Annotated in this window: 51 protein-coding genes (2 of these 51 running past the window's edge); 16 read left to right on the forward strand and 35 right to left on the reverse strand. The window is 38.9% G+C overall.

What is annotated here, in order from left to right:
- From AACZ73_RS14500 to AACZ73_RS14520, 5 genes are all read right to left on the reverse strand, one after another.
- On the reverse strand, positions 1 to 1,541 hold the 5' portion of the coding sequence (locus AACZ73_RS14500) for a prolyl oligopeptidase family serine peptidase (RefSeq protein ID WP_339878906.1). Its footprint begins 532 nt before the window's first position; 1,541 of the gene's 2,073 nt are visible here — the first part of the coding sequence; its start codon is at positions 1,539 to 1,541; its stop codon lies beyond the left edge, outside the window.
- A gap of 2 nt (positions 1,542 to 1,543) precedes the next feature.
- Entirely contained in the window at positions 1,544 to 2,851 is a 1,308-nt protein-coding gene (locus AACZ73_RS14505) for a D-alanyl-D-alanine carboxypeptidase (protein ID WP_339878908.1), read from the reverse strand.
- 79 nt (positions 2,852 to 2,930) lie between these two features.
- Positions 2,931 to 4,343, reverse strand: a complete 1,413-nt coding sequence (locus AACZ73_RS14510) for a SusD/RagB family nutrient-binding outer membrane lipoprotein (RefSeq protein ID WP_339878910.1) — start codon at positions 4,341 to 4,343, stop codon at positions 2,931 to 2,933.
- Between the two features lie 19 nt (positions 4,344 to 4,362).
- Positions 4,363 to 7,452, reverse strand: a complete 3,090-nt coding sequence (locus AACZ73_RS14515) for a SusC/RagA family TonB-linked outer membrane protein (protein WP_339878912.1) — start codon at positions 7,450 to 7,452, stop codon at positions 4,363 to 4,365.
- Positions 7,453 to 7,915: 463 nt separating this feature from the next.
- Positions 7,916 to 10,156, reverse strand: a complete 2,241-nt coding sequence (locus AACZ73_RS14520) for a sodium-translocating pyrophosphatase (RefSeq protein ID WP_339878914.1) — start codon at positions 10,154 to 10,156, stop codon at positions 7,916 to 7,918.
- Positions 10,157 to 10,561: 405 nt separating this feature from the next.
- Between AACZ73_RS14520 and AACZ73_RS14525 the strand changes: the two genes are divergently transcribed.
- Positions 10,562 to 11,173 (forward strand): HD domain-containing protein, encoded by a 612-nt coding sequence (locus tag AACZ73_RS14525; protein WP_339878916.1) that lies wholly within the window; start codon positions 10,562 to 10,564, stop codon positions 11,171 to 11,173.
- Positions 11,174 to 11,180: 7 nt separating this feature from the next.
- Here AACZ73_RS14525 and AACZ73_RS14530 read toward each other — a convergent pair whose 3' ends face one another.
- Positions 11,181 to 12,116 (reverse strand): serine hydrolase, encoded by a 936-nt coding sequence (locus AACZ73_RS14530; RefSeq protein ID WP_339878918.1) that lies wholly within the window; start codon positions 12,114 to 12,116, stop codon positions 11,181 to 11,183.
- A gap of 169 nt (positions 12,117 to 12,285) precedes the next feature.
- Here AACZ73_RS14530 and AACZ73_RS14535 point away from each other — a divergent pair, with 169 nt between their 5' ends.
- From AACZ73_RS14535 to AACZ73_RS14545, 3 genes are all read left to right on the forward strand, one after another.
- Positions 12,286 to 12,984, forward strand: a complete 699-nt coding sequence (locus AACZ73_RS14535; protein ID WP_339878920.1) for a response regulator transcription factor — start codon at positions 12,286 to 12,288, stop codon at positions 12,982 to 12,984.
- Between the two features lie 9 nt (positions 12,985 to 12,993).
- Positions 12,994 to 14,442 carry a HAMP domain-containing sensor histidine kinase gene (locus AACZ73_RS14540; protein ID WP_339878922.1) on the forward strand — a complete coding sequence of 483 codons (1,449 nt, stop codon included), beginning with the start codon at positions 12,994 to 12,996 and terminating at the stop codon, positions 14,440 to 14,442.
- A 77-nt stretch (positions 14,443 to 14,519) separates the two neighbouring features.
- Positions 14,520 to 14,993, forward strand: a complete 474-nt coding sequence (locus AACZ73_RS14545) for a hypothetical protein (protein WP_339878923.1) — start codon at positions 14,520 to 14,522, stop codon at positions 14,991 to 14,993.
- Positions 14,994 to 15,054: 61 nt separating this feature from the next.
- Here the strand turns inward: AACZ73_RS14545 and AACZ73_RS14550 are convergent, their stop codons facing one another.
- The 4 genes from AACZ73_RS14550 to AACZ73_RS14565 are packed head-to-tail and all read right to left on the reverse strand — an operon-like array spanning position 15,055 to position 17,489.
- Positions 15,055 to 15,507: a hypothetical protein gene (locus AACZ73_RS14550; protein WP_339878924.1), complete on the reverse strand. Its 453-nt coding sequence runs from the start codon at positions 15,505 to 15,507 to the stop codon at positions 15,055 to 15,057.
- Positions 15,504 to 16,148, reverse strand: coding sequence for a Crp/Fnr family transcriptional regulator (locus tag AACZ73_RS14555; protein WP_339878926.1), 645 nt, complete (start codon positions 16,146 to 16,148; stop codon positions 15,504 to 15,506). Before AACZ73_RS14555 ends, AACZ73_RS14550 begins: the two co-directional genes overlap by 4 nt.
- Positions 16,145 to 17,056: a hypothetical protein gene (locus AACZ73_RS14560; protein ID WP_339878927.1), complete on the reverse strand. Its 912-nt coding sequence runs from the start codon at positions 17,054 to 17,056 to the stop codon at positions 16,145 to 16,147. The genes AACZ73_RS14555 and AACZ73_RS14560 overlap by 4 nt, the downstream gene beginning before the upstream one ends.
- Positions 17,040 to 17,489, reverse strand: a complete 450-nt coding sequence (locus AACZ73_RS14565) for a DM13 domain-containing protein (protein ID WP_339878929.1) — start codon at positions 17,487 to 17,489, stop codon at positions 17,040 to 17,042. The genes AACZ73_RS14560 and AACZ73_RS14565 overlap by 17 nt, the downstream gene beginning before the upstream one ends.
- Before the next feature lie 114 nt (positions 17,490 to 17,603).
- On the opposite strand from AACZ73_RS14565, the gene AACZ73_RS14570 reads away from it, so the two are divergent.
- From AACZ73_RS14570 to AACZ73_RS14580, 3 genes are all read left to right on the forward strand, one after another.
- Positions 17,604 to 17,897 carry a hypothetical protein gene (locus tag AACZ73_RS14570; protein ID WP_339878931.1) on the forward strand — a complete coding sequence of 98 codons (294 nt, stop codon included), beginning with the start codon at positions 17,604 to 17,606 and terminating at the stop codon, positions 17,895 to 17,897.
- A 709-nt stretch (positions 17,898 to 18,606) separates the two neighbouring features.
- Complete coding sequence (locus tag AACZ73_RS14575; RefSeq protein ID WP_339878932.1) at positions 18,607 to 19,707, forward strand: Gfo/Idh/MocA family oxidoreductase; 1,101 nt, start codon at positions 18,607 to 18,609, stop codon at positions 19,705 to 19,707.
- 245 nt (positions 19,708 to 19,952) lie between these two features.
- Positions 19,953 to 20,132 (forward strand): histone H1, encoded by a 180-nt coding sequence (locus tag AACZ73_RS14580; RefSeq protein ID WP_192350681.1) that lies wholly within the window; start codon positions 19,953 to 19,955, stop codon positions 20,130 to 20,132.
- 71 nt (positions 20,133 to 20,203) lie between these two features.
- Here AACZ73_RS14580 and AACZ73_RS14585 read toward each other — a convergent pair whose 3' ends face one another.
- From AACZ73_RS14585 to AACZ73_RS14640, 12 genes are all read right to left on the reverse strand, one after another.
- A complete protein-coding gene (locus tag AACZ73_RS14585; protein ID WP_339878934.1) occupies positions 20,204 to 20,842 on the reverse strand; it encodes a hypothetical protein in 639 nt (212 codons plus the stop codon).
- Positions 20,843 to 20,850: 8 nt separating this feature from the next.
- Positions 20,851 to 21,399, reverse strand: coding sequence for a DUF4136 domain-containing protein (locus AACZ73_RS14590; protein ID WP_339878936.1), 549 nt, complete (start codon positions 21,397 to 21,399; stop codon positions 20,851 to 20,853).
- A 64-nt stretch (positions 21,400 to 21,463) separates the two neighbouring features.
- Positions 21,464 to 21,934, reverse strand: a complete 471-nt coding sequence (locus AACZ73_RS14595; RefSeq protein WP_339878938.1) for a hypothetical protein — start codon at positions 21,932 to 21,934, stop codon at positions 21,464 to 21,466.
- Between the two features lie 126 nt (positions 21,935 to 22,060).
- The gene (locus AACZ73_RS14600; protein WP_339878939.1) at positions 22,061 to 23,269 is read right to left on the reverse strand and encodes a BamA/TamA family outer membrane protein; all 1,209 of its coding nucleotides are present in this window, start codon (positions 23,267 to 23,269) and stop codon (positions 22,061 to 22,063) included.
- Positions 23,269 to 24,507 carry a porin gene (locus AACZ73_RS14605; protein WP_339878940.1) on the reverse strand — a complete coding sequence of 413 codons (1,239 nt, stop codon included), beginning with the start codon at positions 24,505 to 24,507 and terminating at the stop codon, positions 23,269 to 23,271. Before AACZ73_RS14605 ends, AACZ73_RS14600 begins: the two co-directional genes overlap by 1 nt.
- Before the next feature lie 97 nt (positions 24,508 to 24,604).
- Positions 24,605 to 25,270, reverse strand: a complete 666-nt coding sequence (locus tag AACZ73_RS14610) for an outer membrane beta-barrel protein (protein ID WP_339878942.1) — start codon at positions 25,268 to 25,270, stop codon at positions 24,605 to 24,607.
- 75 nt (positions 25,271 to 25,345) lie between these two features.
- Positions 25,346 to 27,709 carry an OmpA family protein gene (locus tag AACZ73_RS14615; RefSeq protein ID WP_339878944.1) on the reverse strand — a complete coding sequence of 788 codons (2,364 nt, stop codon included), beginning with the start codon at positions 27,707 to 27,709 and terminating at the stop codon, positions 25,346 to 25,348.
- A gap of 4 nt (positions 27,710 to 27,713) precedes the next feature.
- Positions 27,714 to 28,880 (reverse strand): hypothetical protein, encoded by a 1,167-nt coding sequence (locus AACZ73_RS14620; RefSeq protein WP_339878946.1) that lies wholly within the window; start codon positions 28,878 to 28,880, stop codon positions 27,714 to 27,716.
- 7 nt (positions 28,881 to 28,887) lie between these two features.
- On the reverse strand, positions 28,888 to 30,336 hold the full coding sequence (locus AACZ73_RS14625) for a hypothetical protein (protein ID WP_339878947.1): 1,449 nt from the start codon (positions 30,334 to 30,336) through the stop codon (positions 28,888 to 28,890).
- 284 nt (positions 30,337 to 30,620) lie between these two features.
- Complete coding sequence (locus AACZ73_RS14630) at positions 30,621 to 31,199, reverse strand: phosphatase PAP2 family protein (protein ID WP_339878949.1); 579 nt, start codon at positions 31,197 to 31,199, stop codon at positions 30,621 to 30,623.
- On the reverse strand, positions 31,196 to 32,107 hold the full coding sequence (hemF, locus tag AACZ73_RS14635) for an oxygen-dependent coproporphyrinogen oxidase (RefSeq protein WP_339878951.1): 912 nt from the start codon (positions 32,105 to 32,107) through the stop codon (positions 31,196 to 31,198). Before hemF ends, AACZ73_RS14630 begins: the two co-directional genes overlap by 4 nt.
- Before the next feature lie 18 nt (positions 32,108 to 32,125).
- Positions 32,126 to 34,549, reverse strand: a complete 2,424-nt coding sequence (locus AACZ73_RS14640; protein WP_339878953.1) for a BamA/TamA family outer membrane protein — start codon at positions 34,547 to 34,549, stop codon at positions 32,126 to 32,128.
- A 19-nt stretch (positions 34,550 to 34,568) separates the two neighbouring features.
- On the opposite strand from AACZ73_RS14640, the gene AACZ73_RS14645 reads away from it, so the two are divergent.
- From AACZ73_RS14645 to AACZ73_RS14655, 3 genes are all read left to right on the forward strand, one after another.
- Positions 34,569 to 35,318 carry an RNA methyltransferase gene (locus tag AACZ73_RS14645; protein ID WP_339879107.1) on the forward strand — a complete coding sequence of 250 codons (750 nt, stop codon included), beginning with the start codon at positions 34,569 to 34,571 and terminating at the stop codon, positions 35,316 to 35,318.
- Entirely contained in the window at positions 35,315 to 36,301 is a 987-nt protein-coding gene (locus tag AACZ73_RS14650; RefSeq protein WP_339878954.1) for a bile acid:sodium symporter family protein, read from the forward strand. Before AACZ73_RS14645 ends, AACZ73_RS14650 begins: the two co-directional genes overlap by 4 nt.
- Before the next feature lie 105 nt (positions 36,302 to 36,406).
- Entirely contained in the window at positions 36,407 to 37,288 is an 882-nt protein-coding gene (locus tag AACZ73_RS14655; protein ID WP_339878955.1) for a hypothetical protein, read from the forward strand.
- A gap of 47 nt (positions 37,289 to 37,335) precedes the next feature.
- Here the strand turns inward: AACZ73_RS14655 and AACZ73_RS14660 are convergent, their stop codons facing one another.
- The 11 genes from AACZ73_RS14660 to AACZ73_RS14710 all read right to left on the reverse strand — a co-directional run bounded on the left by AACZ73_RS14660 (position 37,336) and on the right by AACZ73_RS14710 (position 46,403).
- Positions 37,336 to 37,611, reverse strand: a complete 276-nt coding sequence (locus AACZ73_RS14660) for an acyl-CoA-binding protein (RefSeq protein WP_339878957.1) — start codon at positions 37,609 to 37,611, stop codon at positions 37,336 to 37,338.
- A 124-nt stretch (positions 37,612 to 37,735) separates the two neighbouring features.
- The gene (locus AACZ73_RS14665; RefSeq protein WP_339878958.1) at positions 37,736 to 39,022 is read right to left on the reverse strand and encodes a citrate synthase; all 1,287 of its coding nucleotides are present in this window, start codon (positions 39,020 to 39,022) and stop codon (positions 37,736 to 37,738) included.
- 240 nt (positions 39,023 to 39,262) lie between these two features.
- A complete protein-coding gene (locus AACZ73_RS14670) occupies positions 39,263 to 39,685 on the reverse strand; it encodes a BrxA/BrxB family bacilliredoxin (RefSeq protein ID WP_339878960.1) in 423 nt (140 codons plus the stop codon).
- A gap of 27 nt (positions 39,686 to 39,712) precedes the next feature.
- Entirely contained in the window at positions 39,713 to 40,057 is a 345-nt protein-coding gene (locus tag AACZ73_RS14675; protein WP_339878961.1) for a DUF59 domain-containing protein, read from the reverse strand.
- Between the two features lie 4 nt (positions 40,058 to 40,061).
- Complete coding sequence (locus AACZ73_RS14680) at positions 40,062 to 40,493, reverse strand: SufE family protein (RefSeq protein ID WP_339878962.1); 432 nt, start codon at positions 40,491 to 40,493, stop codon at positions 40,062 to 40,064.
- Positions 40,490 to 41,713 (reverse strand): cysteine desulfurase, encoded by a 1,224-nt coding sequence (locus AACZ73_RS14685; protein WP_339878964.1) that lies wholly within the window; start codon positions 41,711 to 41,713, stop codon positions 40,490 to 40,492. Before AACZ73_RS14685 ends, AACZ73_RS14680 begins: the two co-directional genes overlap by 4 nt.
- Positions 41,714 to 41,721: 8 nt before the next feature.
- Positions 41,722 to 42,990, reverse strand: a complete 1,269-nt coding sequence (gene sufD, locus AACZ73_RS14690) for a Fe-S cluster assembly protein SufD (protein WP_339878966.1) — start codon at positions 42,988 to 42,990, stop codon at positions 41,722 to 41,724.
- A gap of 22 nt (positions 42,991 to 43,012) precedes the next feature.
- Positions 43,013 to 43,777, reverse strand: coding sequence for a Fe-S cluster assembly ATPase SufC (gene sufC, locus AACZ73_RS14695; RefSeq protein WP_339868247.1), 765 nt, complete (start codon positions 43,775 to 43,777; stop codon positions 43,013 to 43,015).
- Positions 43,778 to 43,824: 47 nt separating this feature from the next.
- Complete coding sequence (locus AACZ73_RS14700) at positions 43,825 to 44,217, reverse strand: four helix bundle protein (protein ID WP_339878967.1); 393 nt, start codon at positions 44,215 to 44,217, stop codon at positions 43,825 to 43,827.
- Between the two features lie 35 nt (positions 44,218 to 44,252).
- Positions 44,253 to 45,698: a Fe-S cluster assembly protein SufB gene (gene sufB, locus AACZ73_RS14705; RefSeq protein WP_339878969.1), complete on the reverse strand. Its 1,446-nt coding sequence runs from the start codon at positions 45,696 to 45,698 to the stop codon at positions 44,253 to 44,255.
- A 231-nt stretch (positions 45,699 to 45,929) separates the two neighbouring features.
- Positions 45,930 to 46,403, reverse strand: a complete 474-nt coding sequence (locus AACZ73_RS14710) for an Lrp/AsnC ligand binding domain-containing protein (RefSeq protein ID WP_057935770.1) — start codon at positions 46,401 to 46,403, stop codon at positions 45,930 to 45,932.
- A gap of 552 nt (positions 46,404 to 46,955) precedes the next feature.
- Between AACZ73_RS14710 and AACZ73_RS14715 the strand changes: the two genes are divergently transcribed.
- The 3 genes from AACZ73_RS14715 to AACZ73_RS14725 all read left to right on the forward strand — a co-directional run bounded on the left by AACZ73_RS14715 (position 46,956) and on the right by AACZ73_RS14725 (position 52,139).
- Positions 46,956 to 47,297, forward strand: coding sequence for a hypothetical protein (locus tag AACZ73_RS14715; protein ID WP_339878971.1), 342 nt, complete (start codon positions 46,956 to 46,958; stop codon positions 47,295 to 47,297).
- Between the two features lie 90 nt (positions 47,298 to 47,387).
- Positions 47,388 to 49,307 (forward strand): M14 family metallopeptidase, encoded by a 1,920-nt coding sequence (locus AACZ73_RS14720; protein WP_339878973.1) that lies wholly within the window; start codon positions 47,388 to 47,390, stop codon positions 49,305 to 49,307.
- A 3-nt stretch (positions 49,308 to 49,310) separates the two neighbouring features.
- A complete protein-coding gene (locus AACZ73_RS14725) occupies positions 49,311 to 52,139 on the forward strand; it encodes a prolyl oligopeptidase family serine peptidase (RefSeq protein WP_339878974.1) in 2,829 nt (942 codons plus the stop codon).
- A gap of 88 nt (positions 52,140 to 52,227) precedes the next feature.
- Here AACZ73_RS14725 and AACZ73_RS14730 read toward each other — a convergent pair whose 3' ends face one another.
- On the reverse strand, positions 52,228 to 53,022 hold the full coding sequence (locus AACZ73_RS14730; RefSeq protein ID WP_339878977.1) for a thymidylate synthase: 795 nt from the start codon (positions 53,020 to 53,022) through the stop codon (positions 52,228 to 52,230).
- 134 nt (positions 53,023 to 53,156) lie between these two features.
- Here AACZ73_RS14730 and AACZ73_RS14735 point away from each other — a divergent pair, with 134 nt between their 5' ends.
- Complete coding sequence (locus AACZ73_RS14735; RefSeq protein WP_339878978.1) at positions 53,157 to 55,412, forward strand: MMPL family transporter; 2,256 nt, start codon at positions 53,157 to 53,159, stop codon at positions 55,410 to 55,412.
- A gap of 8 nt (positions 55,413 to 55,420) precedes the next feature.
- Here the strand turns inward: AACZ73_RS14735 and AACZ73_RS14740 are convergent, their stop codons facing one another.
- Positions 55,421 to 56,464: an endonuclease/exonuclease/phosphatase family protein gene (locus AACZ73_RS14740; protein WP_339878980.1), complete on the reverse strand. Its 1,044-nt coding sequence runs from the start codon at positions 56,462 to 56,464 to the stop codon at positions 55,421 to 55,423.
- 246 nt (positions 56,465 to 56,710) lie between these two features.
- Between AACZ73_RS14740 and AACZ73_RS14745 the strand changes: the two genes are divergently transcribed.
- On the forward strand, positions 56,711 to 57,286 hold the full coding sequence (locus AACZ73_RS14745; protein WP_339878981.1) for a DUF2911 domain-containing protein: 576 nt from the start codon (positions 56,711 to 56,713) through the stop codon (positions 57,284 to 57,286).
- Between the two features lie 133 nt (positions 57,287 to 57,419).
- Positions 57,420 to 57,671, forward strand: the 5' portion of a protein-coding gene (locus AACZ73_RS14750) for a penicillin acylase family protein (RefSeq protein WP_339878982.1). It continues 2,160 nt past the right edge of the window; 252 of the gene's 2,412 nt are visible here — the first part of the coding sequence; it begins with the start codon at positions 57,420 to 57,422; its stop codon lies beyond the right edge, outside the window.

The following is a 57,671-nucleotide window of genomic DNA, read 5'->3' on the forward strand; positions in this document are numbered from 1 at the left end:
TAACCATAACCGATTCCCAAGCGATAATTTACCGAAAGAACTACAAAGCCAAGCTCTGCTAGATATTGATTGAGTGCATAGGTATTAGAATAATAATCCATGTAGCTCCATCCCAAAAGCATCTGACGCTGAGGTCCTCCATGTGCGAAAATTACTCCCGGTTTTTTAGCTGACCCTCCTTCTTTTTCAAATAATTGACCATACACTGTCGTACCGTCTGGAGCAGTAAACTTCACTTGTTTGGGTATGATTAGTGATTTCTCAGGAAAATCAGTTGGAATAATGTTTTCCTGAAGTAAGTTGGTGCTTTTGTTATCATTGATGGCGATTAAGTGTGAGCGCTGTGCTGTAGCGCTGAAATATGCTTTTTTGCCCTCATTGCCTATCCAAACTGGATAGGCTTCTATTCCGGTTCCTGATGTTTCCCAAGTCAATTTGGCGCTGTCGATCTCAATCGATCCAATATGTCTCCGATCCAAGTCATCAGATTCTGATCCTGTGTTAGCGGAGAAAATAAGGTTTTTGCGATCTGAGCTGATTTTGATTTGTTCCACCATATAGTCTCCCGGAGTTAGAAGTTTGGTTTCTCCAGAGTCGGTGTTTATAGAATACAAATGCTGCCAACCGTCTTCATAAGACTGGAATACTAGATTTCCATTTGCCCCAAAGGAAATGAATGGGTATGAATAGGAGCCTCGCAAAGTCTCTGGTGCTTTCCACAGTTTTTTAGCTTCTCCGGTTTTTGCACTGGAAATCCAAATTTCCCAAGGATTATGTCGTGGTTCCAGAAGGTCAAATGCAGCACCTTTTCCACCTTGAAGTCTGATGAAAGCAATGTCCTTGCCGTCAGGAGACCACTGAGGAAGTACATCGCGATGAAAGGATGGAGAAATCCACTGGATAGGAGTGGAGGAGTCTGAAAAAATGCCAACTAGACTGTGCGAACCTCGGTTGGAAACGAATGCAAGACGAGTTCCATCAGGAGAAAATTGTGCTGAATTTAAATTTCCTTTTACTTCGAAAAGCTGGGCTGGTTTAGATGTATCGGATAAGTTTGCTGTCCAGACCTGTCCTCCTTTGATAAAAGCCAGTTTATCAGGAAATCCTACAAATGGATCGTCTCCTTCTGTTACTATTTCAGCTTTTCCGTTTGCCAGATTGATTTTCCAGATTTGAACTTTTGGTAATTCAGGTAGATTCTGTGCGTTTACTGTAGAAGAAGCATTTCCACCTCCGTGATCGCCACCCCGTACAAAAACTAGCCAATTACCATCGGGCGTGAACTGCAAACTGCTGATTTCCTGCCCATCATCCTCTTTGAAAGCAGTTAGTTTCTTCGGTTCAAAAGATGGCCCCTCTGCTAAATACACATTCCGCCTTCCTTGCTCGTTCATGGCCCAGGCAATTTTTTCACCGACAGGTGAGGAGGTTAATTCAGAGGGAAAACTAAATTTCCCTACCTGCTCCATTGTAAAGGACTGTGCTGCTAAAAAATGATTGCATAATGAAAAAATGAATAATAAAATGAGAGTCTTTTTCATAATTAATAGTTGTTGTGGATGTAATACAGAACTTTTGTCAGCTCAGTCTTTAATTCACTTGCCGAAATGGCGTAGTTATTCATCAGACAAGAGAAGTGAAGAATTTTTCCACTTTTAGTCAATAGGTAACCACTCAGTGCATTGCTCATAGAAAGGCTCCCTGTTTTGGCATAAATATATGGTGGTTGTCCTTCATCCGCTGGGTACCAATTTCTGATCGTTCCTGACTCACCTCCCGCGGGAAAATAGGCCTTGATTTTATCCAAAGGTACTTCCTCGCGGATCTTGGCGAGTAATGCAATGATGCTTCTAGGCGTAAACATATTCTTAGAGGAAAGCCCGGAACCATCCACCCAAATAGGTTCATCAGGGAGATCAGTAAAGAGATTTTCTTTGGCATACGCAATAGCATCGGCAGTACTAAGTTTATTTTCCAACTGATCTGAGACCAGAAGCAAAAGTTGCTCTGCAAGGAAATTATCAGAGATTTTCATCATCTGAGAATATATGCTATCTGCTGAGGAGGTAAGTAATTTGTTAGGATCTTGTGTGAAGTAAGCAGGATTTTGGATTACGGTTACTTCTTTTTTCAGTTCTTCCGAAAGTAGCTGTGCCGCAAACTCCGCCGAAGTTATAAATGGTATGTCCGTTTCAAATTTAGTTAGCGCCGCCTCTGAAGTCACATAGTAGTCAAACTTGTTTTCAAGATGTTTTCTTCTAAAGCTTGAGCTTGAGTTGCCTTTAGGCTCCGTAAGATTCATGGAGGATTCGAATCGGGGAGGATATATGTTAAATGTGGAATCTCCTTCACTTTTGGCGAAGCGAACAATATCACCATACACAGGCAAAGCAGAGCGCTCTGCGGCATAATAAGCATTGTACCAATCCCAGGACCAGCCTGGCCCAAATGCATCTACCTGGTCAAAATTGTCAAGTAGGAAAAGCTTCTTATCCTGAGCCTTAAGGAAATCCACCGCCACCGTGTTTTTTAGATCAGGATGAAGCAAACTCGGATCTCCTGTTCCCCAAAAAATCAAAGAATCTCCACGTTCTAAATAATTTAAACCATTTACCAGACTGTCTCCCAAAACAGTGTACGAAGTATAGAAGGTGAATAATTTGGTGTTGGAAGCTGGAATGAAGTATTTATCCGAATTGATGTCTACTAGAGTTTTGTCTTTCTCCGGATCCACTAACATAAATCCCAGATGTCCCTTATCAAATACGTCGGATCTGGTAAGGGACTTGTTTATTTTTTGGACTGTGCAGGATGAAAATGCAATCAGTACGGCGAGTAGTGTTTTTTTCATTGGAAATTTATTTCTTTCTCAAAGTAAAATAAAAAAGGTCTCCTGCAATGGAGCAGGAGACCTTAGTAGACTAATTATCTTATTGGTCCCACCAGATTCTGTCAGTGAGGGAAACGCTCGGTACGTTGACTCCGTTTCTACTTACTTCACTATCGGGATATGCAAGTCTTCTAATGTACTCACCACCAAGATCAGGATTCACATTAGCCGGCAAGGTCATATTCTTATATCCATAATCATATCTTCTGGCATCGTTCCATGTTTCAGGATGTAAGAACATTGCTACATATTTTTCCTTGAAAATATCATCGATCGTAAGAGCGGCAGCTCCCATGCTTACACTTGGGTGGGATAGATAAGCGTTTTTATCTTCAGAGCTTACTTTAAGCATGTCCATGTGAGCTTCAATTCCTGCTAGATACGCTTCATATGCTGCAGCTTTGTCAGTTTCGAATGCAGCTTCTGCTTCTATAAATTTCAATTCTGCGAAGGTAGCTATCAATAGCGGAGCTTGGCGGGAAGTGTAATACAGTCCTTCTACCAAAGTAGATCTCGCGCCTTGCTCGGGAGCGTTACCTCTGCCCGCGCCATTAACGGTGCCAATGAATTCGCCATCATCAGTGGTTCCTACCATAAGTGCCAGTCGTGGGTCAACGGTAGGATAAGAAGTCCCATCCAAAGCCTCAATAAATTGCTCAGATATCCACCCAGTCAAAAGCAAATTAGCGTTATCAATGGCATCCTGAGCCCAAGGATTAAACCGCTGCTCGAAGAAGGTGACTTGAGCATTATCATCATTGGAGGTGAATCCCTTTGCCGCAGCTGCCAAGACCTCCGAAGCATTGTAGCCTTCATCACCTTTCATATGGATCATGTATCTGGCTTTTAGTGTATAGGCAAATTTCAACCAAGAATCTATATCTCCGCCATAGATAAAATCATCATCCCCTATAGAGGACGTGGACTCTTTGTTTAAGTTAGCTATTCCCTGGTCCAGTAGGCTCATTACGTTTGCATAAAGCGCTTCATCATCATCATAAGCAGGGGTAACGGTGCTGAAATTAAAACTTTCAGAAAAAGGCACATCTCCAAATAGATCTACTGTCATTCCTAAGTTTAGCGCCATTAATACTTGACCAGCACCTAAGTATTGAAATGCTCCCTCAGTTTCAGCCTTTTCATTCATAGTATACAAGTCTGTCATGACGTTGTATAGATTGAACCACATATTGCTGAAGTTCAACGGATCCATTGTATCGGAGCTGCTGGCAGGGTTTGGAGATGCCAAATATTGCACATAGTTACTTACAGCGCTACCTTCTCTATACACATTGAGGCTGGTTTCATAGGTACTGTTTGCCATCAATCCTGAAATAGGGGCATCCTGTGGATTGTTTGGGTTTTCATTGACATCTAGGTAGGATTCACAAGCCGAAGCTGATAGAATCAAAGATGCTCCCAATATTGCTTTTAATTTATTTTTAAATTTCATCTTTCTAGTCTTTTAGAGGTTAGAGTCCTAGGTTCAAAGTGACGAAATAGCTCTGTACACCTGGGAAACCCAGTCCGGTGAATCCAACAGCATTTCCGCCTGCTCCCGCTGAGAAGGATTCAGGGTCAAATCCGTCCCAAGGTGTTGAGAGAATAATGTTGTTAGCCGCCAAGGAAATTCTGGCTGTTCTAAACGGAGTTTTCTCGAGCACCTCTGGCTGAAGGCTATATGCAAGGGTAATGTTTCTTAGCTTAATGAAGCTTGCATCGTTTACGAAGTTTTCTGAAACTCCCCGATAAGAATTCCTCCAATAACCAGCACCGTAATCTACACCGTCAGGTCCTATGCCTTGTCCCAGCCATACTTCTTTCGTGTTTGGGGAGCCATCTGCAAGAACTCCTGGAAATACAACTGTTTCATTTCTTCTCTCAGAATCTTCCTGCTTACCAAATGCGGAAAGGAAGTTGGCAAACTGATTATATTGCTCTAGACCAGATCTGAAATCTATCAGTAATGATAACTCCAAGCCTTTGTAGGTAAATTGGTTTTTCAATCCTCCGAAAAATTTCGGAATAGCATTTCCAAGGATCAGCTGGTTACCATTTCTCACTGGGAATCCATTTGTTCCTATAACCTGAGTTAGGCCTCTATCCAATACTTCGGAATCTGGATCAGCCCCATCTCTAGCATAAGATGCGCCGTAGATGTTACCGTAAGCTTGTCCTTCTTTGAGAATCATCGTTACTGTACTGCTGGCATATCCAAATTGAGAACCTACTACGATTTGGTCAATACCCTCACGTATACCTTTTACTTCATTTTTATTGGTGGTTAGGTTTGCAGTGACATCCCATCGGAAATTACCTTCCTCGATAGGGGTACCTCCTAATACAAACTCAAATCCTCTATTTTCAATTTCCCCAGCATTAGTGATGTATGAGGAAAAACCAGTTGCATCAGAGATTGGCACAGGAATAATTTGATCTTTTGCATTGGACTTGTAGTAAGTCACATCCAGATTCAATTTATTGTTGAAAAATGCCAACTGTGTACCAAACTCCATCGAAGTTGTTCTCTCTGGCTTAAGGTTGGGGTCACCAAAAGTAGAATTCTTTGAGAATCCAACTTGACCGTTTAAAGGAAATACCGAAGGAGAAACAAAAGTAGCTCCTAAGATATGAGGGTTGGTGTCTTTACCTACCTGCGCCCATGATGCTCTTAATTTTCCGAAAGTAAACCAAGAAGGCATATCGAAATTCTCACTGAACACATATCCTAAATTGACTGATGGATAGAAGAAAGAATTGTTTTCTTTAGGTAGAGTGGATGAAATGTCATTTCTACCAGTGACATTTAAGAATAGAAAGTTTTTATAATCAACCATCAAGTCGCCATAGAATCCTACTAGACGTCGAATGCTTTTTCCTTGACTTCCAAATACTTGAGTGGTGTTGCTGATATTATAAAAGCCTGGAATTACAAAGTTGCTTCCTGATAGTGCAATGCGATCGTACTTTCTTTCAAATACATCATTCCCCAGTCTTAACTGCGTATTCCAAGTGTCGTTCCATTGCTTTTTCAAAGTAATGTAAAAGTTGGAGTTAAGATCTTTACTGGTGATCCTTGATTCCTCGATAAATCCAGTTGAACTTAATGCTTGTTCGCCATCAATACCCATTGGGCCAGGAGTAATCTCTGTACGGCTATCGCTGTAGAAGTCAGTACCTAAGCGATAGGAGAACATAAGCCAATCAGTAGGGCTATAATTAAAATTGATGTTTCCGATAATTCTATTTACATCATCTTCATACGTTGCGAATCTGGCATCATATATCGGGTTGGTGTTTCCACCTGTCGACTTCATGGTGCCATCTTCATTGATATAGTCTGTTACGTCCGTAGTTTCTGACCAATACATCATTCGTTCCAAAAAGCGATCGTGAGGCACCCGGTTACCTCCAGAATTGCTAAAGTTGATTGATCCTGAAAAATTAAATTTTTCACTTGCGGTAACTGTCCCGGACATCTTTGCTGTTGTTCTTTCCCAATTGGAGAAAGGAATGATTCCTTCTTGATCTAGTCTTCCGAATGAGCCATAAAAAGTAGCCTTATCGTTACCACCTGACACACTTAAACTGTTATCAAAGGTTTTTCCAGTGTTAAATGCATTATTCCAGTTATCTTGAAATACATAAGACGGATCATTTTCTTCTGCTATGTTAGCTCCCCATGATGGCCAAAAGCTATCATCATCTCTTTCGCCACTAAATCCTTGTCCATATTGATCCTGCAACTTTGGCATTTTGACGAGTTCGTCAACTCCAAAAGAACTAGAAAAGTTGACCTGAATTTGACCGGACTTCCCTTTTTTAGTAGTAATGATAACAGCACCATTCGCAGCTCTAACTCCATAAAGAGCTGTAGCGGCAGCGCCTTTAAGGACAGACATGGTCTCGATATCATTTGGGTTGATATCTGCAATTCTGTTAGTCATACCGCGGGGTGTTCCAGTAGACTCAACAGTAGAGTTGTCAACCGGAACTCCATCAACTACGAATAATGGCTGATTGTCCGCGCTAGGATCCAATGAGTTGATTCCACGGATAATAATTCTTGCAGATTGTCCAGGAGCACCTCCTGAATTAGTGACTTGAACTCCAGCTACTTGTCCTTGTAATGCATTTACTATATTGGGTTGCTTCGTGGCTGTGATTGCTTCTGCATCAATACTCTGCGCTGCATATCCAAGTGATTTTTTCTCCTGTGAAATACCGAACGCAGTGACAATAATTTCGTCCAGGCTCGATGCCGATGCGGCTAAAACTACATCTAATGTAGTTGCAGATCCTACAGGTAAGCTTTTAGAGTCGAAACCTATAAAAGAAAAAACCAATACAGCATCTTCATTTGGGACTTCTAAACTGTAAAATCCATCAATGTCTGTAACAGTCCCTGTGTTGGTGCCTTGGATCAGGATGCTAGCTCCTGGCAGAGATTCCCCATCTTCTTTTGATGTTACCTTCCCTTTTACGGTCTGTTGGGCATAGAGTGGAATACTCCCCAGAAACCCCAAAAGAAAAAGCAAACTCATTGCGTAGTTTTTCTTCATGTGTTTAGTTGTTTATATGGATTATTAATTGGTTTGCTGTTTTTTACTTGATATCTGGCAAATTCCTGCATTACTATATTGCTACTTGGAGCCAAATAATAATGAGTGAATACAGTTTCCAACGATGGGCACAAAACATGAATTATTATGAAATTCCCATAGTCAAAGCCTTAAAATAAAACCTCAATTGTTTTTTTGGTTGAAATTCGAATGGATTTTGGTCATTCTAACCAGCATTATTCCATAAATTACGAATATTGCATCGGTTATATCAATTTTTTGAGAATCATTTTTAATGAATTGTTGATAATTTTTTTCAATTCAAATAATATTTGCTTGTGCGTGTTTGTGCAGTATTTTATTTCGAATACATGCAATTGTATGCTATTTGACTTGATCAATGACATAAAAAAAGACTGCCTGATGTCAGACAGTCTTCTAGGACTTTCTATGTGTATCTTAATTAATCCAAAGTTTTTATTTCTGTAACTGTTTCGGTAACCACTTTCTTCCCATCTACATAGGTGATTTCCTTTTTAATCTCAGCCTCGCCAGACATAGAATTAGCATGAGGACTTTGACTGATATGGGGAGCTATGATCAGTGCGACAATAGACATTAATTTAATTAAAATGTTCATGGATGGTCCTGAGGTATCTTTAAAAGGATCACCAACTGTATCTCCAGTCACGGAAGCTTTGTGAGGCTCAGACTTTTTGTAATACATCTCTCCATCGATCTCCACACCTTTTTCAAATGACTTCTTGGCATTATCCCAAGCTCCACCTGCGTTGGACTGGAACATTCCCATCAAAACTCCCGAAACAGTCACCCCTGCAAGTAAACCTCCAAGCATTTCCGCTGAGGAAACCTGCTCAAAGACTCCTTGAAAACCAAACCCAACAATTATAGGAGTTATCAAAGCTATGCCACCTGGAAGTAACATTTCCCTTAGAGATGCTTTCGTTGAGATTTCTACACATTTATCATACTCTGGTTTTGCTTTATATTCCATTATCCCCGGGATCTCCCTGAACTGACGTCTTACCTCATTTACCATGTCCATTGCTGCACGTCCCACCGCTGCGATAGCAAGCGATGAGAATATGAAAGGGATCATTCCCCCGACAAACAATGCAGCCAGTACCGGAGCTTTGAAGATATCGATAGCATCGATTCCAGCCACTCCAACAAATGCAGCAAACAAAGCCAAAGATGTTAGCGCTGCCGACGCAATAGCAAATCCTTTCCCAGAAGCTGCAGTTGTGTTTCCCACTGCGTCCAAAATATCAGTACGCTCCCTTACTTCTTCTGGCAATTGGCTCATTTCCGCAATACCGCCTGCATTATCCGCAATAGGACCGAATGCATCGATCGCAAGTTGCATGGCAGTGGTCGCCATCATGCCTGCAGCAGCAATCGCTACTCCATATAGTCCTGCAAAAGCATAAGAACCCATAATGCCACCTGCCAACACAAGGATAGGAAGTACTGTAGACTCCATTCCTACAGCAAGTCCAGCAATTATATTCGTTGCGTGGCCAGTGGCAGACTGTTGAATGATTGATTTTACAGGTCGCTTGCCCATGGCAGTGTAATATTCAGTGATGATACTCATCAGCGTACCTACAACTAGGCCTAAGATGATGGCATAAAAGACATCCATGCTTGTGAAGTCATATCCACGGATAGATAATGTCTCTGGTAACATGTATTTAACTACAAAAAAAGAAGCAACCCCGGTAAATACGATGGAGGACCAGTTACCCATATTCAATGCATGTTGAACATCCCCTTTGTCATCTTTGATAGTCACGAAAAACATCCCCAGAATTGAGAAAACTATTCCTAAACCTGCCAGTACCATAGGAAGAAGGATAGGAGCAATACCACCAAAATTGTCAACTGAAACAATCTCACGTCCCAATACCATAGTGGCCAAAATAGTGGCCACATAAGATCCAAATAAATCTGCTCCCATTCCAGCTACGTCCCCTACGTTATCTCCCACATTATCCGCAATAGTTGCCGGATTTCTCACATCATCTTCAGGGATTCCTGCCTCTACTTTCCCCACCAAATCAGCCCCAACGTCAGCAGCTTTTGTATAAATACCACCACCCACACGTGCAAAAAGGGCAATCGATTCAGCTCCTAAAGAGAAGCCAGCTAATACTTCCAGAGCTTTTTCCATTTCCACACCATTTACTCCTGCACCTACACTTTGTACATACATGCTGTAAAACAGGATAAACAGGGAGCCAAGTCCTAAAACTGCTAAACCGGCAACTCCTAGTCCCATTACAGATCCTCCTGTGAAGGAAACATTAAGGGCATGTTTTAAGCTTGTTCTGGCTGCTTGGGTTGTCCGAACATTAGCTTTGGTAGCGATGTTCATTCCGATGTATCCCGCAAAGGCGGAGAACACCGCACCGATAATAAAAGAAATAGCAATCACTGGACTGGATGTTTCCACGGACATCCCTGACCAAACTAAAAGAATTACTGCGATCACTGCAAAATAGGAAAGAACTTTCCATTCAGCTTTTAAGAAGGCCATGGCACCATCTGCAATATAACCGGCGAGTTCCATCATGTTTTTATCGCCTGTTTCCTGCTTAGTTACCCAGGCAGATTTAATGGCCATCGCAATCAGGCCCACCAGTCCCAATGCGGGGACTACATAAATTAAAGCTTGTTCCATAAGGTGTTAGTACAGTTAATTTTGGGTTTTTTAATTGAGCAAATATATAACTTCTCAATTACCGACCAATCGCAGATTATTATTGCATAAATCGTATTAATTGCAGAATTTATTGGAGAATGATCAAAGAAAAGTCTTTTTTCTTCCATCGGCTATAAAAAAAATCTAGAATGGGTGGGGATTTGGTAAAAGAGCAGAATATTTGAACTCCATAACTTTTCAAAGATTTCATGAGGTTTAAGGATATAAACGGCTGTAATTAAAAATAAAATAATGCTTCTTTTTCCCTTGAAATTTGTATCGCTCTATTTTTAAATAATTGTACTTCAATTGTTTAAAGATTGATTAGTCAGCTTAAATATTAAATTAGTTATCTTATAGCTTTTAAATATCATCCTTACGCCTGTGTGTATATCTCTCACTAGTTTTGAACATAGAATTAGGAAATTATTTGCGGAGCGGTTAAATCCAGCTGTTTGTTATCACAATTTAGATCATACGTTATCTATTGTAGACAAAGTCAATGAAATAGGTGAATATCATCAATTAGATAAAGAGCAACTTGAGAATCTGTTTTTTGCTGGCTGGTTACATGATGTTGGATATTGGGAAGGGATAGCGATAGAGCATGAGGAACGTGGAGCTAATTTTGCCCAAGATTTTTTGATGGAGTTTGGATTGCCAGAAGCGCGAATAGAAGTTATTTGCTCAGCTATTCGAGCTACAAAAGTTCCTCAAAAACCCCGTAATCTTATGGAATCAATAATTTGTGACGCAGATCTTTATCATTTGAGTTCAGATCAGTTTTATGAGCAAACCTTACTTTTGAAGCAGGAATTTGAGCAATTAAATAATCAGTCCGTAGATCTGCTGGGTTGGTTGAGAAACAGTGAGAAATTCATGAAAAGTCACCACTATCACTCTCCTTATGCACTGAAGTTTTTACAGCCTGGCAAGGATGAAAATTTTCAATATCTTCTTTCTAAAATAGATGAATTAGCTAAGGCGAGCCTATAAAAAAGAGTTAATACGATAAGCCTTCCAAGTATCTTTCGAACCCTTTGGGCTGCTGGTAGGGGTGGTCAGGATTGAAATAATTCCAAACTAGATTTGAGATTTTTCTTGTCAGAACCCACGCTTCATTTTTATAATCCCAACTTTCATCCTTATTGTTTTTTGTAAAAATCGCACAGACATAATCGCCTTCAGGTGAATTCACCAGGAAAACTTCAGACCTAGAAGCATTCACCATTCCTTGTTTGCTGGCTACATTCACGCTGGCAGGAATACCTGACACAGCGTAGTCTGTATAAAAGGTATTAGAGAGTAGACGGTACATTTGTTCAGATGCTGCTGGACTGATTATTTCCCGATTGTTTAACCGGATTAGGATATCCGCCATTTCTTTGGGGGTTGTTTGACCCCATCCATATTTTTCCCAATTACTTTCTCTTCCTGCTGTCCTGCTATTCACTCTGGTGTATGTATATCCAAGCTGTTCCATTAAGTGATTTATCTGAACGCCCCCTCCGGCAAGTGCTTGATTCCAAAGAGATGTAGTATTGTCAGAATAACTCAGCATAAGTGCGAGCAAAGTACTTAAGTCAGTTTGTGTGGAATCTTTAAAAAACTGCATAATTCCAGAACCTCCATATCTAATCGAGTCCCGATATACCAGCGGTTCGTGATAGTGAAGTTCTCCTTTTTCTATTTTGTCAAATACTCCCAAAAGAATTGGGATCTTTACGATGCTGGCTGTAGGAAATATTGAATCTGCATTTATTTCTACTATAGAACCAGTTTTTAGATTTTTTATATAAATCCCGATATCTCCATTAAAAGTCTTTTTCAGTTCATTAATAGAAGAATCTAATTGGTGATCAATTTCAGTCTGAGCCTGAATCACAACAGTAAAGATCGAGAATAGAATGAATAAGAACAGCGCGCGATATAATGCCATGGATATTGGGTTGATGATTCAAATATGTAAAATTATGAATGCTATTGGCAAGTGAGAGTGTTAGAGGCTGGATTTCTTGCGCTTTTACACCATAATAAATACAGGAACGGCCATCGTGATAGTTTCGTGATGATTAGATTATAACTTACCGCATCGCATTATTTTTAAGATGAAAAAAGTATTAATAGTAGAAGATGATCCCAATATCAGTCAGCTGATACAGATTCACCTGAAGGATTTGGGCTATGAAATTAAAGTAAAGAATAATGGTAGGGAGGGATTTGAATCCGCCAATGCTAATTCTTTTGACCTGATCATTCTTGATATCATGTTACCCGAAATGGATGGGATTGCTATTTGCCAGCGTCTGCGGGCATTGGATAATTTCACTCCAATTCTAATGATCACTGCAAAGTCTGAGGAAATAGATAAGATCATAGGCCTGGAATCCGGAGCAGATGATTACATCACTAAGCCATTTAAGATTCGGGAATTTATAGCACGTGTAAAAGCAATTATGCGTCGTCAGGATCAATTTGCCATGCTTGCCGCCAATGAGGTGAAGCTGATCAAATTTGAATCTTTGGAAATAGACGAGAAAAAGAGGAAAGTTATTCTACTTCACAAAAGAGTTGATCTCACCCCTAAGGAGTTCGATCTCTTAGTACTCATGGCCAAAAATCCCGGAAGAAGTTATTCGAGAGGGGAGCTTCTTGAATTGATCTGGGGCTATGATTTTTCGGGTTACGAGCACACCGTAAATGCACATATTAACCGGCTTCGTGCCAAGATAGAAAAGGATCCAAACAACCCAATTTATATTCTCACTACCTGGGGTGTAGGATATCGATTCAATGATGAATTTTAAACAATAGTCATGAAAAGTTTATTTCTGAGAATTTCCCTAATATTTATTCTTGTATTGTTAATTGTTGGCTGCTCCTATGTTTTCATCACTGCGATCACTGCTCAGCGCTATTTCCAGGAAACTACTCAGCGATTAAACGCCACGGTAGCAGAATATATGATAGATGAAGTTAACCCATTCGAAAACGGGGAAGTTAATGAGGCTGCACTAGGGACTATCATGCATTCCATGATGGCAGTGAACCCTGGAATTGAAGTGTATCTGCTGGATCCTACTGGAGAGATTCTTTCTTTTGTGGTATTTGATCAATTGGTCAAGCTGAAGCGCGTAGATCTTGCGCCAGTAAAAGAATTCATTGCTGCCAAAGGCGATGATTTTGTGATGGGAGATGATCCTCGAAATCCCGGTGAGAAGTCAGTTTTCTCCGCAACTGCTGTATATGAAGGTGAAAAACTTTTGGGTTATGTATATATTATTTTAGCCAGTGAGAAATATGAAACCATTTCTTCCGGTGTTTTGGGTAGCTATTGGATGCAGCTGACATTCAATTCCATTTTGATTACACTCATTGTAGCATTGCTGATAGGTTTGGTTTTGATCGCTTGGTTGACAAGGCATCTGCGATCCATAGTAAAGACCGTGGAGCGATTTAAAGATGGAGATATGAATGCCAGAGTACCGCATAACAAAACCAATTCAGAATTTGCCGTGCTTGGAGAAACCTTTAACCATATGGCGGATAGAATTCTTGATAATATAGAAGAACTTAAGAAAGTAGACAGTCTGCGAAGAGAATTGATTGCCAATGTTTCCCATGATCTTCGAAATCCATTGGCCATCATCAATGGCTACATCGAAACGCTACAGATGAAGGGAGAAACACTTTCTGCTGAGGAGCGAGACAACTACTTAAAAATTATTGGAAATAGTACAGATAAATTGACGAAGCTTGTTGCCGATCTTTTTGATTTGTCAAAACTGGAGTCGGGTCAGATGCAAGTGAAGAAGGAGAACCTGAATGTTAATGAACTACTTCAGGACAGCAGTTTGAAGTATGAACTTTTGGCTAATTCTAAAAACATCTCTATAGTAAGTTCTATTTCCTCTTCACTTCCGTTGGTCAAAGCGGACCTTTACCTGCTAGATCGCGTGATCCAAAATCTGCTAGACAATGCAGTAAAATATACACCTCACAATGGCGAGATCAGTATAGAGGCTCGGGAAGTTTCGGGTGCTGTGGAGGTGAAAATCAAAAACTCTGGGAGAGGTATTCCTCAGGAAGATTTGGAGGCGATTTTTGATAGGTATTACATGATAGACAAGGAGCGGCAAGGTGTGGAAGGATCAGGATTAGGTTTGGCGATTGTTAAGAGAATCTTGGAAGTGCATGGCTCGGAGATTCATATAGAGTCAGATTCTAAAACTTATACAGAATTCATTTTCGAGCTGCTTGCTTAATTCCTTAGTAAGAGTTTGGATTAATTATTAAATAGTTTGATATTTCAATTGATCAACTGTTTATAATTCAAAGCGCTATGAAAAATACTTTCATTTTTGGTTTAGTAGGTCTAGTTATTTTCCTAAGTAGCTGTGTCGATGATGCCCAGTTAGAAAAGGACGATTTGACCGGGAGATGGGAAAATGTCTCTCCAGATCCAGAGGATAGCTCTAGCGTTATTGTGTTATACTATGAGATGAAAAGTGATTTTACTCTAGAAGAAGGTTATTTGAAAAGAAATCTTCAAAGTAAAGAGGAGTCATACAGGTTTTTAGCAACCAGCGAATATGCGGCGAAAAATGGGTTTTTGGAGTTTACAAATTATACAACATATGATGTTGGCGAATCTGCTGGAGCTTTGGAATTTGTAGCTAAAGAAAAACTTGAGAAGTATGGACCTTCTTTGTCCCGAAAAATGTCCTATAAACTATTGGAGAGCAATAAAGTATTATCAGTATACCAAGGCTGTCCCGCGGATTTTTGTTACGATATTCTTTATGACAAATTATAGAGTAGCTTTAATTCAGATTTAGCCAAGAGTTAAAAGTGATATTTTTTATGCTTTAGCTTGCCTACTTCAATTCAGCAAAGCCAAAAGGAATTGCAGCTGCTCCACACCAAAGTATTCCATGTGAAAATTTTGCATTAGGGAAGTTGGGTAGCTTAAAATAATGTTCTCCGCCTTCATCCACCACTGCCACCAGCTGATAGCTTGTGGTCTCACTTAACATTAGGTTGCTAGATGTAGATAAATAGACGGTAACAGTTCCAGTGTGGAAGTTGGAATTGAAATCATCACTTAGTCTGAGGTAATATTCTCCATCATCATCTGATCCCAATTCTATCGTGCCTTTGGTATTGGAACCACTTTGCGCAATGAAGGTGCCTTTTTTAATTATCTCTAAATCTCCGGATATTTTATTGTTTCCATCAGGTAAAGTCACCTTTGGTTCTTCGGATTCGTTGCACGAAAATAGGGTTAAAGAGAATAAAAGGAAAAATAGGCTGGAATGTAAAAGCTTCATGAGTGTTGAGGATTAAAATTTTCGAGATTTCTGAAGAGAATTCTATTTCTACTGTAATTGATTATTCCTTGGCGTTTCATGGCAGAGAGAGTTTTGGTTACAGTCTGGCGACTGGAGTCAGAGAGCAAAGCAAAATCTTCATGAGTAAGGTTAATTTTCACGAGGGTTTCATCCCCAAATTTCTTCCCGATTTTCAAGGCGATTTCTTTAAGTGCAGACTTTATTCGTTGCTCTGCATCCAGTGAAATCAGTCGCTCATGTCGTTGGGCAGACTCCAATGCACGATCTATAAGTTTTTGTGTAAGATGGGATTTCACATCTTCGGGAAGCTTGGAAATAGGATCAAGCTTTTGGATGATAGTCCCATCTTCCAGAGCGATTGCATAGCTGGGATTTATTCTGGATGTCACAGAGCCAAAATCACCTTCTCCTATTAAATCTCCCTCAGTTGCTATTTTGAGGATTGTTTGAAGCCCATTCGGAAGCATTTTCTGAAGCTTCAGACTTCCTTTTTTTATAAGATAAAAACCTTCTGAGATATGACCTTGCTTGTAAATGGTCTGTCCTTTAGTATAACTTTTAGAAACAGGAAAAACAACCTGAATGGGTTCTCGGATTGGTTCGATCAGACTGGTATTCATTGTTGTTGTGGTTTTTTTTCGTAGTAAATACCTAAGCCAAATACTCCTGAAGAGTAGATGTTTTTGCGATTGAAAATCAAGTCGTTAAAATTTCTGTAGTTCAAACTGACGTGGATGTTTTTGCGAATAGGTACGGAGGCACCAAAGCTATAGCTAGTATATTCTGAGCCATCTCCACGTACAAAATCAGTCGCCACAACTACTTCATCCACTGATTTCAGTGCGTTCAATCTGGCATTTACCCATACAAAATCTGCGATATGATATCCTATTTCAGCTCCTATAGCCAATTGATCAGAGAAGGAGACTCCTTTATATTCCGTCCGGAAATTGTAGGAGCCAAAAATATTTCCGTAAAATGGAATAGAAGGGAGAGCAAATGATGTGGCAAGGGTGGTCCAAACATTGAATTCTCCATCACCGGATGGCAGATTGATTTGTTCAAAGTCAATTGCTTTGCTTTGGGCAAAATGATTTGCTTTACCAATGGGCAACTCAGGGGAAACTGCAACACTCAGGGGAAAATACTTTTTGAGGAGCGCATGTTTGAATTCTAGCCTTAAATCTCCTAAACCGCTTACTGTCTCTGTCGTTTCAAATCCATTCCAGGTTTGTAATGGCCAATTCGCAATAATTGTGAATTTGTCCGTCACACCATATTCTCCATAGAAAACTAAGGATTGCTGAGAAAATTGATTGGTTACAAGTAGGTTTCCTTCCAGAGAATAGTAATCATTGGATCTCATAGTCTGATAACTCAACTGGTAAAAGCCTTCCGACTTCGCTTTAGTCCAGCCACTTTGCGCAGCGGCATCTATCGAAAACAAACCTATAAACCCAAGGCACATGGCCCTGAGTTTAATTGAAAGGTTATTTTGAGGACGCATCATCTTACTGAAGAGGAGCATTTCCGAATGGTATACCTACAGATCCACACCATAATAGCACATGCGTATAGATGGATGTATTTACGCCTGTGGGAATTGCGAAGTAATTTTCCCCAGCCATTCTCACAGGCCCAATAGCCAATAAATCAGGGTTTCCGTTTGCTGGGTCCGGCATAAAGTTGGCAGAGGTAGATAGATAAACTGTCACAGTGCCAGTGGCTAGGGCTGTATCGAAGTCAGAGCTAAATTGTAAAAATTCTTTGCCTTGTGTATCCGTACCGAGCGCTGCAGTGCCCATAGAACCTGCGGCATTTTGATCAACGAAACTTCCACTACGGGACACATTTAATGCACCTGTGGGCTTGGTCGAATCTATCGTGATCGGATCATTGTCATCTGAGCAAGAGACTAAGCCTAAAAAGGCAACATAGAATAAGAGAAATACTTTTTTCATGATTTTTAGGTTTTGGTTTACCCAAAATTCCCCTTAGAGTATCACAAAAAAATCACGGAAGAGTAACCATTTTATTTAATAGCTTCTTTTCTTTATAAAGTAAACACAATAGCTATGATACTGGACAAACGAGTAATTGCTGATTTTTTAGCAGATAAAAAAAAGTTGAATAATTATAATCCCATCCTGAAGGCGCTGTGGTATGATGGTAATGGCGATTGGAAAGAAGCTCATGATAAGGTGGATAGCCTGGATGGAAAAGATGCTGCCAGAATCCACGCTTATTTGCATAGAAAGGAAGGAGATCAATGGAATGCAGATTATTGGTATAGAAGGGCAGGAGCTGCCAGGCCAGAAGCCACATTGGAAGAAGAGTGGGCAATGTTACTTCTACAATATCTAATTTAACTATTTGATGATAATAGGGGTGTTTTTTACTTAAACTTTTAAAAAATACCCTGTGTAGGGTATGTTTTAATGTTAAATTGGTGGGTAATTTTGATAAATTAATAACCCACCAACACTTTATGAAATTCTTTTATTTGTCTTCCCATCCAAACGAAAACGGACTTTACGTAGTGCATGATCGCGAATGTGAACTTATTCCGAATTCTTACGACAGGGATTATTTAGGGCCTTACAATACAGGAAATGAAGCGTTGAGAAAGGCTTTGACACTTAAAGATAATGTTGTATTGTGCAAGAACTGTTGTCTATCAGGAGATCAGTCAATTATTACCAATATTAAATAATGGGTGAATTATTGATCTTTAAATAATATGTAACGATATCTTTTAACTTGTAAAAGGAACAAAACCTCCGATTAATATACTTCATATAGATCGGAGGTTTTTTATTTGCCAATGCCAATAGGCAGCTAATCTGGCCGGAGCAACTGCTTCTTTGTGTCATCCAGAGTAAGATATGATTGTAAATTAGTTTGCACCTGAATAAAAAATGGATTACTAATAATAGAATCAGAAGCACCAACTTCTACATATTATTGCCAGTTTGGAGTTAAATTAGTTAAAAATTGAATTTAACATTTATTTGGAGGCTCCGATGAAAGCATTAACTTCATCAGTCTATTAATTTTCAGACCCTTAACCTACAACCTATGGATTTAATCTCAAGACGTCGCACTTTGAAATCTCTTGCACTTGGTGCAGGATTAAGTTTAGTGTCACCTTTAAATGTATTCTCAAACAGCATTCCACGCAAAGATAAACTCGGTGTGGCTTTAGTTGGGTTGGGATATTATAGCACTGACTTATTGGCCCCAGCCTTGGAAAAGACAGAGAAATGCTACCTAGCAGGAATAGTTACAGGCACTCCTTCGAAAGCCTCCGTGTGGAAGGCAAAGTATAAAATTCCTGAGAAGAATGTCTATAACTATGATACGTTTGATTCCATTGCCGACAACCCTGACATAGATGTGATTTATATAGTTTTGCCTCCTTCTATGCATAAGGAATATGTGATCAGGGCTGCAAAAGCTGGAAAGCATGTTTGGTGTGAAAAACCTATGGCAATGACCGTGGAAGAATGCCAAGCCATGATAGATGCATGTAAAGAAGCTAATGTTTCTTTATCGATAGGGTACAGATGTCAGCATGAACCTAATACAAAAGCCTATCAGAAAATTGTCAAAGAACAAAGTTTAGGCAAAGTACTAGGATTGGACTGTGCGGCTGGATATCGTGAAAATAGAACTGACCACTGGAAGCAAAAGAGAGAAATGGGCGGTGGAGTAATATATGACATGGGAGTGTATGCTATCCAAGGAGCTAGGCTAGGTTCAGGTATGGAGCCAGTTGCTGTGAATTCAGCCAAGGTCTGGACCGAGCGCCCTGAGATTTATAAAGATGGATTAGGTGAAATTGTCGAGGCTGAGTTGGAATTTCCAGGAGGGGTAGTGGGAACCATAAAAACTTCATTTGGTGGTAATATGAATTTTTTAAATATCAAATGTGAAAAAGGGATGATTGAAATGGCGCCCTTCTCTGCCTATGCAGGTAATCAGGGGAAGAGCCCATTAGGCGAAATTAATTTTCCATTTCAGCAGCCCATGGAGCAAGTGTGGCAAATGGATGATGATGCTCAGACAATAATGGATGGGAAGCCGCAATCGGTACCTGGCGAGGAAGGACTTCGGGATATCCGGATAGTTCAGGCTATTTTAAAATCCGCCGAAAATGGCGCAAAAGTGACGATTTAACGGCTTTTCAATACATATTGGGTAATCAAGAAGCCAATTTGGGGATAGTGGAAGCAGATTTTCAGGAGCATTAAAATCAACGATTCTTACTATATTTTGCTGAAAATCTAATAAAATGAGCGTTTTAATGAAAACACCATTAATCTGCACTAAAAATTAAAAATAAACTCCAAAAGACTTCTAATGGCACTATAAATGATGTTTATTGTGTTCAATTACATTTATAACCAACCAATAAAAAGATTATGAGCAGACACCAAGAAGTTAAAGATTTGGTCGATTCTTTAGAAGCAGACTTTGCAAAATTCTACGAAAATGGTAACAAAGCAGCTGGTACTAGAGTGAGAACCGGGATGCAAGCCATCAAAAATCTTGCACAGGAAATTAGAGCTGAAGTTACAGCTAAGAAAAACGAGGCTAAATAATTTAATTAGTTTCATTACATAAAAGCCCCGATAGTTAACTCTGTCGGGGCTTTTTCATGTGATTAGTAAGTTTATTTACTGATGATTCCGTCTTTTACCAATTGGTATTCCACTGATTGAGCAAATGTCTTTGAGAAAGACTCTATTGAGGATGGATTAGTAGTCTCTGACTGCGCAGACCATACTAAAGCTTCGGTTTGCGCATCATAAAGATTCATTTCTATATAGTAATTTTTATCTGTTGCATAGTATCCAGGATCGTACATTACAGGGTTGTAGTAAGAGTAATAACCGTAGAACCTACCATAGTATCCACCATAGCCCATAGGAGAGTACATAGTAGTGCCAGGTACATATCTGGTTTCTGATGTTTGATCTAGGAGTGCTATAGTAAGAATAGCATCGTGGCCAGCAGCTTGGATGTCACTTACTATTTTTTCTTTGTTTTCCGGAGTGGCTTTGAACCCTGGAGGAATGATGTCAAAGCTGCTGCTAGCAGTGATTCCATCTTCCTCAAGAATTGCATCAAGGTCATTTTCTATGGTCTGTCTAGCCAAAAGTTTGTCAGTCAACGCGGTGACAAAAATGTTAGTATACCCACCAGCTTTTGCTTCCGGCGCTTTCCAAGAACCAGTGATCTTTGTGCTGGGTGAGCACCCTGTTACAGCTGCTAAAAGCACCAATCCGACTATTGCATTAAGTTTTCCCATTTGTTTGTTTAGTTTTTATTGTCTATTGAATCAAATATTTCCTGAACTGCCGTTTCGATTGCATCCTGCTTTTTCTCCTGTTTGCTTGGGATAACTTTGGATACTACACCTACCCAGGCAGCTTTATTGGTTTGTGAATCCACCAAATGAACAGTGAGTGTACCTTCTTTATACTTGTTTACAACTACTTCTTCACTTTTCCATGTATAGTTTCTTTGACCAGTGTACATGAAAGGATCAGTTGTTAAATTAGTTTCCCGGGTCTGTACTTTATCTTCTACGGCTATTCCCAGATTAATTTTTAGCTGAGCATTATTTTCATCTTCCGACATTCCCCTAGAATCCAGTTGTTTTCTTATTTCTTCTTTTAAATAGTTTGTAGCCAGTTTAAAATTCTCATTGTGAGAATTATCCACATCTACATCCATAAAAGAATAACTGGTATACTTGCTCAAATCAAACTCATCATAAATTCCTTTTTCCACGACCACATTTGAGGCAGTGCAGGAAATAACTGCTAGTAGTAGAACAACCCAGGAGTAACTTATTTTTTTCATAAGGTGGACAAAATTTATTAGACTAATTTACTTTGGTAACCATAAAAACACTTAGTTTAATATCTTATTGATCTATAAATGGCAATTCCTGCTGCATAGCATTTCTTATGGTATTGTGGATATAAGTATCTATTTGCAAAAATTTAGCAGCGTCAAGCGCCGAAGTGGCTTTTTTGAATTTTTTGTAATAGCTGGAGTGAAGCTTAGATAAAGCTAGATCATTCTTCAAGGTTCTTTTTGCTAAATCATCAGCCTCTTCTTCTCCGATTTTTTCATATTCCGAGAGAAAGTCATTTATAATCTTCAACCTTTCCCTTGCCAGCTCTTTTCGGCTGGTCTCGTAGGATTGATAAATTGTCCAAAATCCAGGAGATACTGTCTCAGGCAAATCCATATAACCTTCAATAATCTGTTTTTTGTCCATACCAAAAGATGCCTGTATAAGTGTGATTTCATCATTTTCTGAACTTTGGGCAAATGAAGTGTGGATGGATACTATTAGAAGTAATGCGATAATAAAAATTGCATTTTTCATAAAAATTTAAATTAAGAGTTGAAATTCATTGAATAACAAAATCATTCTTAATTTAAGAAGACAATTAAAAAATATAAAAGAATAGTCCTAGAATTTTATTTATGTAATGAACTGGCTATCAGTTAATCAAAAAGACTCATTAATATTTAGGTAAAATCCAGAATTTCCCTTTTGGCCAAAGCCATAATCTGCAGTAATCGTAGTTCGCTTTTCTTTGTTGATGAGCACTCGTAGACCCAGTCCATATCCAGGATTAATTTTATTCATGAGCTTTTCACCTGTGGTTTTACTATTGAAGGAGGCCGCGTTGAGAAATACTGTTCCACCAAAGAGATCTTTATTTTTCTGCAATGGAAAGCGATATTCCATTTCGGTATATACCATGTTTTCTCCGCGAAATCTACCTTGGGAATATCCTCTTCCAGACCTGCCAAACATATCCCAGCCCAAAGAAGGTAAATTCATGTAGGGAAGATCTCCTGAAACTAAGAAATTTGCATAGGCCCAAGTTGCGATTAGATGTCTTTTTCTTGTCTTGCTTAGATTGAAATAATGTCTGTAATCCAATAGTAGGGTAGAGGATGATTTGTTAGAACCCAGAAATTCAGGATTGATTTTATAGGAAATCATCGCATAATTTCTCTCATATGGAGAGGCGGCGACATCACGATTTTCCATTATCCCATTGATGGATATACCCGAAAGTGTATAGCGGTCTATAGGGAATCCCAAGGTTTGATTGTAGAAATCGTGACTAAAGTCAGCGTCAAAATCTATTGGTTCATCTATAAAGGATTCGATTTTTTGGTGTATGTCCAGATGATAACCCAAGCCTAGATAGAATTTGCTTGTACCAATCCTCCTTAGAATAGTTTCATAAAAGCGAATCAGACTAAAGTCCATTTGCTGTTTCCCGTTAAGCACATTTTCTTGGCCAATTTGAATAAACTCCAGATCATTAGGAGTTGAGCTTCCTAGCCCATAAGTAGGCTGAGACGTGATAAAATACCTCCAGTCGCCTATGAGGTTCCATTGATCATCCGCAAGGAATACGTTGCTTTTAGAGCTGATGATCCATTGCTTCTTCGTAGTGTATAAAAAGTTAAAAACCAGATTGGACTGATGTGTGCTGACAGGATCGCCCATGAACCAGGAGCTTGCTGCTGCTACGCCAAACATCCATCCATTAGCAGGATTATACGCGATTGCTGGTAAGGGAAGAATACTGAAATCATTTATTTTATTTGCTTCATAAGCGACCGTATCGGCATCCTGAGAGTTGGCAATAGAGCTTATCATTACGCCAATTAAGAATAGGATACAGAATTTTTTCATCAGAAGGATATATCAAGTTGTAGGCGAAAGCGTAATTCATTGTCTTGTGGCAAATCTTTATCTTCAAATGTAAATCTTGTTAATTCAGCGGTCAACTTGTTTTTATGCTCGACAAAAAACCAGTTAAATGCTACAGCAAATTCCCTTTGTTTATTGCTGTCAATTGACAGATCAGGATTGATTACCGCATATCTTGAAGCAATTTCCAATGGCTCTGGCCAAAAGTTAATTAGTTGATAGGGGAAATATCCTGCCATAATATAAAACCCTCCTAAATCTGTGCTTATCTCATCAAAGTTATCATATACGTTTTTCCGATGAAATTCACTTGACCAGGAGAAGCCTTTGTAGTTAAAAGCCGTCTCTACCTGGTATTGCTTTACAGTGTACTGCGCGTCGTTCGTTCCCTCAAAACCTGAAAGATTTCCTCCTCCTGAAGTAGAAAATCTTGTATAAGGACTTGTATTAGTCACCGCAGCGATAGCAATGATCCCAGCTGGCTTCGAGGAAATTTTCAAGTCTCCTCCAGAAAAAGGTACTGGCCTCCCAAGGAAATTCCACTGAAATCTCCCGAAATACATCATCTTGGAATCATCATTTTGTGTGGCTCCCAGTCCCATTCCAGTAAGGATAGCTGCCCAATAATTGAAATTGGCAATACCTCCAGCGTTTAGATTTCCATAGACTTCAACGCCTTGCTGTCTATCTACTGTAAATTTTCTATTCAGAAGGGAACGGTCTACCATCTGCTGCTCCCCACTACTGATGAATCGTTCTCTGGTGAATTCCACCTTCCACTGACCGGCTTTAAAACTCATCCAAGGCCACTTTTCAATCATTACTCTGTAGTCTAGTAGTAAGCTTCTGGAAAGCTCGTATTCAAAGTAGTATTTTATCCAAGGCTGGTAGGCATGTCCACCCACTTTTAATCTAGCTCTGTTGATTTTAAAAACCCGCTGATCTTGATTGCGAAAATCAGCGAATGTTATGGGATCCTGATCATCAGGTAAGGCAAAACGCAACTGCAGTCTTGCGGCTATCTGCATTTCGTAATTGCCATCTTCGGTTTTTAGAATAAAACCTTTTGAGGTATGATTTAGAAAAGATTCTTTTTTTTCTGACTTGGTCTGCGTGGTGTCAGATTTCTGTGAGTATGAAAAAGTGGTTCCTGAAAGCAGGATAACCCACAATAGGAAAATGGTTAAAGTATTTCTGTAAAAAACTATTAGCAAAGGCATCTCCTGTTGAATTGTAAATTGAAAGGCCAAATAACGCAAAAAGCACCGAGAATCTTTTGGATTTCCCGATGCCTTTTGATCTGAAATGTTTTAACGATTATTTTGATGCTTCTGGAAGTCGGAATACTAATCCACCTTCCAATCCGAACTGATACATACTTGAGTAGCTTGAAAGGCCAGTACCTACACCTCCCGTACCGAAGTAAAGTCCGCCTCCGACCGCTTGAGTTGCTGAGAATAAAGAGGCTTGAACTCGGATAGCAATATTATCTGCCACCCAGAAGTTGGAACCACCTCTTATATTCCAGCCAAACTTACTCGCTGAATTTTCATTGCCATTGTCTGGATTTCTAACATTAAAAATTCCAATACCAAATCCAGCTCCTGCAAATGGCTCTACTAGTTCATTCACAGGAAAATACCTCGTTCCATTAAGCATTATCCAGTTGATTGCTAAATCGAAATTTGTGTTTTGGATTTGACCTCCAAATATTCCCCCATCCTGATATACTGTAGGTGCATTGGTGTCTTGTCGCAGGTATTGAATCTCCACTGCCCCACGGTTCGGAATATGATATTCTATCCCAGCTCCCCATCGAAGTCCATCCTGAATTTGTCCATTGAAATACGAGGTGTTGGAATAGTAAGAATCGACTTTATCCATGAAAACGTAACCTGCATAGGTATTTACTCTAAGTTCCTGTCCAAGCGTTAGCGTGGCAAATGCTCCCATAAAGAGCAGCGATAGTAGAAGCTTTTTCATGATTTTAGGATTTAATTAAAAATTAGTCTGAGCATTAATTAGTTAAAATGTATCTTGGTTATAGCCTAATATTCTTTACTTCTTTAATACGCGTATTTCTACTTTGCGATCCGTTTCGACAGAACCTTTTGTACTGCCTCTGATTATCAATCCTCCATTGCTTATATTGATCCGATCGCTGGGAATTTTGTAAATATCAGTAAGCGTTTTGGCCACTGAATCCACTCGCTGCTTTGTTAATTTAAGATTATAATTTATAGAACCCGTGTTATCAGCAAAACCAATTAACTCTACATCCACATCCGGATTTGCCTCAAGATACTTAGCAACGGGATCGAGTTTACTTCTTTCAGAATCAATTAGAGTGGATTCATTCACATCGAAATATACTTCTATCTTACTTTCAGGAAGTAAGGTCTCTATATTTTTTTCGACCACATTTGTGACAGTCACCGTATCGACTCTTACTGGTAAATTAGATAAACTGTCAATCAATATAGAATCCATTGCTATCCTGGCAATTAATGTAGAATCATTTGCCGCTGATACTTCTCCTTTTTTCTTATTACCGCTATTGCTGATCGCTGCTGTAGTAGCTGCTGTACCACCTATAAGTAATGCGTCTTTGAGAATTTCGTTGTTTTTCTTATCTATTCTGTCTTGCCTCCTTTGATTTTTTTCAATCCTTTTGGCAGTTTTATCATCCATCGCCTGAGTATTTACTTGAAGCTCTTGCGGGTCATAACTTTGCTGTTCTCTGGAGTCATACATAAAAGAGGATCTGCTTGCAAATGCCATCATCATGGCGGAGTCTCTAGTAGCCTGAGCCTGTAGCATCTCACGTCTAAAATTGCTCATCTCCTGATCAAATTGCTCTCTCGTAAACGAATTGCTTGAATCCGGCAATGTTCTAAATTGCGAAGAATTGGCTGTAGGAGAAGCTTGATAGGTAGCTGAATCCAAAGTGAGATTTACATTGTTTGCAGAGTAAAGTATTCTGCTGACTTGACCGGGGTAGATGATCAATTGGCTCATCAAGTTTGCAGAGTCTAGTTTGGTTATTGATGAACTTCCTGAATTCTTGACAGTATTCAGTGAATCCAGTTTGAATTTAATTTCTGAATCCTGTGAATTGAGCCCATTCATTCGTGATTCAGCCAATGATTTTTCGGCTTCCAAATTGGATACTCTTGTTTCCCTGATGCTTTCAGATGTAGAAGAATCCCGGGCTGACAACGCCATTGCCTGATCAATGCCTGCAATTTCTGATTCACCGAGTGAAATACTATCTCTTACGATTTGTCTTGCAGTAGTAAGCGAATCAATTTCAAAATCAATTTGGGCCAGGGAAGCCGAATCAGTTATTGCTTCCTGACCTGACAGATTTGAGATGCCATTTGAGGGAAGTTGGATAACTGTAATATAATTGTTGGTTACTTGCTGACCTTTGTTTCCCAAGTTTTCCAGAGAATCCTCCTTCGCCATTTGAGCTTTGGAAAGTTCTGTAGGAACATAGGTGTAGCGTTGGGTAATCACAGGAGGGTTAAAGACTTTTTTATTTGCCCCTAAACTAAATTTGACTCCTATGCCATGATAGATATACCAGTCTGGGTTTCCGTCTTCCATTCCGCGATAAGGATTTTCGGCTGTTACCAGATTTGTACCAGGTTTGGCAGCATATTCTTGGAAGGCATTGTCGTAGGAAGTTCTGTAAACCCCAGACACATCGTCCAAATAGTCGGTATTAGTCCTTTTGAAATCTGACTGTGCAAAGATTTCAATGCTTTTCGTAATTCTAAATCGTATCCCCAGGCCCACATTTGCATAATATGAGGTTGTTTTATAGTTGTCTGACTTTTCAGTACTAAGAACTGTAAGATCTGTCTCAAAAATTCCATCAGGAATTTCATTGGGATTGGTGTAATCATATCTGTTGCCATTGGAATCCAATAGGTCTCCATGCACTTTGTAGCTTAGCACACCTGCTCCAACGGTAATGTATGGGGCAAAAAAAGATTTGCCTGACAATAGCCAATTGTTGTCAGGTTTGATCACTAGGGATAGGCCAGCGTCGTATACATCTGTCTGGAAATTGAGTGCACGGTCAAAGGTCGGACTGTCTGTAAACAAAGTCCTGTCATTTTTAATAAACCGATCACTGGACCCGAACTGATAACTTCCACCTGTCAGCATTAGTCCTACAGATTTTCCCAAAGCATATTCTAGTGAAATCTGATAGGATAATTGGTCTGAATAAGTGGTATAGCGTTTATAATATCTGGTGAAATTCTGGAAGTTGTCAACTTTTATAGGTTGGATATCACCTAGATAGTTGGTGATTCCAGCACTTGCTCCAAATCTCCATTTGTAGCCATACAATTGTGCCTGAGCAGAAATGGCAAAGGCAAAAGCGAGAATTAGTAAAGTTAGCTTTTTCATTTGCTTATCTTTTTTTGCTTCCTATGCCCAACCAAATATTAAACTCAGCACTGACCCCAACGAATGGCTGAAAACTGTCGTCGGACATTCCTCCCACTTGCTCTGTAGTAATAAATGTGCCTCCTGCATTTAATCTGATAAATCGGAAAAAGTTGTATCCAAGTCCTACATAAATAGGTCTATCTAAAACTGGTCCTGATATTTTCTCATCCAATTGATTTTTGATATCACCAGAAAGGAAAAATCCTGTAGAAATGGACATGTTGTTCATGAATCTTGCAAAAGTTCTATTGCCGAGCGGAAAGGACAATCCAGCATAAGGACTCATCACAAAGTCTTGCTCAGGCAAACCATCACTAAGTGAGATCGCTCCATATCCTACATTGATAGGGAGAGAGTTGGCTGTTTTTTCAGTAGGATAATTTTCAAACACACTTTCGTCTACTCTCACTAGCATATTTGGACTTAAGTATTGGTCCACTTCTGAAAAGAGGATATTTTCCAATTCGGTAATGTAATTATTTGCAAAAACCGCTCGGACATTGTCAGCCTCAGTCATGCCTGTCACGTTAAATTTGGCCTTACCCATTTTCAACTTGCCTCTCTGCTCTAACTTAGATCGTGTGATGTCGCTAAAGCCGGGGAATTTATCGCCATTAGGAAGCTCAAAATAGTAAGCCCCCTGATCAACGATTTTCGAAAGATTGTTGATCAGAACTTCATCCGACTCTGAAAAATGAATACCTCCTCTTTTTATAGTCGTGATTGTGCTGAGATATGTTTTAATATTTTGATGAATTAGAGACCTGACTTCTTCAATCTGTTCAGGCCCGGCTTTTTGATAATATCCGAACTCAAGACGATAATCAGTATTTGAACGTAAAGGATCTGCCATCAAAACTTGATAGGATAGATCTTTATATCCAAAAGGCGCTTTCCAGAAATAAGTATAGCCAGTTTTCTCTGTTTTTCTGGATTGGTAAATCAGCAGCTTTACCATTTCTATTTTTTCAGGAATCGCTCCTTGAACATAAAATTCTTTCTCAGCTGGCAGTGGTAGTCCGCCATTAATTTTACCGGTAATAAGATCTAGATTTATAGTGGTCACTTGGGCATGTAGGCTAAGCGCACATAATCCAAAGAGAAGTATAGATAGTAATTTTTTAATCATGTTTATATTAGTCGAATTTTTTAAAATTGAATGCGTAGCCTACCAAAAGTCCAAAATTGGAATAGCCCGCTTTGGTGATGACAAGAGCTCCCTCCAACAATTGGTCAGCTGCTACATTGTTAAAACTCCCCCTTTGCAGATATTCATCTGTATATCCAAAACTGTAAACCAACCCAAGTGTTAGACTACTTCTGGATTTTTTTATCTCAGTGCCCATTGAAACATGAAAAATGTCCCACTGGGTAATTTCTGTTTGTAATTGATTATTCTGCAGGGAGCCTTTATCAAAGTATGAAAAATCTGTCCTTACACTCCCCAGCAGTGTGATATTCTCTTTGAATTGATTTTCATAGCCTAAAGCAATATTTGTGACTGGTTTCATAGCAGTTCCTACATTCAAAAAATCCTCGCTGTCAAATGATTCTCCCACATCGTCCGGGCGTACCAAGGTACCAGGTTTTGCATTGATAATACGGTAATTATCAAATCCTCCAAAATGGGTGAGGTTTAGACTGATTACAGATCTATTAAAAGCTTTATGTAAACCGATCGCTATTTCAAAGGGAGATTTGTAAGTAGTCTTTAATTTTTCCTGCCGATCAGATGCATAAGCAGTTAGAGGCTTAGCGGTACCAGGAAGAATTATATTTGATAAAGTTAGGTCCTCTTCCACAGTTCCATTTCCTATCCAATCCAGCCCTGGAGACGTGACGGCTATTCCAAAACCGTAACTTTCTTTTTGATAATTGAATCCAAGTTTTACCGCAGTTCGCACTGCGAAATAGTTGATGAATTCATTCTGTGTTCTCGAAATTAAAAAATAGTCATCGGAATTTGTCAAGGCTTTGGCTGAAAACCTGTAGGAATAATTCATAGTTCGCAGCGTGTTCAATAGACTAATTCCAAAACCAAGCTGTGAATTGATTTTTTTTCCTACTCCGATTGCCACTGTTGTTTCTTGGAGTTTTGTAATGATACCTGATTCAGAAACTACCTGCTCCATTCCTGGACTGAATTCATCTCCGGCTAAATCAAATTCACCTTCTATACGTGCTACACCATTAAAATTAAAGCTTACTGGAGTGAGTAGGCCATAGCTCACGTTCCAATCAGACTTGGTCTGTATTGAGCCACTAATCAGTAGGGGGATCGTGTTAAATTGGATGCCTTTAAAATCCGCTCGCTGTCCTAATGCATTTTCAATTTTAATATTTTCCAAACCGTAAAGGTTGGCATTTATGGATAAAGAAGTAGTGTCTAAGAATGCCAGATTACCAGGATTATAAAATACTCCGGCATTGTCCAAGGTGTCCGTAAGAACAGCACCACCGAGAAGCGCCGCCCGCGTGCCAAATTGATTGCCCCAATGATGTGTGTCTTGGCCGTAACTAATCAATCCAAAGCCAAGTGAGACAAAAAACAGTAAGCATATTTTCCTATGAAGAAAAGATTTCATTTTGGTCTATGTTAGAGTAAAAGAATTAAATACTATGCCCTGAAATAGAATACTAAGATTTAAAAATGATAAGGTGTAAACTCTTTTAATTCAATACTGTATAAACTAAAGTATGATATAATTTTAATTCCTATGTGATGATAGAAGTCACAATTGCATTACACTATTGAAAAGCCAACTGAATTGCCCTTAAAATCTAGAGAAAACCTTATTTTATTTTAATAATCCTGCTCACTCGAAGAATAACAGATATCATAAAATACAAAAATTAGCAATTCTAATTTCTAGTCTTTAAGGAATAATTTTAAAATCTCTCTCCTCACAAAAACTATAATAAACCAACTCAAAAATCCAGCAGCTACTCCCACTAAAGCTCCTGCAATCACATCCATCGGATAATGAACCCCAAGGTAGATGCGCGTATAGGAAATAAATGCTGCCCATAAAAATAACCACGGCAAAAACCTGAGCTTACCTTTCATCTTCAAATTTAAAAACACAGCTAAACCAAATGTATTGGCTGCATGAGATGAAGCAAAACCATACAAGCCACCACATCTTTCGTAAATATGAACCAAGCCATCCCAGCGCTCATCATGACAGGGTCTAAGTCTTTCAAAAAAGGGCTTCATGAATCCCGATGTCACCTGATCTGAAATAAGAATAGTCAACGCTACCCCTCCATATACCCACCAACTATTTTTTGGCTCAGCCCGGTAAATGAAATATATCAAAATAGCATAGAAAGGAAACCAGATGAAAGTCTGGGACAATTGAAATGCTACAGCATCCAACCAATCCGAGTGAAAGGAATTAAGCCAGAGGAATAATTCCTCGTCCCAAGTCTTAAGTTGTTCGATCATTTTACTAATGATAACCAGTCTATCCCTTTTTTAAGATGTTTTTGAGTGTATTCTTCTTCCGAACCCACCCTAGGCTCATGCATGTATTCCCATTCAGCCTGTGGGGGCATGCTCATCAAAATACTTTCGGTTCGTCCATTTGTATCTAACCCGAATTTTGTGCCGGCGTCCCAGACCAGATTGAATTCTACATATCTTCCTCTTCGCAGACTTTGCCAGGATTTTTCGTTTTCTCCGAAAGAGAGTTGTGAGTTCTTTTTCATGAAATGCCCATAAACTTCTGGAAATAAACGACCTAACGATAAGCTGAATTGAAGAATATTTTCGAATTGCTCATCGTCCTTGGCTATTAACCTATCATAAAAAATCCCGCCAATTCCCCTGGTTTCATCTCTGTGCGGAAGGTAGAAATAGTCATCAGCCCAGGTTTTGAATTTTGGATAGTAGCTGGAATCGTATTGGTCACAGACCTTTTTCACTTCCAGGTGAAAATGCTTTGCATCTTCCTGATCAACGTAGTGAGGAGTCAAATCTATTCCTCCCCCAAACCAATGCACTCCATTGTCCATCTCAAAATAGCGGATATTCATATGGATTATAGGCACCATTGGACTTTTGGGATGCAACACTATGGAAACCCCCGTAGCGAAAAAATCAGCTTTGTCCAATTTTAGTTTTTTGAGAATTTTATCAGGTGTAGGTCCATGCACCGCAGAAAATGCTACTCCTCCTTTTTCTATAATATTACCATTTTTAAAAATCCTGGTTCTTCCGCCTCCTCCGGCAGGTCTTTGCCAGATGTCTTCTTCGAAAAATCCTTTACCATCGGCTAATTCAATTTCTTTGCAGATGTGATCCTGCATTTGCTGATAGATTTTTGAAATATCTTCTTTACTCTTTCGCGACATTGCTAATTTTTTATCTCGTTAGAATGGATAACCGATACCAAAGTTAAGAACTGTTTGGCCTTTCACACCAAATAGATTGCTGAATGAGATATTATCCAACACCCACCGCTCGCCTAGAGGCATGGATGGATCAATTGCTTTTGTTGCCAAATCAAGTCTTACAACCAGAAAATTGAAGTCCATTCTTAATCCAACTCCTGTCCCGAGAGCTATCTCTTTGTAAAAACGGTCGAATCTAAAATCTGCTCCAGGCCGGGAATTATCCACACCGATGACCCAAGCATTTCCCGCATCCACGAAGACTGCCATATCAAAATATCCCACAAGATTTCTGCGGTATTCCAGCATCGTTTCTACAATCATTTCTGCAGGCTGCTCAAAGGCATAATCATATCTTCCTCTATCACCAATGATAGGAGTATAACTACCTGGACCTAGTCGACGTGCTTGCCAAGCTCTAATGCTCGTACCACCACCTGCGAAAAAATACTTCTCATAAGGTAAGATTCCAGTACTTACTCCATAAGGATGGGCAATGCCAAAGTTTGCTCTATAGGCAAGTGTCGATTTTTGATTGAGAGGAAGATATCTTCTATAATCTGCCTGAAGTTTTAGCCATTGAAATCTGGCAAAATCAGTGGTTTCACTATTGCTCGTAGCGTTTACTAAATTCAGGGTGGTACCGCCACTTTCTACAAATAGCTTTAGCAAAGAAGCCCTACTTGAAGAATTATAATTGCCATAATCATTGAAATTAATGATCGTCTGAGCCGATACGCTACTTATCAACGAGGGAAGAAAAGACCATATCAGATTATTTCCCTGATTTTCCAAGTCCAATAGAACTTGAGCAAATTCATCTGAAATTTGTGGAGTTCTGATATAGTTAATATCAGCTGCGTTGATTGTGAATTGCTGTCTATTGCCACGCGTGGCCCAAGTATATGCTAAAAGTGCATTTAATCCGGAACGTGTATATTCAGGTCGGTTAGTATAGTTGTACCCTAGCTGTGTACGGGTATTGGGATTATATCTCCCATATTTCTGTAAACTTTTTCCATAGAAAGGAATTAGAAATCTTGGGAAGATTACGGAAGCTGATGTCCCAAACTCTTTACTTTGATAGACCCCTTGATCTGTTGCAGAAGCTACACCCTCATAGCCGATTCTTGTGTTAAATTCCAATATTTCGCCTGCACGAAAGAAATTCCTATTTCGTAAAAGAACACTAAAAAATGGACCTGGTAATTGCTCAGTTATACTTAGCCCAAGCTGATTGGTAAGTTGGTACTTTTGATTTGGTTGTGTTAATATTTTTGCGGTAAGATTTGTACCAACCGTATCAAATGAAATGTTGATGTATCGGAAAAGGTCAAGATTACTAAGCTGCTTTTGGGTTTCTATGATGTCGATTCTTTTGTACTTCTGTCCTTCGTCGAAGAGTATTCTAGAGCTAAGCAGTTTGGCAGAAAATCTATCCCTGTAAAATGTGAAATCAATATTTCGATAGTTTCTTTCAACGTTCCTATCAAGGAAATCATCACTTGGAGGACTTACTTGAAAGGTAATAGAATCAATACTATAAACTTCATGCTTCTCCGCAAATGATGGTTTTAGTATCCGTTGTTCTACATTGATTTTCTTTGCAGTAGTATCGTAATATAAATTGTAGTCTATGAAACTTTTAGTGAACATGTAATATCCATTGTTCTTTAAGAGTTCCTCCAGCCTTTCTCTTTCTTTGATGAAATTGCTTTGATCGTAATTTTCACCTTGATGGATCAATGTCTCATCACTCGAAGCATTGATCAAAGTTAATATCCCCTCATTATCGGAATTAGTATAAATAGAATCCAACAAGTAGGGTTCTCGTTCTACTAGCGTATAGATGACATTCGCTTTCTTTTTCTTAGTGATGACCTCGAAAGAGACTTCCGATTCTAAAAATCCTTTATTATAAAGGTAGTTATCTATTTCGGTGACCGTCTTTTCAGTCTCGGCGCTGTCTAAAACTGTCACCGGATTTCCTGTTCGCATTAGGAAATTTCCGTACTCTTTTAATTTTTCTAAATCCTGAATTTTAGTCTGCACCTTATCCCGTCTCTTCACAAGCTTACGGTCATTAGGCACTTCTTCAAGACTGGCTCTGATTTCTTGAAGTTCAGCTTCTTTTTCTTCCAGTCTATCATTCACCTTCGCGCTATCATAGAATAATTTACCAAATCTGTAAATACTCACGCCCAGAGAGGAATTCGTCAGCGGAATCTTAGTATTCGGATCCTGAAAATATAATTGTTCAATCTCTAGGCGATTCGCCTTATTAACTCCCTCAAGCGTGTTTTTATCCAACACATACTCACCTTCAGGTAAGTTTTTGCTCAAAGAGCATGCATGCATAGCCCCGAGGACACAGATAAAAAGTATATATTTGATGAATTTCAAAATGGCAGAATCGATCCGAATGCTTAGCAAAAATACAGTTAAGTTTATTAAATCCTTACATCAGAAAAAATTCCGAAATCAGGAACAAAAATTTTTTGTCGAGGGAGAAAAAAGTGTGCTGGAGGTCCTTAATTCCAACTTCAAAGTAGAAATCCTGGTTTGTACTGAGGCTTTTTTCTCGGTTTATCATAAGCAGTTGAATAAGTTAGATCTTCAAATAATTTCCGCAACGCAGCAGCAATTAGAAAACCTTGGCCAATACCAAAGCAATGATAGTGCCTTGGCTGTAGTAAATATGAAACCTAACGATTCCTTTGATTTTCCTATCGGGGAATTTGTATTGGGTCTGGATGATGTACGCGATCCGGGAAACCTCGGTACTATAATAAGAATAGCGGACTGGTATGGAATCAGAAATCTGGTTTTTTCATCCCAAACTGCTGACTTTTATAATCCAAAGGTGATTCAATCCAGCATGGGATCCTTTACTAGAGTTAATTTTTTCTATGATGATTTAATAGATGTTTTTAGGAATTGGAATGTCCCTATCTATGGAGCATTTCTAAATGGCGAAAATGTGCATAAAATGACACAAATATCCCCGGGGGTAATTCTGATGGGTAACGAATCCAATGGCATTTCAGAAAATCTTGAAAAACTTGTTACGGATAAAGTAACTATTCCAGGATTTGGTGAAGCGGAATCCTTGAATGTAGCTATAGCTACCGCCATTTTATGTGATAATTTTAAAAGATTAGTCTTAGGATGATTAATAAGTTAGCCAAAACACTTAACAAGGTTGGGATTAATGGGTTTCTGCTAGGATTGTTTGCTGCGATTTTTCTAGCTTGGCTTTTTCCTTTTGCCGGATCTAATCAATCTCCAGTTCCATGGAAACCAATTATTAATGTCGGGATTGGGCTTGTTTTTTTTCTATACGGAGTTAAGCTTGATCCAGCTCAATTAAAGGTTGGATTGAAAAACTGGAAACTACATGTACTTATACAGCTTACAACTTTTGTAGTTTTTCCATTGATAGTATTGGCAATAGTTCCATACCTGAGCTGGATCGATGAGGATTTTCGCCTTGGAATTACCTACTTGTCGGTTCTTCCTTCCACGGTAAGTGCTTCAGTAGTGATGGTGTCAATAGCAAACGGAAATATCCCAGGAGCAATATTCAACGCAAGTATTTCCAGTTTGCTTGGAGTAGTGATCACACCCTTCTGGATGGGATTTTTGGTAGATTCTACGGATGTACAGATGGATTTTCTACCTACACTCGGTGAATTATCTATAAAGGTATTGCTTCCCGTGATAGTGGGCATTTTTCTTCATAGTTGGCTTTTCCCAAAGATTGAAAAGCATCTCTCAGCTCTAAAGTACATAGATCAGACAGTAATTATGATCATTGTGTTCACATCGTTTGCTCAGTCTTTTTCGCAGGATGTATTTTCTCCATATAAATCTAGCGTCCTGCTTGAAATTGGAGCGACTATGCTGGCGCTTTTTTTCCTAGTATGGTTGGTTATTGAGATCTTATGCAGATTACTTAGGTTTAGCTGGGAAGATCGCGTTACTGCTTTGTTTTGTGGATCCAAAAAGTCATTAGTTCAAGGAGTGGTGATAGGAAAAGTGATTTTTCCTGATCCAGCTACTTTAGGTTTGGTTTTGCTTCCACTGATGTTGTATCACATTCAGCAGCTTATAGCAGGAAGTATTATTGCATCCAGATTTTCAAAAAAAATATAAGTTTTTAGATTATTAGCTGGTTCTGTTGTTAATGTTTTTTACAATAGATTATTTTTAATTCTGCCGAATAATCTAAATTTTAATAGTAATATTTCCAAAGAATCCATGAAGAATAATTGGTTAAGATTTTTGTTTGGAACATTCCTACTGCTGGTCTTCTCCGGTAATCTGAAAATTACAGCGCAGGAAAAAGTAGATGTCGTGATCATGACAAATGGCGACATTAAACAAGGTAAAGTAACAGGAGTAACTCAGACCCAGATTAAATTTCGCTACGCTGGAGAAGAATTTGATTATGAATTTTCAAAAAGCGAAGTGGCAAAAGTGCAGTTTGCGAGTGGAAGGGTAGAAGAGTTTAGTAAAAATGCTGTGGATGCTGCTTCCCCTCCTGCAGGATCTGCCTTGCCTTCTGCTAATGCCCCTGCTAACGACCCTTCCCGTCATAACAAAATTGCCGTTTTACCCTTTGATTTTATTTCCAATGAAAATATGGAAACGGAGTCTATGAGGAATTTGATTCAGAATACTGCTGCAAATGATATTCGTGAGCAATACCAGTCTTTAGAACTTCAGGATCCTATGGTTACAAATGCTACACTCGCGAAAAATAATGTGTTATTTGAAAACTTAAAGTCATTTACGCCTAGTGAAATTGCAGTGATTTTGGGTGTGGAATATGTCGTGTATGGAACTGTCCATATTACAAATAAGGGGACTAGTACTTATGGCGGCGCAGGAACTACTTACAACGAAAAGGATACTAAATCTAAAGAAAAGGGAAATACGGTCGAAAGAACCAAAGGTTCTTCATATACATCTGTCAATTCCTCTACCACAGTGGAATATGATACTTCCGTGGATCTCAGATTATTTAATGACCAAGGCAAAAATTTATATTCAGATTCCAGGCATGCTTTCGGAAATACAATAGATGCCTATGAAGGAAGTGTAAGTTACATGATTAAGAGAACCCCCGTTTGGTTCTAAATATGGGAAGAAATAAATCTTAAGAATTGATAGTTAAAGCCTAATTCTCAGGCTTTTTTTATGTTAAATATATTTCTCTGAAAGCTTTTTACCAACTGAATGTATTGCTCAGTTGCCTCTTCTTTTGATTTTCCTTTCACGTTCATCCGGGCATTATATTTTGCAGCTGCTTTGAAGTCAAAGCCTCCAGATCTTTCAGATTCATTATCTCCTTCAGTAGCTTGCTTATAAAGACCATATAATTTGAGAAGATCTTCATTGCTGGGCTTCTCAGTAAACTTCTTCGTGATAGCAACGGCTTCTTCAAGTGTATTAGCGGACATTTCTGTAGGATTAAGGGTGAAAGGCCCAATATAATGCAAGAAGACAATTGTAATTAGGGGTATGCAAAAAAAAATACCAGCATAATCAGCTGGTATTTTTCAAAGTTTGAATTTTTATCAATAATTATCTTTTGTTCATCGTGACATAATCACGTTCATTTTCTCCAGTGTACACTTGTCTTGGACGACCAATAGGCTCATTATTCTCACGCATTTCTTTCCACTGTGCTATCCAGCCAGGAAGTCTTCCTAAGGCAAACATAACAGTGAACATGTCAGTAGGAATCCCGAGTGCTCTGTAGATAATTCCAGAATAGAAATCTACGTTTGGATATAATTGACGGTCTATGAAGTACTGATCATTAAGAGCTGCATGTTCCAGTTCTTTAGCGATATCCAATACTGGGTCATTTACGCCTAATTTCTCCAATACATCATCAGCAGCTTTCTTGATGATTTTTGCTCTAGGGTCAAAATTCTTATAAACTCTATGTCCAAAACCCATCAATCTAAAAGGATCGTTTTTATCTTTTGCTTTGTCCAAATACTTCTTCGCATCTCCTCCATCAGCTTTGATTGCCTCTAGCATTTCAATTACAGATTGGTTGGCTCCACCATGAAGTGGACCCCAAAGTGCATTGATGCCAGCAGAAATGGAAGCATAGATACTTGCCTGAGATGAGCCTACTATTCTTACTGTAGAAGTAGAGCAGTTTTGCTCATGGTCTGCATGAAGAATCAAAAGCTTATCCAAAGCAGAAGCAACCACTGGATCCACATCGTATTTCTCCGCAGGGAGTGCAAACATCATTTTCAGGAAGTTCGAACAATAATCCAATGAATTATCAGGATAATTTACCGGATGACCCATTTCGTTTTTGTATGCCCAAGTAGCGAAAGTCGGCATCTTGGCAATTAATCTGATGATGCTCATGTTAATCTCCTCCTCATTTCTATTTGGATTCAAAGAATCTGGATAGAAAGCTGTCAATGAGCAGATCAAAGATGAAAGGACGCCCATTGGGTGAGCATTGGAAGGAAATCCTTCTAGAATCTTCTTAATGTCTTCGTGAACTAATGTATGGTGAGTTATTTCTTTGGAGAAATTTTCATACTCACTCTGAGTAGGAAGTTCACCGTAAATTAATAGATAAGATACCTCAAGGAAGGTAGATTTCTCCGCCAAGTCCTCAATTCTGTATCCTCTGTAGCGAAGAATTCCTTCTTCTCCATCTAAAAAAGTAATAGCACTAGTTGTAGCTCCAGTATTTTTGTACCCCGGATCAAGGGTGATAAGACCCGAAGAAGCTCTAAGTTTTGCGATATCAATCGCTGATTCATTTTCTGTGCCGGTGATTACCGGAAATTCATACTCTTGTCCTTTGAAAGAAAGCTTTGCTGATTCAGACATATAGTTATTGTTTGGATTGCTTATGTTAAAAAACCTCGAATTAGGGCGGTAAGATAATAAAATCAGGTAGCTTTTTAATTACAGAATGTGACCTATGAGTTATTATTCTTGTGAATAGTGAAATAAATCAAAGGATTTTCTAAAGATTTCTTAATTGGTATTAAGAAATTCAGATGCCTGATTTTAGTAATCTGTTGTGAATTTTATAGTAGGAATAAAAAAAGCCCCGGAGGGCTAATTTTATGCGCAGAAATGCTCGAAAACTTCCACTAAGTGGTCGCCGATCATTTTAGCATTTCTTCCTTCTATGTGGTGACGCTCGATGAAGTGAACTAACTCTCCGTCTTTGAATAGTGCCATCGCAGGAGAAGATGGGGGATAAGGAAGACAAAGTTCTCTTAACTTTTCTACTGCGTCTCTGTCGTTACCCGCAAATACGGTAGCAAGGGTGGTAGGTTTTACAGTTGAATTCTCAACTGCATAGGTTACACCTGGTCTTGCAGCTCCTGCCGCGCAACCGCAAACTGAATTTACTACAACAAGGGTAGTGCCTTTATGGTCTGGACCAAGATGCGTGGCAACTTGCTCAGCTGTTCTGAACTCTTCAAATCCTACGCTGGAAAGTTCCGCTCTCATTGGAGCGATCAATTCTTCTGGATACATAATATTACTAGTTTATATAGTTCTAATTTATAAAAAGCCCAATTCAAGTTTGGCTGCTTCTGACATCATATCCTGAGAATAAGGAGGGTCAAAGGTTAATTCTATCTCGACATTGTTGATCCCTTGAATCTGCTGAATCTTATCTTTTACTTCAGAAGGAATAAATTCTGCAGAAGGACAGTTTGGTGAAGTCAAGGTCATCAAAATATAGACGTTGTTAACAGGATAAACCGTAATTTCATAGATCAATCCAAGATCATATACATCCACGGGAATCTCTGGATCATACACCAATTTAATAGCTTGAATGACCTTTTCTTTCAAGTTTTCTACTTGTCCTACTGATGTTTCCGGTTTACTTTCTGTTGACATACTATCAGGCATTTTGCTTAGTTTGAATAGCCAAAGCGTAAAGTTTAATTTGCTTGATCATCGAGGCGAATCCATTAGATCGCTGACTACCGATGATGGAGCCCATCCCGATTCTCTCTACGAAATTGAGTTCCGCGTTAATAATCTCTTCAGGGCTGCGATAGTTCAAAACTCTCAATAAAAGTGAGATCAAACCCTTAGTTATGTCAGTGTTAGAATCCGCTTGGAAATGTACTTTTCCATCTTTTTCCTCTGCTATTAACCATACTTTGGATTGACATCCTTTAATTGTATTGGATTCAATTCTTTCGCTGTCAGGGAAATCTTCTAAGCTACCGCCTAGTTCCATGATGTAATAAATCGTTGATTCCTTGTCGTCTCCTAGAATTTCAAATTCTGAAACTATTTCATCTTGAACTTCTTGAATACTGCTCATTTATTTTTGATTCGTGCGATTCGGCTCACGCCTTCCGCCAATTTATCTATTTCTGATTTCGAATTATAAACCGAAAATGAAGCTCTTACAGTTCCTTCAAGTCCCAATCTTTTCATCAAAGGTTGCGTACAGTGATGTCCTGTGCGTACAGCGATTCCATTGGCATCCAGCATCATTCCCACGTCGTATGGATGCATCGCGTTAATATTGAAAGAAAGTACGCTCACTTTGTCCTTTGCAGTTCCTACAGGTATAAAACCTTTAATTTGGGACAGTTGTTCGTTAGCGTAGGAGAGTAGCTCATCTTCGTGTGCCTTGATTGTTTCTTTTCCTATTTCGTTGACAAAATCAATCGCGGCTTTAAAAGCAATAACATCCGCGATATTCGGAGTGCCAGCTTCAAATTTGAAAGGGATTTCATTGTAGGTAGTCTTCTCAAAGGTTACTTCTTTGATCATTTCACCACCTCCTTGGTAGGGAGGCATGCTTTCAAAAACTTCTCTTTTTCCGTACAAACCTCCTAGGCCTGTTGGTCCATAAAGCTTATGTGCTGAGAAAGCAAAGAAATCACAATCCAAATCCTGCACATCGATCGGTAAGTGACTTGAACTTTGGGCGCCGTCCAAGAGAACTTTTGCTCCAACAGCATGAGCCGCATCAATTACTTTTTTGACCGGATTCACTGTGCCTAGTGCATTGGACGCATGGACTATACTCACCAATTTTGTTTTTGGAGAGAGCATTTTTTCGAATTCCTCGAAAAGGATTTCTCCAGCTTCGTTGATAGGAATAACTTTTAGAATTGCACTCTTTTCTTCGCAGAGCATCTGCCAAGGCACAATATTGGAGTGATGCTCCAACGTAGAAATGATGATTTCGTCACCTTTTTCTACAAATTTTCTCCCAAATGTTGATGCGACGAGATTAATCCCCTCAGTAGTCCCTTTAGTGAAAATAACCTCTGCAGCTTCACGAGCATTTATAAATTGCTGAATAGCTTCTCTAGTATCCTCAAAATAGCGAGTAGCCCGATCTGCCAGCGCATGTGCGCCTCTGTGAATATTCGAATTGTCTTTCTCGTAGTAATTCGTCAGCGCAGCAAGTACAGCTTGAGGCTTTTGAGTGGTAGCGGCATTGTCAAAATAAACCAAAGGCTTGCCATGCACCTCCTGATGGAGTACCGGAAACAAGCCTCTGATTTTTTCGATTTCAATTCCCATATTGTTTATTAGAATTTGCTTCCAAGACGGGACTGCACCAATTCTGTGCAATATTCTTTAAAGCTTTCGTCTGTGATATGTTCAAGCACTTCGCCTGCAAAAGCATAAAGTAGCAAGCCTTTGGCCTGATCCTTTGCGATTCCTCTTGCCCGAAGGTAGAACAATGCTTCTTCGTCCAACTGACCAGTGGTACAACCGTGAGAGCATTTTACATCGTCTGCCCAGATTTCCAGTTGAGGTTTGGTATTCACCACAGCATCTTCAGAGAGAAGGATATTGTTGTTTTGCTGGAAAGCATTTGTCTTCTGAGCGTCCTGTCTTACGAAGATCTTTCCGTTGAAAACTCCTCTAGAACTGTCAGTAAGTATGCCTTTATAAAGCTCGTTTGATTCAGCATGAGCCACAGTATGGTCCACATTGGTGTGGTTATCCACGTGTGATTTGCCATTCAGCAAATACAAACCATACATATTTCCTTCGGAATTGCTTCCAAGAATATTCAGGCTCAAATTATTTCTTACAAGTTCTCCGGAAAGAGAAATAGTCACAGAAGAGAATCTACCGTCTTTCTGAATATCAGTTTCAATGTTGCTGACTTCAATTGCATTTTTACCTTCGTTCTGCAACTTATAGTAGCGGATCTGAGAATTGATTCCACCTTTTATTTCTACAACTTTATTGACGAAATAGGGTGATTCGCTAAGATTGACACTGTGATTTATGAAGGTCACTTCAGCGAAGTCGCCTGCTTCGATCCAGACTCTTGGTTGAATTACTTGGCCAGCATCAGCTTTGAAGAAATTCAAGAAAAGTATTGGCTTTTGGATTTGAGCTTTCTTAGGAACGGAGATATAAACTCCTCCGTCAAAAGAACTCTGATTTAAAGCACAAAAAGGATCTTTTTCTGGCTTGGCAATACTTCCAAGAGCTGTGTCAACTTTATCAGAAAGGGTTGAGATCTCTACACCTTCAATGTTAGAAGAAAGAGCTGGCAGATAATGTCCATTGGCAAAAACCAATACATCACCTGCAAAGCCTGGAAATACATTAGCCTTCACCTGCTCGGTAGTTATTTCAAAAGCTCCTGCTGACGCAAAGTTTTGAATAGACTGCTCGATCTTTTTGGTGATCGTGGTGAATTTGTATTCTTCTGATTTATTAGTAGGGAATCCTTGGGCTTGGAAAGCTGACTTTCCTGCTTCTCTGACTTGTTCAAAGCCAGTGCCAGCATTAGCCAATAATTCCACAAGTATATCTTGCTTGATAAGCGTACTCATGAGTGATGTTTTAGGATGAAAATCAAACGGTCGCCTTGGAATCTACTTCGTCTTTGATCCAATCGTATCCTTTTTCTTCTAGCTCTAGCGCAAGCTCTTTAGTACCTGATTTTACAATTTGTCCTTTGTACAATACGTGAACAAAATCAGGGACGATGTAATCCAACAAACGCTGGTAGTGTGTTACCACAATAGTTGCGTTATCTTTTGATTTCAGTTGATTCACACCATTTGATACGATACGAAGTGCATCGATATCCAAACCTGAATCTGTTTCATCCAAAATAGAAAGGGTAGGAGCTAGCATTGCCATTTGGAAGATTTCATTTCTCTTCTTTTCCCCACCGGAAAACCCTTCATTTAAAGCTCTGCTCAAAAGTTTCTGATCCATTTCCACCAGCTTCATTTTCTCCTTCATCAAAGTCAGGAATTTAACAGCGTCAAGGGGATCTTCACCACGGTATTCTCTAACTTGATTAACTGCAGTTCTCAGGAAATTAGTAGAGCTAACTCCTGGTATCTCTACAGGGTATTGAAATGCAAGAAATACACCTTCTCTTGCTCTATCTTCTGGAGACAGGTCAAGCAAATCTTTTCCTTTAAAAGAAACTTCTCCTTCGGTCACTTCATATTCTTCTCTACCTGCCAAAACTGAGGCAAGAGTAGATTTACCAGAACCGTTTGGTCCCATGATCGCATGAACTTCTCCTGCTTTCACTTCTAGGTTGATACCTCTTAGGATTGGAGTCCCTTCAATAGAGGCGTGTAAATTCTTTATTGTTAACATAATTTTAAATTTGACATTTGATATTTGAAATTGGGGCTACCTTACTTTTAGCTTTTAAACTTGTTTCCCCTTATCTCACTGTCCTTTAAATATTTTAAAAAGCCAGAAATAGACTTGCTGATTTCGAGACTTTTTTCACTAGTTACATTAAGTGTTTCTTCTGTGATATATTTTCTGTCAAAAGCTCTGTAAAGTTGAGACCTTGACTCTCCTGCTGAAGCTTTGGCAATGCTTAAGAATTGGATAAATTCTCTATTTCCTTCTCGCTCAAAACCTTCAGCTATATTGTCCATAATAGAACCTGAAGATGAATTAATTTGATTTTTCAGACTGAAATCATTTCTAAAACCCTCTTGTTGAGTTAAGTCAAAGATAATCTTGCAATATTCTCTCGCCTTTTTCCAGATGTCTAAATCTTCAAAGCGAGTGATGGTTGCCATAATTCCAAATCAGAAATTTCAAATCTCAAATCCCATTACCCAACAGACCCTTCTAGAGTCAAAGCCAATAACTTCTGTGCTTCCACAGCGAATTCCATTGGCAGTTGATTCAATACCTCTTTTGCATAACCGTTGACAATCAAAGCAACTGCATCTTCAGTAGCAATACCTCGTTGGTTACAATAGAAAAGCTGATCTTCTCCGATTTTCGAAGTAGTAGCTTCATGCTCTACTTTGGCAGTCGGATTATTGATGTCTATGTACGGGAAGGTGTGTGCTCCACAGCGATCACCCATCAGTAGGGAATCACATTGTGAAAAATTACGTGCGTTAGTAGCTCGCTTCATCACCTGAACCTGACCTCTGTATGAGTTCTGGGATTTTCCTGCAGAAATGCCTTTAGATACGATTCTTGATTTGGTGTTTTTACCAATATGAATCATTTTCGTTCCGGTATCAGCTTGCTGATAATTATTGGTAACAGCAACTGAATAGAATTCACCAATTGAATTATCTCCTTTAAGAATACAAGAAGGATACTTCCAAGTCACTGCAGAACCAGTCTCTACTTGAGTCCAAGAGATTTTAGAGAAGTCTCCGGCACAAATTCCTCGTTTGGTTACGAAGTTATAAATTCCGCCTCTTCCTTCTTTATCGCCTGGAAACCAGTTCTGTACTGTTGAATATTTCACTTCAGCATGAGCTCCAGCGTAGATTTCTACTACTGCCGCGTGTAATTGATTCTCATCACGCTGCGGTGCTGTACAACCTTCCAAATAGGAAACATAAGATTCATCTTCAGCCACAATCAGTGTCCTTTCGAACTGACCGGTATTTGCAGCATTGATTCTGAAATAGGTAGAAAGCTCCATTGGGCAACGAACGCCTTTTGGAATAAAACAAAAGGAACCGTCAGAAAATACAGCAGAGTTAAGTGCTGCATAATAGTTGTCAGTCATTGGTACGACCGAACCCAAATATTTCTTAACCAATTCAGGATGTTCTTTTACAGCTTCGCTGAAAGAACAGAATACAATCCCAAGTTTTGAAAGAGTTCCTTTGAATGTGGTAGCTACAGAAACTGAGTCAAGCACTGCATCTACGGCAATTCCCTGAAGTCTCTTTTGCTCATTCAAATTAATTCCTAATCTCTTGTAGATGTCCAATAATTCAGGATCAACTTCATTCAAGTTCTTAGGCTTGCTAGCTTGCTTTGGCGCTGAATAATATTTCAGAGACTGTAAATCAATTTTTGGATAATGGACATTCGCCCACTTTGGTTCAGACATGGATTCCCAAGTCTTGAAAGCCTTAAGCCTCCAGTCGAGTAACCACTGAGGTTCTTCTTTCTTTGCGGATATCCATCGTATGGTTTCTTCAGTTAATCCTATAGGAGCTTCATCGGCCTCATAGTTAACTGACCACCCGTGTTCGTATTCTTTTGACGTTAGTTCTTCTAAAATCTGATTGTCTTTGCTCATTTTTGCTGAGTTATTTAGACTAATTACATTTTAACGGCGAAGGTACAACATATAATGAAAATATCATGTTTGTAGCCATTGGATAATTCTATCATGCATATAAAACATTGATAGAAAATGCCCTTTCCATTATTCTATACCGTCTTTACAAAAAAAAAGTATTGAAGGTTCAATACTTTTGATTTTTAACTTATTAAGAAAATCTTTTATCTAGATTTAATCTTAATTGTGTTATTTCTCTTTATCGAAAAATTGAATTGGTCGATTAATTGATTCTTCCAGTACAATCAACGTTTCTGTTCTGTCTATTCCTTCCACTTTTTGAATATTATCAAGGACAAATCTTAAGTGATTCGTATCCCTACAAATTATTTTTGCAAAGATGGAATAGTTTCCTGTGGTATAATATGCACTGACAACTTCTGAGATGGTTTTTAGTTTTTCAATGACGGTGTCATAAAGTGAGCTTTTCTCCAGATAAATCCCCAAAAATGCAGAGATGTCATAACCGAGTTTTGAAAAGTCAATATTCAAAGTCGCGCTTTTGACGATACCCATATCTTCAAGTTTTTTCATGCGGACATGAACAGTACCTGAAGAAACAAATACCTTTTTAGCTATTTCTGTGTAAGGTGTTTTAGCATCTTCATTGAGAAGAGAAATTATCTTTAGGTCTATGTTATCGATATCTAAAATTTTGTCCATTTTTATCGAATGATTTTGGATGATTGTTAATGAATCTGCTTGTAAATTAGAGATTGTTCAAAATATAGCAAAATTTTTTTTTCAATTTGTAATTAAAAGCAAAATCTACTTACTTTGGACTCGATATAAATGTTCGATTGAATATTTTGTTCATGGAGTAAAAAGTCAAATTAAAATTTGAGATCATTTTCATTTCCAAATTTTAGTTTAATTTCAACTGAAACTTTTAATCTCTAAAGTTATATTTGGGTTTATATTCTGAAAAGGGTCTTGCTTCTGGCGAGACTTTTTTGTTTTCAGGCAACTATATGTAATACATATTATTGTATTTAAAGAATAATTTTGTATTTTCGATTGGTAAGATCATACAAAATGGCCATGCTTAGATTTTTTTACAGCTGTGTTACTATTTTCCTTACGACATTTTTCGCGGGGAATCTGTTTGCCAAAAATGTAATAAGCGAGCACATTATTGCTGATCGGGATCTAGTAGAATTCAGTAATATTACCCTTAGAAGTGTGGAGAATATTTCTAGCTCAACAAGAATCTCCATGCCTTCAGAATTAATTTTTTTCCCGTTAACTAACGTTGAAGATGACCTCGCCAAGATTCTTAATTCCCGTTGGATTTGGTCAGAAACTACATTAGAGATGATAAATAGTCAATCCGAATTTTTATTTGGTACTAAAAAATCTTCCAAGATAAAAGAGTTGAAAATACTTCTTCAGGTAAACTGCACCGGCAGATTAAGTGGTGTAGAAATTATTAGCAAAGTGAATAAAAGAATGCTTGCAAGGATTGAGTATATTCTTAAAAAGTTGCCTGACTGCAAACCTGTTCCTGGATTTGAAAAGTATGGGAGGGAAACTTTTGAATTAATTATTAAAAAATAGCAAGTCGGCTGGGCCGGCTTTTTTTTTTAAGCGGTTGGGTATTGGTGGTATGGTATTTTTATTTTTGATGGATATAAAATCACCACCCTAATGAAAAAAACACTACTAATTTTACCATTATCCTTAATTTTCGGAGTGACTTTAGCACAAGTCAAGCCATTTAAGAGTGAAAAGGTCTTTAGTGAAAGTGACCCCAAAGCTAAATTCCATACTGTATCCGGAGAGCGACACGGACCGGCTTTTTTTAAAAAACATGAGTTCCCGGAAGTAGAATACGTCCCCACAGATCAGTTGACATTTGATAAATATCACACGGTAGATGTAATGTATCACTGGTATGAGCTATGGGCAGAAAAATATCCGGAAATAGTTGAATTGTACGAAATAGCAAAATCCTTTGAAGGTAGGCCTATTTTGCAGATGACGATTACCAATAAAAAAACAGGAAAGGATACTGACAAACCCGCTGCATATTTCGAAGGAGGAAGACATTCTGGGGAAATTACCGGAAGTGAATCCTTACTTTGGCTAACTCAGCATTTGCTCGAAAACTATGGAAAGGATCCTGAAATAACGCACTTGATTGATACCAAGGCTATTTATTTAAGACCACAGAATAATCCTGATGGGTCTAACCTTTACCTATATACAGCGCAAAGCAACAGAAGCACAGTAAAACCTCATGACAATGATAGAGATGGATTGCTGGATGAAGACCCTAATGAGGATTTGGATGGAGATGGTATAATCTATCAGATCCGAAAAAAAGCTGTTACTCCGGAAGAAAAGGAAAAAGCGAATTATATCATAGATCCAGAGCATCCCTCAGGTAAGTTGATGAAGCGTGTATTTTCAGGTAAGGGTGATTATTTGATGTTTTCCGAGGGAATTGATAATGATGAAGATGGAGACTACAATGAAGATGGAATAGGTGGATTGGATCTTCATAGAAATTACCCTGAAAACTGGCGTCCCGATACCGGTGGAGATTTGACAGGAAGAGGATACACTCAAAATGGTGCAGGAGAATTTCCGATGAGTGAAGTGGAGTCTAAAGCTACTGTTATGTGGATGTTGACACATCCGAATATTTCGGTTGTGAATTCTATGGACACCCGAGTGCCAATGCATCTCCGGGCACCGTCTACCTCTAAAGAAGAGGAGCGCATGTATCCTTCAGATCTGGCGATCTATAGAGAAATGGATGAATTGGGATTGTCATTTACAGGCTATCCATGGGCTGGCGATGTATATAATACTTACTCGACTAGGTATAAAATAAATAGAATGACGGGTGATCCATTAAAACCTTCCCCGCTCTTTGGACATGGGCCAGACTTCGGATACTTCTACTATGGATCCATATGGTACGGAGATGAGCTTTGGAATAATGGAGCTATGAAAGATTACAATGGGGATGGTATTTATGATGATTACGATGCGTTGATGTGGGATGAAGAGGCAAATGAGGGTAAAGGTTTTAAATCCTGGACTTCTATGACTCATCCGACGCTTGGAGAGGTAGAGATTGGTGGTTTTCATCCGAAATTTTTTGGACAGAATGGTCCAACATGGCAATTGGAGAATTGGGCAAAGAAGCAAGCACAATTCAATCTGGCAATGGCAAAGATGCTTCCCGAGTTGAAAGTGGAAGAAGTAGAGGTGAAAAAAAATGCTGATGGGAATTTTGAAATAACTCTTTCCTGGAAAAATGTGGGAGGACTTCCTGTAGCGCTCGAGCAAGCCAAATTAGTGAAAATCGTTCAGGAGGATCGGGTATCATTGGTTTTTGATAAAGAGTTGACTGAAGGATATGAGGACGCCAAGGTTAAAATAGAAAGTCCTGACTTATACGATAAAACAATTTATGCCGGATATACAGGCCTCGGAGAATCTAAGTCAGCAACATTTAAAATAAATGTGAAAGGCGATGATCAAGTCAAAGGTAAAATTAGATTATCGTCTACCAGAGGAGGCTTTTTTGAACAAGAATTCGTTGTAAATCCCTAAAAAATGAAAATCCAAAGAATTGGAGTTACGCTTGTTTTGCTGCTCCTCATTTCGCAAACTCTATTTGCGCAGCAGAAAAGACCACTCACCCATGCTGACTATGATGCTTGGGAGCGTTTGTCTTCAGAGAAAATTACAAAAAACGGAAAGTGGGTCGGGTATCAGGTATTACCTCAGGATGGTGACGGAAGGCTGGAGATTTTTCAATTTAAAAATCCGGATAAAAGGCAAATAATACCTAGAGGGGAGTCCTTTGACTTCTCTGCAGATGATGCATTTGCAGTTGGTAAAATTGTGCCTGAAAAAGATTCCATTCATGTACTTAAGTTGAAAAAGATTAAGAAGGATGATATGCCATCAGATAGCCTTTTCATATATAATTTGACCGAAGGCAAGTTGGAAAAATTACCCAGAGTCAAATCATTTGCAACTCTTCAGGATGCGGGAAGCTGGATTGCGATCCTTTTTGAGAAGGAAAAGAAAGAGAAAACAAAGGATGAAAAAGATACTGAGTCAGATTCAACCTCAAAAGCTGAAAAACCAAAGAAAACAGACGGGACAAAACTTTCCGTTAGAAAACTGGACGGATCAATCACATATGATTTTGACAGAGTTAAATCATTTGCCTTTTCTAAAAATGGGGAGTTTCTGCATTATGTATTGGCGGAAGAAGATACATTGGATAACGCGGCGATTTATCTGCTAAATTTATCTAATGGGGAAAGTAAATTGATTTCGGAAGGTATGACTTCCTATTCAGACGTTACATTTTCTCCCGAATCTAACTACCTGGCATACCTTGCCACAGATGATTCTACAAAAGCAAAAAAGCCATATCATTCACTGTTTCTACTTCCCACTTCAAATGGGGAAGTGAAGGAAATCGCAACTAAGGATTCAGAAGGTATTCTGGAAAATGGCAGAATAAGTGAAAATGGCAATCTTAGATTTTCAGAGGATGAAGAGCGTTTGTTTTTTGGAATTGCTCCTGATTACGTGGACTATAGCTATGAAAATGACACTACAATTCTGGATGAAGAGCGCGTGAGCTTGGATATTTGGGGATGGCAGGATTCTGAAATTCAACCTATGCAACTCAAAAATAAAAGCCGTGAGGAAAAATTTTCATATCTGGCAGTAATCGATTTGAACACAGAAAAAATAACTCAGTTGGCAGACCCAGAAGTGAAAAATGTCAGTTTAGAACCAAAGATTGAGCGTGATTTTGGAATAGCTTGGACTGATGATCCATACAGGATTAATTACAGCTGGAATATTCAGACGGGCAGAGATTTGTATTTAGTGGATTTTAAAAGCGGTACAAAGACTTTGATAGAAAAAGATGCTTCAGGATTTCCATCTATTTCTCCTGAAGGAAAATACGTTTATTGGTATGATGGAAGAGACAGCAGTTGGGTGGCATACAATGTAGATCAAAAAGAGAAAATCAACCTTACCAAAGAACTGTCAGAAGTATTTTATGAAGAGTTGCACGATTCCCCTTCGTTGCCTGGCAGCTACGGAAACGCTGGTTGGTTGGCTAAAGACGAAGCTTTCTTAGTTTATGACAGATATGATATCTGGAAAATTGACCCGGCAAATCCTTCACAAGCGATTAATCTGACTTTGGGAGCCGGAAGAAAGTCAAATACTGTATTTAGGAGACAAGATCTGGACAGAGAGGAAAAAAGTATTGATCCCAAAGGTGAATTGCTGCTCACTGCATTTAATGAAAAAACGAAGGATTCCGGATATTACATAGGTTCTTTTGACGGTAAGTCTGCGCCAAAGCAATTATTAATGTCAGCAAATCGCTATTACGGGTTGACAAAAGCAAAAGAAAGCGCAGAGGTATTCTTGAACAAATCTACTTATCAAGAGAATCCAGACATGTATTTAAGTGATTTGACTTTTAAGAATTTCACAAAAGTCTCTAATTTAAATCCTCAGCAAGCTAATGTTAATTGGGGTTCTGTTGAGCTTGTAGATTATCTGGCAAATGACGGAGAGCCGTTGCAGGGTTTGTTGTTTAAACCTGAGAATTTCGATGCCTCCAAAAAATATCCGATGATGGTTTACTTCTATGAGAGAAATAGTGACGGGCTGCATAATTACAGGGCTCCTGCTCCAAGTGCATCTACGATCAACATTCCCTATTTTGTCAGCAATGATTATTTGGTTTTTGTACCGGATATCAAATATGAACTTGGGCTTCCAGGGCCAAGTGCTTACAATTGCATCATACCAGGTGTACAATCAATTATTGCAAAAGGCTATGTGGACACAGAAAATATGGCTATCCAAGGACAAAGCTGGGGAGGGTATCAGGTCGCTTACTTGATCACCCAAACCAATATGTTCAAAGCTGCTGGCGCAGGCGCTCCTGTGGTAAATATGACTTCTGCCTATGGAGGAATCAGATGGGGTACGGGCATGAGCCGCATGTTCCAATACGAACAAACCCAGTCTAGGATAGGAGGGACGCTTTGGGAAAAACCGGTTTACTACATAGAAAACTCACCCTTGTTCTTTATGGATCGTGTCAACACGCCAGTTTTAATCATGCATAACGATGAGGATGGATCTGTGCCTTGGTATCAGGGAATTGAAATGTTTATGGCCTTAAAGCGATTGAATCAGCCTGCATGGTTACTTCAGTACAATGGAGAGGATCATAATTTGGTGCAGCGTAAAAACCGAAAGGATTTATCAGTGCGACTGAGCCAGTTCTTTGATCATTACCTGAAAGGAGCTCCTGAACCACTATGGATGTCAGAAGGATTGCCTGCAGTTCAAAAAGGAAAGACTCTTAAATATGAGTTGGAGGATTAAGCAAAAGGCTCTGGAATTGAAATTCCAGAGCCTTTGTTTTTTAGCAGGATAATCTTCCAGTAAATTTTAAAATTCAAATTGCTGACTTTTATACCGCAACGGCAGCCTTGATATGAGGATGCGGATCATAGTTAAGTAGTTCAAAATCCTCGTATTTAAATTCAAAAATATCTTTTACCTCAGGATTGATTTTCATCGTTGGTAAATCCCTAATCTCCCGACTCAATTGTAATTCAGCCTGTTCCAAATGGTTAGAATATAAGTGTGCATCTCCAAATGTATGTATGAAATCACCAGCTTCCAGTCCACACACTTGTGCCACCATCATCGTAAATAAGGCATATGAAGCAATATTGAAAGGAACACCCAAAAACACATCCGCACTTCTCTGGTAAAGCTGGCAGCTTAACTTGCCGTCAGCGACATAGAATTGGAAAATCGTATGGCATGGTGGCAAAGCCATGTTATCTACATCTGCTACATTCCAAGCACTTACGATATGCCGGCGACTATCCGGTTTGGTTTTGATCTGATGAATCAAGTTTTTGATTTGATCGATTTCCCCACCTTTGCCATCCGGCCAATGTCTCCATTGATAGCCATAGACAGGACCGAGATCTCCATTCTCATCAGCCCATTCATTCCAGATGGAAACTTTATTATCAGTAAGATATTTGATATTCGAGTCACCTTTTAAAAACCAGAGTAATTCAATGATGATTGAGCGAAGGTGTAGTTTTTTGGTAGTAACTACCGGAAATCCTTTCGATAAATCAAACCGCATCTGATGTCCAAAAATACTCAACGTTCCCGTCCCGGTTCTATCTCCCTTTACTGCTCCCTCATCTAGGATTTTGCGCATCAAATCGTGGTATTGCTTCATCTTTTTTATTTGATTTTCTAGTTTCGGCAAGTTAATCAGTTCCGAGAATAAATGGAATTGATTTAACACAAAGCCGCGTCATTCTTGTTATACTTGAATATGTGATAGTTCAATAAATCCAACTGTTCCTATTAATGTTTCGAAGATCCAGAGCTTTTTTATTTCTTGGTATTGCCACTTTTCTCTGCGTTTCTCTGGCTATTTTTCATCCCGTTCCTCAGTTTAATTATGATTTCGAAACTTTTTTTCCACAGGATGATGTGGACCTGGATTTCTATGAAAGTTTCAAAAGTGAATTCGAAAATGACAATGACTACTTACTCATAGCCTTGACAAATCCGGATGGAAATCTTTTTAACACTGAATTTTTGACGGAGTCCTATTCAATTCAAAGTAAAATTCAAAAATTGGATAAAGTCGATACAGTTATTTCCATCCTTAATTTGGAGCAGCCAGTTATTGGGTTGTTTGGGTTAAGTTATAGAAAAGTATTGGACTGGTCTGATGAAAAAACACTTGCCCGCACGTCCAGTAACTTGGATCAATATAGATCTCAATTAATTTCGAAGGATGGAAACGCTTTGTTGCTTTGGATTAAAAATGAACAAAATATAGGCAAAGAAGAAGGAGATGTATTATACAGCTCAATTACTGATATTTTTAATGAATCAGGCGTTCAGCCAGTTGCCATAGCTGGCAAAATTCAGATGCAGGGGGATTTTATAAAACTTATGCAAAATGAGTTTGGACTATTTTTCGGGTGCTCTATTCTACTCATGCTTTTCTTGCTAGTCCTAATTTTTAGGTCTTGGTGGGGAGTGGTCATACCCTTAGTCGTTTTGATCATAGGAGTTGCTTGGGCTTTTGGTTTGCTGCTCTATTTAGGAAAACCCATAGATGTAATGTCGGTGATGCAGCCAACTATTTTTATGATCGTTGGTCTAAGTGCGCTGATACATTTTTTTACGCATTTGATTACTAAACTTAAGGCTGGAGCAAAACAGGAAGAAGCTATCCCTGCAGTTTTCAAGGAATTAGTGATTCCAGTTTGGCTAACCATATTGACTACCTCACTAGGATTTATATCTCTTTATTTTACCACCATTCCTGCTCTTCAGGATTTTGGTTGGACCACTGGTCTTGGTGTTTTGGTTATTTTTTTTGCGGTAATTTTCATTTCACCGGGGTTATTGTTTTTAATCCCAATCAAGATAAAATCCTCTACTCAAAAAATTGAGAGCCCTAGCATTTTACATAGACTTTTCCAATGGCAATTAAGTAATAGGAAATGGGTTCACTTCTCTTTTCTTGGCATTACACTGATTTGTTTTTTTCTTGGGTCTAAAGTCAAGGTTAACGGATACTTACTTGATAATCTTCCAAATGATCATCCAATTCACCAGGACTTTGAATATTTCGATAGGGAATTTGGCGGGTCAAATCCTCTGGAGATATACTTATCTGTAGGCCCTCAGGCTAATTCCTTGCTGGACCTTAATGTCTTGGATGAGATGAATAAAGTGGAAGGAAAAATCAAAGAGCTTTTTGGAGAAGGGGAAACAATATCTCCTTTGACCATAGTCAAATCCCTAAATCAAGCCCAAAATCAGGGAGATCCAAATGCCTTTATACTTCCATCCAAAGGACAGCGGCAGCGTATGGATCGCTGGATAGACAAAGCTGTTTCAACTGGTGCTCTAAACGTGTTGAGTGAGGACAAAAAATCTGGAAGAATGAGTGCTAGAACACCTGACTTAGGTTCTCTTCAAATGACAGAGCTTCGTAATGAATTTGATGAATTTGTACGAGCTGAAGTAAACTCTAATTTGCTACAGACTCGCTGGACCGGAACTGCTTATCTAATTGATAAGGGACATAAATCTGTGACGTTGCAAATGGCAAAAGGTCTTGGCGTCGCTTTTTTATTGGTAGGAGTGATCGTAGGTTTTTTATTTAGATCATGGAGGATTTCATTCATTCTTTTGATTCCCAATCTCATTCCTTTAGTCTGGATGCTGGGATTGATGTATTTATTGGGAATTGAATTCAAATTGACCACAGCCATTCTTTTTACAGTTGCTTTTGGAATCGCCGTAGATGACAGTATTCATTTCATGAGTAGACTAAAGCATGAACTGAATTCTGGGAAAAACCTGATTTATGCTCTGAAGAGAACTTACTTGGAAGCTGGGAAAGCGATGGTTCTAACTACTCTGGTTTTGACAGCTGGTTTTGGGTTATTGATTTTTAGCCAGTTTGGGGTCACTCACTTTACAGGCCTCCTGATTTCTGCCTCCATGATCTTTGCCATTCTAGCTGATATGCTTTTACTTCCTTTATTGCTTTTACCCCTTAAAAAGATGTGGGAAAAGAAGTTTCTTAAGCAGTAATCACAAAACTACTTCTCAAATCCGTCCCAGGAGAAGGTTGCCGAAATTGGATAATGGTCCGAATAATCCACTTCTCTATGGGTTTTGAATTGCACAGCATTGAGCTTCTCACTTGAAAAAATATGATCAATTCTTAGAAAGAATAATATTCTGTTATAGGTGAAGCCAAAACCCCGACCGGCATTTTCGAAGGCATTTTGATATTTTTCTCCTAGCTTAAAGTAAGTATAAGAATAAGGGATTTCGTTTAAATCACCCAAAAGGATCAAAGGATGAGGACTATTGTTCATATGTTCGATCAGAACTTTGAGCTGCTTACTTCTAGCCAGGCTACCTCTTTGTAGCTTGCCCAGCGTTTGTCGATAATTTTCCTTGACACCATCCAGATTTTCCAATCCATCAGAGTCAATGTTCATGGATTCAAGGTGGGCGTTGTAGATTCGGATGGTATCACTTTTTACTAGAATATCTGCGAATATCGCTCCGTTTGTTCCTTGCGCATTGAATACTTTCCCATCATTTATTATGGGATACTTGGAGAAAATCGCAAGTCCATTTGATCTTTTATTCGGATTGCCATCTGTGATATGGTAAGAGACTTTGTAATTGGATTCTTTGCCTAGAATTTTGACAGCGTCGCGGGATGGAGTAGTATTATCCTGATAAAACTCCTGAAATACTTTTACGTCTGCCGGCTGATCCTGAAGCCATGAGAGCACATTAGCTTCTTGAGCGCCTTCACTTTTTCGCAAGCCGTAAAACATATGTGCATTATATGTAAGTACTTTAAGGCCATCGGCATCTTCATTCTTTGGATGTATCTGAAAAGTGGCCAGTAGAAATTTATAACCTAGCAATAGCGCTATGAGGGGAATTAAGAACAGCTTTCTCCAGGAAAGAATCAGAGTCACTAAAAGAAATAGATTTAAAATCAGAATTACCGGAATGAAAAATGGCAAGAGTCCTACATATTGATAATATTCTGGCGATATGTAGACACTGGCAAATAGTAATAAGGTAACGGCAAAAATCAGCCAGGTAATGACTTTCATGAATTGAAATTAATCTGGCTAAAAGGTAAGCAATAAATCATGTCCTCATGAATTGGTTTTTGCGTTAAATTCTTGCTGAAAGAAGCATAAAAGATCTAGATGCTGTTTGCAGAAATCTAATTAATTACCTTGTAAAGGTAGAAATTTTGGTATTTCAGCAAATGAATATGATTAAAATAGTGAAAGAGAGGATTGAATTTTGCTGATTTACAAAATATTAGTTATTTCGATAGAAAATTACCCACTATGAAAACATTTAATACCATTTTAGCTACAACAATGATTCTTGTGGTTTTTGCTTCATGCAGTGAATCAAAGACAACAGAATCCACAGAATCGGAAGTAGGTGTAGAGGCTATGGAGGCTGCAGAAGAGGTAGAATCCCGACCAAGTCCATTAATGGTAAATGAGGGGCAAATCTCCGGCAAGGCATTTAAAGTGCAGTATGGCTCACCGGCAGTTAAAAGCCGGGAATTGTGGGGTGATCTAGTGCCTTACAATGTGGTATGGAGAACAGGTGCAAATGAAGCATCTTATGTGGAACTATCTGAGGATATGACTGTAGAAGGTGAGAAGCTTGCCGCAGGCAAATACTCTTTGTTTACAATCCCTAAGGAAACCGGACCTTGGACGGTTATTTTTAATTCAGAATGGGATTTAGAGCATGGTCATTTCCAATATGATGAGAAAAATGATTTATTAAGAGTGGAAGTGGCTCCGGTCTGGGAGACAAGTAGTCAGGAATCGTTATCAATCGAAATAGAAAATCCTGGAATAGTAATTCGATGGGAAAAACTCAAACTGCCAATTACAATTATGTAGAAATAGCAAGTTCTTATCACAGCCTTCAAATTTAATTTGAGGGCTTTTTTATTTGTGCAATTTAAAAGAAAAGGTGTATGCTAAATCCTATTCAGATTGGGTTAAATTCGTTTCAAATCCTAAAATTGAAAAAATGAGGTATGTAGGCTTTTTAATCATATTGGTTTTAACCTTAGCCCTTGCTATTGCAGTTTCCACTCCTTTTGGAGCAATACCGCCTTTGGCTCCCTTACTTGATCCAAATCATGGTTTTTGGCAAAACAGCATTTCAGAGGACGCGCTGGCCGACGAAGAATTAGAACTCACTAATTTGTCAGGCGAAGTAAAAGTGGTGTACGATGAAAATCTGATTCCTAATATTTTTGCTAACACACAAGCAGACTTA

This window comes from uncultured Algoriphagus sp. (assembly GCF_963974835.1).
Taxonomy (GTDB): domain Bacteria; phylum Bacteroidota; class Bacteroidia; order Cytophagales; family Cyclobacteriaceae; genus Algoriphagus.

What these genes read in the sequence shown, in the direction of transcription:
- AACZ73_RS14505 (WP_339878908.1), bottom strand. Translation starts at nt 2,851, where the DNA reads ATGAAAAAAACACTACTCGCCGTACTGATTGCATTTTCATCCTGCACA.
- AACZ73_RS14510 (WP_339878910.1), bottom strand. Translation starts at nt 4,343, where the DNA reads ATGAAATTTAAAAATAAATTAAAAGCAATATTGGGAGCATCTTTGATT.
- AACZ73_RS14515 (WP_339878912.1), bottom strand. Translation starts at nt 7,452, where the DNA reads ATGAAGAAAAACTACGCAATGAGTTTGCTTTTTCTTTTGGGGTTTCTG.
- AACZ73_RS14520 (WP_339878914.1), bottom strand. Translation starts at nt 10,156, where the DNA reads ATGGAACAAGCTTTAATTTATGTAGTCCCCGCATTGGGACTGGTGGGC.
- AACZ73_RS14530 (WP_339878918.1), bottom strand. Translation starts at nt 12,116, where the DNA reads ATGGCATTATATCGCGCGCTGTTCTTATTCATTCTATTCTCGATCTTT.
- AACZ73_RS14535 (WP_339878920.1), top strand. Translation starts at nt 12,286, where the DNA reads ATGAAAAAAGTATTAATAGTAGAAGATGATCCCAATATCAGTCAGCTG.
- AACZ73_RS14540 (WP_339878922.1), top strand. Translation starts at nt 12,994, where the DNA reads ATGAAAAGTTTATTTCTGAGAATTTCCCTAATATTTATTCTTGTATTG.
- AACZ73_RS14545 (WP_339878923.1), top strand. Translation starts at nt 14,520, where the DNA reads ATGAAAAATACTTTCATTTTTGGTTTAGTAGGTCTAGTTATTTTCCTA.
- AACZ73_RS14550 (WP_339878924.1), bottom strand. Translation starts at nt 15,507, where the DNA reads ATGAAGCTTTTACATTCCAGCCTATTTTTCCTTTTATTCTCTTTAACC.
- AACZ73_RS14555 (WP_339878926.1), bottom strand. Translation starts at nt 16,148, where the DNA reads ATGAATACCAGTCTGATCGAACCAATCCGAGAACCCATTCAGGTTGTT.
- AACZ73_RS14560 (WP_339878927.1), bottom strand. Translation starts at nt 17,056, where the DNA reads ATGCTCCTCTTCAGTAAGATGATGCGTCCTCAAAATAACCTTTCAATT.
- AACZ73_RS14565 (WP_339878929.1), bottom strand. Translation starts at nt 17,489, where the DNA reads ATGAAAAAAGTATTTCTCTTATTCTATGTTGCCTTTTTAGGCTTAGTC.
- AACZ73_RS14570 (WP_339878931.1), top strand. Translation starts at nt 17,604, where the DNA reads ATGATACTGGACAAACGAGTAATTGCTGATTTTTTAGCAGATAAAAAA.
- AACZ73_RS14575 (WP_339878932.1), top strand. Translation starts at nt 18,607, where the DNA reads ATGGATTTAATCTCAAGACGTCGCACTTTGAAATCTCTTGCACTTGGT.
- AACZ73_RS14580 (WP_192350681.1), top strand. Translation starts at nt 19,953, where the DNA reads ATGAGCAGACACCAAGAAGTTAAAGATTTGGTCGATTCTTTAGAAGCA.
- AACZ73_RS14585 (WP_339878934.1), bottom strand. Translation starts at nt 20,842, where the DNA reads ATGGGAAAACTTAATGCAATAGTCGGATTGGTGCTTTTAGCAGCTGTA.
- AACZ73_RS14590 (WP_339878936.1), bottom strand. Translation starts at nt 21,399, where the DNA reads ATGAAAAAAATAAGTTACTCCTGGGTTGTTCTACTACTAGCAGTTATT.
- AACZ73_RS14595 (WP_339878938.1), bottom strand. Translation starts at nt 21,934, where the DNA reads ATGAAAAATGCAATTTTTATTATCGCATTACTTCTAATAGTATCCATC.
- AACZ73_RS14600 (WP_339878939.1), bottom strand. Translation starts at nt 23,269, where the DNA reads ATGAAAAAATTCTGTATCCTATTCTTAATTGGCGTAATGATAAGCTCT.
- AACZ73_RS14605 (WP_339878940.1), bottom strand. Translation starts at nt 24,507, where the DNA reads ATGCCTTTGCTAATAGTTTTTTACAGAAATACTTTAACCATTTTCCTA.
- AACZ73_RS14610 (WP_339878942.1), bottom strand. Translation starts at nt 25,270, where the DNA reads ATGAAAAAGCTTCTACTATCGCTGCTCTTTATGGGAGCATTTGCCACG.
- AACZ73_RS14615 (WP_339878944.1), bottom strand. Translation starts at nt 27,709, where the DNA reads ATGAAAAAGCTAACTTTACTAATTCTCGCTTTTGCCTTTGCCATTTCT.
- AACZ73_RS14620 (WP_339878946.1), bottom strand. Translation starts at nt 28,880, where the DNA reads ATGATTAAAAAATTACTATCTATACTTCTCTTTGGATTATGTGCGCTT.
- AACZ73_RS14625 (WP_339878947.1), bottom strand. Translation starts at nt 30,336, where the DNA reads ATGAAATCTTTTCTTCATAGGAAAATATGCTTACTGTTTTTTGTCTCA.
- AACZ73_RS14630 (WP_339878949.1), bottom strand. Translation starts at nt 31,199, where the DNA reads ATGATCGAACAACTTAAGACTTGGGACGAGGAATTATTCCTCTGGCTT.
- hemF (WP_339878951.1), bottom strand. Translation starts at nt 32,107, where the DNA reads ATGTCGCGAAAGAGTAAAGAAGATATTTCAAAAATCTATCAGCAAATG.
- AACZ73_RS14645 (WP_339879107.1), top strand. Translation starts at nt 34,569, where the DNA reads ATGCTTAGCAAAAATACAGTTAAGTTTATTAAATCCTTACATCAGAAA.
- AACZ73_RS14650 (WP_339878954.1), top strand. Translation starts at nt 35,315, where the DNA reads ATGATTAATAAGTTAGCCAAAACACTTAACAAGGTTGGGATTAATGGG.
- AACZ73_RS14655 (WP_339878955.1), top strand. Translation starts at nt 36,407, where the DNA reads ATGAAGAATAATTGGTTAAGATTTTTGTTTGGAACATTCCTACTGCTG.
- AACZ73_RS14660 (WP_339878957.1), bottom strand. Translation starts at nt 37,611, where the DNA reads ATGTCCGCTAATACACTTGAAGAAGCCGTTGCTATCACGAAGAAGTTT.
- AACZ73_RS14665 (WP_339878958.1), bottom strand. Translation starts at nt 39,022, where the DNA reads ATGTCTGAATCAGCAAAGCTTTCTTTCAAAGGACAAGAGTATGAATTT.
- AACZ73_RS14670 (WP_339878960.1), bottom strand. Translation starts at nt 39,685, where the DNA reads ATGTATCCAGAAGAATTGATCGCTCCAATGAGAGCGGAACTTTCCAGC.
- AACZ73_RS14675 (WP_339878961.1), bottom strand. Translation starts at nt 40,057, where the DNA reads ATGTCAACAGAAAGTAAACCGGAAACATCAGTAGGACAAGTAGAAAAC.
- AACZ73_RS14680 (WP_339878962.1), bottom strand. Translation starts at nt 40,493, where the DNA reads ATGAGCAGTATTCAAGAAGTTCAAGATGAAATAGTTTCAGAATTTGAA.
- AACZ73_RS14685 (WP_339878964.1), bottom strand. Translation starts at nt 41,713, where the DNA reads ATGGGAATTGAAATCGAAAAAATCAGAGGCTTGTTTCCGGTACTCCAT.
- sufD (WP_339878966.1), bottom strand. Translation starts at nt 42,990, where the DNA reads ATGAGTACGCTTATCAAGCAAGATATACTTGTGGAATTATTGGCTAAT.
- sufC (WP_339868247.1), bottom strand. Translation starts at nt 43,777, where the DNA reads ATGTTAACAATAAAGAATTTACACGCCTCTATTGAAGGGACTCCAATC.
- AACZ73_RS14700 (WP_339878967.1), bottom strand. Translation starts at nt 44,217, where the DNA reads ATGGCAACCATCACTCGCTTTGAAGATTTAGACATCTGGAAAAAGGCG.
- sufB (WP_339878969.1), bottom strand. Translation starts at nt 45,698, where the DNA reads ATGAGCAAAGACAATCAGATTTTAGAAGAACTAACGTCAAAAGAATAC.
- AACZ73_RS14710 (WP_057935770.1), bottom strand. Translation starts at nt 46,403, where the DNA reads ATGGACAAAATTTTAGATATCGATAACATAGACCTAAAGATAATTTCT.
- AACZ73_RS14715 (WP_339878971.1), top strand. Translation starts at nt 46,956, where the DNA reads ATGCCTTCAGAATTAATTTTTTTCCCGTTAACTAACGTTGAAGATGAC.
- AACZ73_RS14720 (WP_339878973.1), top strand. Translation starts at nt 47,388, where the DNA reads ATGAAAAAAACACTACTAATTTTACCATTATCCTTAATTTTCGGAGTG.
- AACZ73_RS14725 (WP_339878974.1), top strand. Translation starts at nt 49,311, where the DNA reads ATGAAAATCCAAAGAATTGGAGTTACGCTTGTTTTGCTGCTCCTCATT.
- AACZ73_RS14730 (WP_339878977.1), bottom strand. Translation starts at nt 53,022, where the DNA reads ATGAAGCAATACCACGATTTGATGCGCAAAATCCTAGATGAGGGAGCA.
- AACZ73_RS14735 (WP_339878978.1), top strand. Translation starts at nt 53,157, where the DNA reads ATGTTTCGAAGATCCAGAGCTTTTTTATTTCTTGGTATTGCCACTTTT.
- AACZ73_RS14740 (WP_339878980.1), bottom strand. Translation starts at nt 56,464, where the DNA reads ATGAAAGTCATTACCTGGCTGATTTTTGCCGTTACCTTATTACTATTT.
- AACZ73_RS14745 (WP_339878981.1), top strand. Translation starts at nt 56,711, where the DNA reads ATGAAAACATTTAATACCATTTTAGCTACAACAATGATTCTTGTGGTT.